This is a genomic window from Pseudoalteromonas sp. 3D05 (assembly GCF_002723455.1).
Taxonomy (GTDB): domain Bacteria; phylum Pseudomonadota; class Gammaproteobacteria; order Enterobacterales; family Alteromonadaceae; genus Pseudoalteromonas.
The window spans coordinates 1-57671 of sequence record NZ_PDUS01000004.1 but is presented as its reverse complement, the minus strand read 5'-3'; the positions used below and the strand labels follow the sequence as shown (position 1 = coordinate 57671).

The 57671-nt window shown below is 40.8% G+C and carries 55 protein-coding genes, 1 tRNA gene and 1 riboswitch (1 of these 57 running past the window's edge); of the genes, 41 read left to right on the top strand and 15 right to left on the bottom strand.

Going from position 1 to position 57671, the window contains the following annotated elements; genetic code table 11:
* The 3 genes from CSC79_RS05840 to mrcB form a co-directional block, all read left to right on the top strand.
* Positions 1 to 1076: the 3' portion of an ammonium transporter gene (locus CSC79_RS05840; protein WP_099294901.1), read on the top strand. The gene continues 154 nt to the left of window position 1, outside the view; 1076 of the gene's 1230 nt are visible here — the last part of the coding sequence; its start codon lies beyond the left edge, outside the window; it ends in the stop codon at positions 1074 to 1076.
* A gap of 174 nt (positions 1077 to 1250) precedes the next feature.
* Positions 1251 to 1412 (top strand): YqaE/Pmp3 family membrane protein, encoded by a 162-nt coding sequence (locus CSC79_RS05835; protein ID WP_099294900.1) that lies wholly within the window; start codon positions 1251 to 1253, stop codon positions 1410 to 1412.
* A 396-nt stretch (positions 1413 to 1808) separates the two neighbouring features.
* Positions 1809 to 4157 carry a penicillin-binding protein 1B gene (gene mrcB, locus CSC79_RS05830; protein ID WP_099294899.1) on the top strand — a complete coding sequence of 783 codons (2349 nt, stop codon included), beginning with the start codon at positions 1809 to 1811 and terminating at the stop codon, positions 4155 to 4157.
* A 3-nt stretch (positions 4158 to 4160) separates the two neighbouring features.
* Here mrcB and CSC79_RS05825 read toward each other — a convergent pair whose 3' ends face one another.
* The 6 genes from CSC79_RS05825 to CSC79_RS05800 all read right to left on the bottom strand — a co-directional run bounded on the left by CSC79_RS05825 (position 4161) and on the right by CSC79_RS05800 (position 12701).
* Positions 4161 to 6002, bottom strand: coding sequence for a methyl-accepting chemotaxis protein (locus CSC79_RS05825; protein WP_099294898.1), 1842 nt, complete (start codon positions 6000 to 6002; stop codon positions 4161 to 4163).
* 132 nt (positions 6003 to 6134) lie between these two features.
* Positions 6135 to 7415 carry a glutamate-1-semialdehyde 2,1-aminomutase gene (gene hemL / locus CSC79_RS05820; protein WP_099294897.1) on the bottom strand — a complete coding sequence of 427 codons (1281 nt, stop codon included), beginning with the start codon at positions 7413 to 7415 and terminating at the stop codon, positions 6135 to 6137.
* Between the two features lie 48 nt (positions 7416 to 7463).
* Positions 7464 to 8480 carry an aspartate carbamoyltransferase gene (locus tag CSC79_RS05815; RefSeq protein WP_099294896.1) on the bottom strand — a complete coding sequence of 339 codons (1017 nt, stop codon included), beginning with the start codon at positions 8478 to 8480 and terminating at the stop codon, positions 7464 to 7466.
* A gap of 83 nt (positions 8481 to 8563) precedes the next feature.
* A complete protein-coding gene (locus tag CSC79_RS05810; protein ID WP_099294895.1) occupies positions 8564 to 8998 on the bottom strand; it encodes a CopD family protein in 435 nt (144 codons plus the stop codon).
* An 18-nt stretch (positions 8999 to 9016) separates the two neighbouring features.
* A complete protein-coding gene (locus CSC79_RS05805; RefSeq protein WP_099294894.1) occupies positions 9017 to 10699 on the bottom strand; it encodes a chloride channel protein in 1683 nt (560 codons plus the stop codon).
* A gap of 121 nt (positions 10700 to 10820) precedes the next feature.
* Entirely contained in the window at positions 10821 to 12701 is a 1881-nt protein-coding gene (locus tag CSC79_RS05800) for a methyl-accepting chemotaxis protein (RefSeq protein ID WP_099294893.1), read from the bottom strand.
* Between the two features lie 98 nt (positions 12702 to 12799).
* Between CSC79_RS05800 and CSC79_RS05795 the strand changes: the two genes are divergently transcribed.
* From CSC79_RS05795 to CSC79_RS05775, 4 genes are all read left to right on the top strand, one after another.
* On the top strand, positions 12800 to 14017 hold the full coding sequence (locus CSC79_RS05795) for a porin (RefSeq protein WP_099294892.1): 1218 nt from the start codon (positions 12800 to 12802) through the stop codon (positions 14015 to 14017).
* The gene (locus CSC79_RS05790; protein WP_180270393.1) at positions 13995 to 14810 is read left to right on the top strand and encodes a transporter substrate-binding domain-containing protein; all 816 of its coding nucleotides are present in this window, start codon (positions 13995 to 13997) and stop codon (positions 14808 to 14810) included. Before CSC79_RS05795 ends, CSC79_RS05790 begins: the two co-directional genes overlap by 23 nt.
* A gap of 91 nt (positions 14811 to 14901) precedes the next feature.
* Positions 14902 to 15240, top strand: coding sequence for an iron-sulfur cluster insertion protein ErpA (gene erpA / locus CSC79_RS05785; protein ID WP_099294890.1), 339 nt, complete (start codon positions 14902 to 14904; stop codon positions 15238 to 15240).
* 1000 nt (positions 15241 to 16240) lie between these two features.
* Entirely contained in the window at positions 16241 to 16480 is a 240-nt protein-coding gene (locus CSC79_RS05775) for a helix-turn-helix transcriptional regulator (protein WP_058560149.1), read from the top strand.
* Between the two features lie 46 nt (positions 16481 to 16526).
* Here the strand turns inward: CSC79_RS05775 and CSC79_RS05770 are convergent, their stop codons facing one another.
* The 4 genes from CSC79_RS05770 to CSC79_RS05755 are packed head-to-tail and all read right to left on the bottom strand — an operon-like array spanning position 16527 to position 20296.
* Complete coding sequence (locus CSC79_RS05770; RefSeq protein WP_099294888.1) at positions 16527 to 17909, bottom strand: MFS transporter; 1383 nt, start codon at positions 17907 to 17909, stop codon at positions 16527 to 16529.
* A gap of 58 nt (positions 17910 to 17967) precedes the next feature.
* Positions 17968 to 18588, bottom strand: a complete 621-nt coding sequence (locus CSC79_RS05765) for a peptidylprolyl isomerase (protein WP_099294887.1) — start codon at positions 18586 to 18588, stop codon at positions 17968 to 17970.
* Between the two features lie 2 nt (positions 18589 to 18590).
* Positions 18591 to 19145 (bottom strand): YajG family lipoprotein, encoded by a 555-nt coding sequence (locus tag CSC79_RS05760; protein WP_099294886.1) that lies wholly within the window; start codon positions 19143 to 19145, stop codon positions 18591 to 18593.
* Between the two features lie 2 nt (positions 19146 to 19147).
* Positions 19148 to 20296 carry a methyltransferase gene (locus tag CSC79_RS05755; protein WP_099295068.1) on the bottom strand — a complete coding sequence of 383 codons (1149 nt, stop codon included), beginning with the start codon at positions 20294 to 20296 and terminating at the stop codon, positions 19148 to 19150.
* A 42-nt stretch (positions 20297 to 20338) separates the two neighbouring features.
* Between CSC79_RS05755 and CSC79_RS05750 the strand changes: the two genes are divergently transcribed.
* From CSC79_RS05750 to ung, 21 genes are all read left to right on the top strand, one after another.
* Positions 20339 to 20935: an alpha-ketoglutarate-dependent dioxygenase AlkB gene (locus CSC79_RS05750; protein ID WP_099294885.1), complete on the top strand. Its 597-nt coding sequence runs from the start codon at positions 20339 to 20341 to the stop codon at positions 20933 to 20935.
* 74 nt (positions 20936 to 21009) lie between these two features.
* Positions 21010 to 21321 carry a BolA family protein gene (locus CSC79_RS05745; protein WP_099294884.1) on the top strand — a complete coding sequence of 104 codons (312 nt, stop codon included), beginning with the start codon at positions 21010 to 21012 and terminating at the stop codon, positions 21319 to 21321.
* A gap of 100 nt (positions 21322 to 21421) precedes the next feature.
* On the top strand, positions 21422 to 22615 hold the full coding sequence (gene fabV, locus CSC79_RS05740; protein WP_099294883.1) for an enoyl-ACP reductase FabV: 1194 nt from the start codon (positions 21422 to 21424) through the stop codon (positions 22613 to 22615).
* A gap of 381 nt (positions 22616 to 22996) precedes the next feature.
* Complete coding sequence (locus CSC79_RS05735) at positions 22997 to 24340, top strand: Na(+)-translocating NADH-quinone reductase subunit A (RefSeq protein ID WP_099295067.1); 1344 nt, start codon at positions 22997 to 22999, stop codon at positions 24338 to 24340.
* Positions 24341 to 24344: 4 nt separating this feature from the next.
* Positions 24345 to 25547, top strand: coding sequence for an NADH:ubiquinone reductase (Na(+)-transporting) subunit B (locus tag CSC79_RS05730; protein ID WP_099294882.1), 1203 nt, complete (start codon positions 24345 to 24347; stop codon positions 25545 to 25547).
* On the top strand, positions 25540 to 26292 hold the full coding sequence (locus tag CSC79_RS05725) for a Na(+)-translocating NADH-quinone reductase subunit C (protein WP_099294881.1): 753 nt from the start codon (positions 25540 to 25542) through the stop codon (positions 26290 to 26292). Before CSC79_RS05730 ends, CSC79_RS05725 begins: the two co-directional genes overlap by 8 nt.
* Positions 26292 to 26924, top strand: coding sequence for an NADH:ubiquinone reductase (Na(+)-transporting) subunit D (locus tag CSC79_RS05720; protein WP_099294880.1), 633 nt, complete (start codon positions 26292 to 26294; stop codon positions 26922 to 26924). The genes CSC79_RS05725 and CSC79_RS05720 overlap by 1 nt, the downstream gene beginning before the upstream one ends.
* 10 nt (positions 26925 to 26934) lie before the next feature.
* Positions 26935 to 27543 (top strand): NADH:ubiquinone reductase (Na(+)-transporting) subunit E, encoded by a 609-nt coding sequence (gene nqrE, locus CSC79_RS05715; RefSeq protein ID WP_058560140.1) that lies wholly within the window; start codon positions 26935 to 26937, stop codon positions 27541 to 27543.
* Positions 27544 to 27562: 19 nt separating this feature from the next.
* Complete coding sequence (gene nqrF / locus CSC79_RS05710; protein WP_099294879.1) at positions 27563 to 28792, top strand: NADH:ubiquinone reductase (Na(+)-transporting) subunit F; 1230 nt, start codon at positions 27563 to 27565, stop codon at positions 28790 to 28792.
* A gap of 96 nt (positions 28793 to 28888) precedes the next feature.
* Positions 28889 to 29920, top strand: a complete 1032-nt coding sequence (locus tag CSC79_RS05705) for an FAD:protein FMN transferase (protein WP_099294878.1) — start codon at positions 28889 to 28891, stop codon at positions 29918 to 29920.
* A gap of 81 nt (positions 29921 to 30001) precedes the next feature.
* Positions 30002 to 30214: a (Na+)-NQR maturation NqrM gene (gene nqrM, locus CSC79_RS05700; protein ID WP_099294877.1), complete on the top strand. Its 213-nt coding sequence runs from the start codon at positions 30002 to 30004 to the stop codon at positions 30212 to 30214.
* Between the two features lie 65 nt (positions 30215 to 30279).
* Positions 30280 to 30897, top strand: a complete 618-nt coding sequence (locus CSC79_RS05695) for a histidine phosphatase family protein (RefSeq protein ID WP_099294876.1) — start codon at positions 30280 to 30282, stop codon at positions 30895 to 30897.
* Positions 30898 to 30924: 27 nt separating this feature from the next.
* Positions 30925 to 31056, top strand: a riboswitch (cobalamin riboswitch).
* An 87-nt stretch (positions 31057 to 31143) separates the two neighbouring features.
* Positions 31144 to 31965, top strand: coding sequence for an ABC transporter ATP-binding protein (locus CSC79_RS05690; protein WP_099294875.1), 822 nt, complete (start codon positions 31144 to 31146; stop codon positions 31963 to 31965).
* Positions 31949 to 32959 (top strand): iron ABC transporter permease, encoded by a 1011-nt coding sequence (locus CSC79_RS05685; RefSeq protein ID WP_237113970.1) that lies wholly within the window; start codon positions 31949 to 31951, stop codon positions 32957 to 32959. Before CSC79_RS05690 ends, CSC79_RS05685 begins: the two co-directional genes overlap by 17 nt.
* Positions 32959 to 34020 carry a nicotinate-nucleotide--dimethylbenzimidazole phosphoribosyltransferase gene (gene cobT / locus CSC79_RS05680; RefSeq protein WP_099294873.1) on the top strand — a complete coding sequence of 354 codons (1062 nt, stop codon included), beginning with the start codon at positions 32959 to 32961 and terminating at the stop codon, positions 34018 to 34020. Before CSC79_RS05685 ends, cobT begins: the two co-directional genes overlap by 1 nt.
* A 3-nt stretch (positions 34021 to 34023) precedes the next feature.
* Positions 34024 to 34827: an adenosylcobinamide-GDP ribazoletransferase gene (locus CSC79_RS05675; protein WP_099294872.1), complete on the top strand. Its 804-nt coding sequence runs from the start codon at positions 34024 to 34026 to the stop codon at positions 34825 to 34827.
* On the top strand, positions 34824 to 35348 hold the full coding sequence (cobU, locus tag CSC79_RS05670; RefSeq protein WP_099294871.1) for a bifunctional adenosylcobinamide kinase/adenosylcobinamide-phosphate guanylyltransferase: 525 nt from the start codon (positions 34824 to 34826) through the stop codon (positions 35346 to 35348). The genes CSC79_RS05675 and cobU overlap by 4 nt, the downstream gene beginning before the upstream one ends.
* The gene (locus CSC79_RS05665) at positions 35348 to 36823 is read left to right on the top strand and encodes a cobyric acid synthase (RefSeq protein WP_099294870.1); all 1476 of its coding nucleotides are present in this window, start codon (positions 35348 to 35350) and stop codon (positions 36821 to 36823) included. The genes cobU and CSC79_RS05665 overlap by 1 nt, the downstream gene beginning before the upstream one ends.
* A gap of 11 nt (positions 36824 to 36834) precedes the next feature.
* On the top strand, positions 36835 to 37434 hold the full coding sequence (cobO, locus tag CSC79_RS05660; protein ID WP_099294869.1) for a cob(I)yrinic acid a,c-diamide adenosyltransferase: 600 nt from the start codon (positions 36835 to 36837) through the stop codon (positions 37432 to 37434).
* Positions 37434 to 38291, top strand: a complete 858-nt coding sequence (locus CSC79_RS05655; RefSeq protein WP_099294868.1) for a cobalamin-binding protein — start codon at positions 37434 to 37436, stop codon at positions 38289 to 38291. The genes cobO and CSC79_RS05655 overlap by 1 nt, the downstream gene beginning before the upstream one ends.
* Complete coding sequence (gene ung / locus CSC79_RS05650) at positions 38288 to 38950, top strand: uracil-DNA glycosylase (protein WP_099294867.1); 663 nt, start codon at positions 38288 to 38290, stop codon at positions 38948 to 38950. The genes CSC79_RS05655 and ung overlap by 4 nt, the downstream gene beginning before the upstream one ends.
* A 46-nt stretch (positions 38951 to 38996) precedes the next feature.
* Here ung and CSC79_RS05645 read toward each other — a convergent pair whose 3' ends face one another.
* The gene (locus CSC79_RS05645; protein WP_099294866.1) at positions 38997 to 39185 is read right to left on the bottom strand and encodes a DUF3545 family protein; all 189 of its coding nucleotides are present in this window, start codon (positions 39183 to 39185) and stop codon (positions 38997 to 38999) included.
* 190 nt (positions 39186 to 39375) lie between these two features.
* A complete protein-coding gene (tal, locus tag CSC79_RS05640) occupies positions 39376 to 40326 on the bottom strand; it encodes a transaldolase (RefSeq protein WP_099294865.1) in 951 nt (316 codons plus the stop codon).
* 223 nt (positions 40327 to 40549) lie between these two features.
* Between tal and yaaA the strand changes: the two genes are divergently transcribed.
* The 3 genes from yaaA (at position 40550) to CSC79_RS05625 (ending at position 42713) form a co-directional block, all read left to right on the top strand.
* Positions 40550 to 41329 (top strand): peroxide stress protein YaaA, encoded by a 780-nt coding sequence (yaaA, locus tag CSC79_RS05635; protein WP_099294864.1) that lies wholly within the window; start codon positions 40550 to 40552, stop codon positions 41327 to 41329.
* Positions 41330 to 41437: 108 nt separating this feature from the next.
* The gene (locus CSC79_RS05630; RefSeq protein WP_099294863.1) at positions 41438 to 42346 is read left to right on the top strand and encodes a mechanosensitive ion channel domain-containing protein; all 909 of its coding nucleotides are present in this window, start codon (positions 41438 to 41440) and stop codon (positions 42344 to 42346) included.
* 172 nt (positions 42347 to 42518) lie between these two features.
* Positions 42519 to 42713: a DUF1289 domain-containing protein gene (locus CSC79_RS05625; RefSeq protein ID WP_099294862.1), complete on the top strand. Its 195-nt coding sequence runs from the start codon at positions 42519 to 42521 to the stop codon at positions 42711 to 42713.
* Between the two features lie 381 nt (positions 42714 to 43094).
* On the opposite strand, the gene CSC79_RS05620 is transcribed toward CSC79_RS05625, so the two are convergent.
* On the bottom strand, positions 43095 to 43424 hold the full coding sequence (locus CSC79_RS05620; protein WP_099294861.1) for a BON domain-containing protein: 330 nt from the start codon (positions 43422 to 43424) through the stop codon (positions 43095 to 43097).
* A 417-nt stretch (positions 43425 to 43841) separates the two neighbouring features.
* Between CSC79_RS05620 and CSC79_RS05615 the strand changes: the two genes are divergently transcribed.
* A complete protein-coding gene (locus CSC79_RS05615; protein ID WP_099294860.1) occupies positions 43842 to 45929 on the top strand; it encodes a S8 family serine peptidase in 2088 nt (695 codons plus the stop codon).
* A 102-nt stretch (positions 45930 to 46031) separates the two neighbouring features.
* Here CSC79_RS05615 and srmB read toward each other — a convergent pair whose 3' ends face one another.
* Positions 46032 to 47264, bottom strand: coding sequence for an ATP-dependent RNA helicase SrmB (gene srmB / locus CSC79_RS05610; protein WP_099294859.1), 1233 nt, complete (start codon positions 47262 to 47264; stop codon positions 46032 to 46034).
* A gap of 75 nt (positions 47265 to 47339) precedes the next feature.
* Between srmB and CSC79_RS05605 the strand changes: the two genes are divergently transcribed.
* Both CSC79_RS05605 and CSC79_RS05600 read left to right on the top strand, forming a co-directional pair.
* Complete coding sequence (locus CSC79_RS05605) at positions 47340 to 48038, top strand: methyltransferase (RefSeq protein ID WP_099294858.1); 699 nt, start codon at positions 47340 to 47342, stop codon at positions 48036 to 48038.
* A 62-nt stretch (positions 48039 to 48100) separates the two neighbouring features.
* Positions 48101 to 49828, top strand: coding sequence for a DUF4153 domain-containing protein (locus tag CSC79_RS05600; RefSeq protein ID WP_099294857.1), 1728 nt, complete (start codon positions 48101 to 48103; stop codon positions 49826 to 49828).
* Positions 49829 to 49971: 143 nt separating this feature from the next.
* Here the strand turns inward: CSC79_RS05600 and fldB are convergent, their stop codons facing one another.
* Positions 49972 to 50493 (bottom strand): flavodoxin FldB, encoded by a 522-nt coding sequence (gene fldB / locus CSC79_RS05595; protein WP_099294856.1) that lies wholly within the window; start codon positions 50491 to 50493, stop codon positions 49972 to 49974.
* Between the two features lie 79 nt (positions 50494 to 50572).
* On the opposite strand from fldB, the gene xerD reads away from it, so the two are divergent.
* The 7 genes from xerD to CSC79_RS05560 all read left to right on the top strand — a co-directional run bounded on the left by xerD (position 50573) and on the right by CSC79_RS05560 (position 57615).
* Positions 50573 to 51526, top strand: a complete 954-nt coding sequence (gene xerD, locus CSC79_RS05590) for a site-specific tyrosine recombinase XerD (protein ID WP_099294855.1) — start codon at positions 50573 to 50575, stop codon at positions 51524 to 51526.
* A gap of 62 nt (positions 51527 to 51588) precedes the next feature.
* Entirely contained in the window at positions 51589 to 52317 is a 729-nt protein-coding gene (dsbC, locus tag CSC79_RS05585; protein WP_099294854.1) for a bifunctional protein-disulfide isomerase/oxidoreductase DsbC, read from the top strand.
* 77 nt (positions 52318 to 52394) lie between these two features.
* Complete coding sequence (recJ, locus tag CSC79_RS05580; protein WP_099294853.1) at positions 52395 to 54116, top strand: single-stranded-DNA-specific exonuclease RecJ; 1722 nt, start codon at positions 52395 to 52397, stop codon at positions 54114 to 54116.
* A 131-nt stretch (positions 54117 to 54247) separates the two neighbouring features.
* Positions 54248 to 55346, top strand: a protein-coding gene (prfB, locus tag CSC79_RS05575) for a peptide chain release factor 2 (RefSeq protein ID WP_099294852.1) whose coding sequence is annotated in 2 segments (ribosomal slippage) — positions 54248 to 54322 and positions 54324 to 55346 — 1098 coding nt in all. Because the reading frame shifts where the segments join, the coding sequence is not laid out codon by codon here.
* 26 nt (positions 55347 to 55372) lie between these two features.
* On the top strand, positions 55373 to 56908 hold the full coding sequence (lysS, locus tag CSC79_RS05570; protein WP_099294851.1) for a lysine--tRNA ligase: 1536 nt from the start codon (positions 55373 to 55375) through the stop codon (positions 56906 to 56908).
* Between the two features lie 296 nt (positions 56909 to 57204).
* Complete coding sequence (locus tag CSC79_RS05565) at positions 57205 to 57393, top strand: hypothetical protein (protein WP_099294850.1); 189 nt, start codon at positions 57205 to 57207, stop codon at positions 57391 to 57393.
* Positions 57394 to 57522: 129 nt separating this feature from the next.
* A tRNA-Ser gene (locus tag CSC79_RS05560) sits at positions 57523 to 57615 on the top strand.
* Positions 57616 to 57671 lie beyond the last annotated feature (56 nt).

Below are 57671 nucleotides of genomic sequence, written 5' to 3'. Positions count from 1 at the left end.
TTGCGCTATACGCGATAGCTTGTACGATGTTTTTGCTCGTTGGCTACAACATCATGTATGTAGACAATGCCGAGGGTGGCTTAGTACCTTCAATAGGCGCTTTGATTGGGACCCAAGCTGCAGATGCTGATCACTCATTAGAGTCCGACTTCTTCTTCCAAGTTGTATTTGTTGCAACCGCAATGTCGATTGTGTCAGGTGCTGTTGCCGAACGCATGAAATTATGGGCGTTCCTTGCATTTGCAATCGTGCTAACTGGTTTTATCTACCCAATCGAAGGATATTGGACATGGGGCGGTGGTTTCTTGTCTGAAATGGGCTTTGTTGATTTTGCCGGCTCTGCAATTGTGCATGGCACAGGGGCTGCCGCTGCGCTTGCTGGTGTATTAATGCTAGGCGCTCGTAAAGGTAAATACGGTAAAAACGGTGAGATTTACCCAATTCCAGGCTCTAACTTACCACTTGCTACACTCGGTACATTTATTTTATGGATGGGGTGGTTTGGCTTCAACGGTGGCTCACAGCTTCTAATCTCTGATGCTGAAAATGCAACTGCGGTAGGTCAAATTTTACTAAATACTAACGCTGCTGCGGCAACGGGCGCTATTGCAGCATTGTTTGTATGTAAAGTGTTGTGGGGTAAAGCAGATTTAACCATGGTACTTAATGGTGCGCTTGCCGGCTTAGTTGTTATAACTGCTGACCCACTTTCACCATCACCAGTGATGGCCTGTGTATTGGGTATTTTAGGTGGTTCGTTGGTTGTGTTTAGTATTGTAGCTTTAGACAAAGTTAAGATTGATGACCCTGTAGGTGCAATATCAGTACACGGTGTGTGTGGTATCTTGGGTATTATTTTAGTGCCAGTATCAAACGCTGATGCCAGCTTTGTTAATCAACTAATTGGTTTGGTATGTATCTTAGGCTTTGTATTTGTTGCTTCATTAGCTGTCTGGGTTGTGCTGAAAAAGACTATGGGTATCCGTGTTACCGAAGAAGAAGAGTTAAACGGTATGGATCAACACGATTGTGGCATAGATGCTTACCCTGAGTTTGTATCAGTGCGTGGTAACTAATACCTCTAAATTGTAAAAGTTCATTGTGTGTTCGAACAAAACCCTAGCATCTGCTAGGGTTTTTTTGTAATTAGCATTCAATTTGAAGGCCAATAAAATCAGAAGTATCAGATAGGAATAATAAGTAATTGAGGCTATGCTTTAATGGCTAAATACAAACAATAAAGGATATTTATGGATAACAAGTTAATTCTTATAATTTTATCACTATTTTTACCACCGGTGGCGGTACTTCTAAAAGCGGGTGTTGGTAAACATTTATTAATCAATATTTTATTGTGCTTTGTTTTGTTTATACCGGCGGTTATTCACTCGATTTGGTTATGTACTCGCTAAAATTGACTGACAGTACAAAGAAAGAAAATGTGAGTGTAGCGACTTTCAGTTTCAGTTAATTTTACAGGTGTTAGCTTGTACACCCAAACTACTTAAAGATGCTAATTTAGGTTGGAATTAAAAGTGATTTAGGCAGGGCGTTGATTGCAAGTTATAGTGATTCTATTACTAAAAATTAACAACGCAGTATAAATTACTTTTTCCAACTCTTAGGCGTTTCACAGGCATTCATTTTCATCGATGTTACTTTTAAAAGAAATTGCCATTGTTGCAAAGTAACGCCTTGATATTAAGCCTTTTTGGAACAGTGAATTATGCATTTTGAGGTGGCTTGGGTATATGGCGATATGCTAAGCTCGCACCTGTAAATTAACTTCCGGAAGTAATAGCAACGTAATGGCTGATAAAAAAGAACCTCGCACACCTAAAACTCCGGCAAAACGCTCTGCCAAAAAGACAGCGAGCAAGGCTGCAAACACCTCCAAAAAGACACCCAAAAAAGACTCATCTAAAACGCCCAAAAAACGCAGTTTTACACGTAAGTTAGTGTCTGTGCTTTGGAAGCTTATCCTTGCAGGTATCATTGCAATGGCGCTTTACTTAATCTATTTGGATGCAAAAATAACACGCCAGTTCGAAGGCAATAAATGGCAGCTTCCTGCTCAAGTTTATGCACGTGCTATGAGCTTTTATCCTGGGCAATTTTTGTCAGCTCAAGAAGTGATTTGGGAACTTGATAGGTTAAATTACTCATCAGTTAATAAGTTAAGCCGCACAGGACAATACATAAAAGCGGGCGATAGCATTAAAATTTATCGTCGTGAGTTTGAGTTTTTTGATGGCCTTGAAGATTCACAAGTAATTGAACTACGATTTGCTGGGCAGAAGTTGGCGACAATCAAAGACAAATTTGGTCGACGTTTGAATAGTGCGCGTTTAGAGCCAGTACAAATTGCCCGAATTGGTAATGATTCGAAACAAGATCGCGAGTTCGTCCCTCTTGATAAATTTCCACGCATGCTTAAAGACACCTTACTGGTTGTAGAAGATCAAAAGTTTTATGAACACCATGGCGTATCTGTTTTATCAATTATGCGTGCATTATACAGCAACATTAAAGCTGGTCGCACGGTTCAGGGCGGCAGTACGTTAACTCAGCAGCTAGCAAAGAATATTTACTTAACCCGTGACCGCACACTTATTCGTAAGTTTAATGAAGCACTTATCGCGTTGATCCTGGATTATCGTTATTCTAAAGATCAAATCTTAGAAGCGTATTTGAATGAAGTATATCTTGGCCAGTCTTACAACCAAGGGGTACATGGTATGGGCTTGGCTTCTGAGTTTTATTTTTCAAAACCCGTTGATGAGCTTGAGTACGATCAAATAGCCTTACTGGTGGCTATGGTTAAAGGACCTTCTTATTATAATCCGCGAAGGTACAGCGAGCGTACGATGGAACGCCGTGATCTTGTTCTGCGTTTGATGGTCGATAATAAATTGATAAATACGCGAGAATATCGTGCATCACTAAAGCGTCCTATTGATATCGCGCCAATGAAAGACAGTTTACCTAAGTCCTATCCTGGTTATTTAGAGCTGGTGGATCGTGAGTTGAAACAACTCCTTCCTGATCAGGATGTGCTTGATGCCGGCGTTCGAGTCTTCACCTATTTTGATTTACAAAAACAAGCCGCGATGGAAGATGCCATCACAAAAAGCATTCCTTACCTTGAAAAACGCGCAACCACAGAGCAGTTAGAAGCAGCTATGGTTTCAGTAAACGTTGAAAAGGGCGGGATTTCTGCATTAGTAGCGGGCCGTGATCCACGCTTTTTAGGGTTTAATCGCGTGTTAGATACCAAACGTAATATTGGCTCTTTAGTGAAGCCCGCAGTGTATTTAACGGCGCTTGAGTCTCCTAGTTATAACCTTGCAACTCTACTTGACGATTCACCTGTACAAGTGACTAATGAGCAAGGCAATGTGTGGCAACCAGAAAACTTCGACCGTCAATTTCGCGGCATGATGCCAATGCACAAAGCGTTTAGTAAAAGTATTAATATTCCTGCGGTCAATCTAGGTTTAGATGTTGGCGTTGACAATGTTGCAGGTACGCTAGAAAAGCTTGGTGCCAAAGGGCATATAGATCAGTACCCTTCATTGTTATTAGGTGCCGTTGAAATGTCGAGCCTCGAAGTTGCACAGCTTTATACAACACTTGCTGCAGATGGTGAATATAGAGAGCTTACATCAATTTCAGCATTAACCGATTCAGTCGGCAAAGTACTTTATCAACACCAAGTTATTTCTGAGCCTCGATTTGATAAAGCGTCTGTATACATGACTAAGTATGCCATGAAGCGAGTGACTAAAGATGGTACAGCTAAGCGTTTAAATGCACACTTCCCATCAATTCAGTTAGCAGGTAAAACAGGCACCAGCAACGATTTGCGCGATAGTTGGTTTGCAGGCTTTGATCAAAGCACTGTTACTGTTGCATGGCTAGGCCGTGATGATAATAAGAGCACTGGCTTAACTGGAAGTGTCGGGGCACTTGAGACATATATTCGTTATTTGAAACCACTAAATCCAGAATCAATAGCTGATACGCGCCCGCCGTCTATTCGATGGGCATTTGTTAATGAACAAACTGGCTTACAAGCACCGCCAGGCTGTGGCAAGGTTATTCAGCTACCACTTAGAGCGAGTGAGTTTGAACCAAGGCCACGCTGTCAGCAGTAAACTTTAAACTTTAAACTGATTCATTGCTGTTGTAAGCAACTCTGATAATTGATTTAGTTTTCTTGCGTCATCAAAGCCTGATTGTGCCGATGTTTGTGTTTGCACCGCAAGAGTACTAATTTGTTCAGCATCATTGAGTGCATGTGCAGTCGCTTGTGACTGTTCTTGCACTTTTTGCGCAATAAGTTCTCCTTGCTGCTGGATTTCTAGCATACTGTGCTGCGCGTTTTGTAGTACCGTGTTTGTGTTGTTTGCTGACCCCACACACTCTGCCATTTTCTTCACACTGCGCTGCATTTTTTGTTGTGTATCGTCAGACGCTTTCTGAAGAGAGCTAATGATTTGGTGTATCTCTTGTGTTTGTAACTGCGTTCTTGATGCGAGTGTACGCACTTCATCCGCAACAACCGCAAATCCCCTTCCTTGTTCTCCCGCTCGGGCAGCTTCAATTGCGGCATTCAGTGCAAGCAAGTTAGTTTGATCGGCAATATCACTAATTCCTTTGCTGACGTTACCAATATTTTGGCTATCGATTGCTAATCGGTCTAAAGCGTTTTGGTTTTCTTTAAATTCAACTTGTAAGTCTTCCATGTACTTAGCGAGTGTCATGGTGTTCTTTGAGCTTTCTTTTACATGGTCTGCTGCGCTTTGCGCAATGTGCATTGCCTGAGCTGCTGAACCTTCAATAGCCTGCGCACTTTGCGACATATCTTCGAGTACAGTGTGAATGGTACTAACACGGTTTTGTTGCTCACTTACATCCATACTGGTTTTATGGCTTGTTTGTTGTAAAGATTGAGTTGCTTGACTTAGGTCAACAGTGGTTGTTTTAACATCTGCCAGTAATTGGGTAAATGCGTTAAGTAGCGCATTATAACGTGCAGTGATAATACTCATTTCATCACTCCCAATTGTTGCTAAGCTCGCGTTTAAATCACCATTAGCAGCTTGCTTAGCTGCATTGGCAAAACGTGTCACTCCATCAACAACGGCAAAATAAAAACCGACCAATAGATATGCAGCACTTAACAAGCTCAATAATGACGCTACTAAAACAATGTTTCTGATCATACGTTGTTCTTGCAGCTTATCCGTAACAAGCTGTTCGAGTGTTGGGACACTTTGTGTAATCAACTTCTCTAAGTCGCGTTGAACCGCATTATAATAGTGGGTAAAGTCGCTTTTAGAGATAGATAAGCTATCAGGCTCGAGCATTTCTTTATCTATGGTATTTTTAAAATTAGTCACACTGTTTTGTAGTTGTGTTAGTAAAGGCGTAAGCTTTTCGTCTACTAAGGTATCTGCGCTCGTCGCGACAATTAAAGTTTTTTGTATGTGCGCTTGGTATTGTGGGAGTGATTTCGTGACATTGGATAACGCAATAAATGTAGCAGGAGAAAATGCGTTATCATCGAGTACTTTATTAGCACTCTCATTGGCTAAATTTATTTGTTTGATCAAAGCTGGGATCGGTGACACTAATACTCTATTTAAGTATGCACTGGGTAGATGATCATCAATGGCGAGTTGAGATTGAATGGATACCAATTCAAGGGCATCAAGGTTTTGGCTATCATCCACAGCATAGCCATAACTTCTGGCAAGCGCTGCATTATTGCTGGTGTTGCCCGAAATTTGGTTATCAAGTAAAAGGCGATAAGTTTGCAAGCCTTGACGTTTCATCGTAGAAACTTCGATGCTTTCGGTCAAAAGTGTGAGTAAGAAAAAGAGGCTCAGTGCTAATGGCACTAAAAGAATCCCAAACACTAAACTGATTTTAGTTTTGTACTTCAAATTTACCATCAAGTTGATAGCAGGGGCGGTTAATTGTCGTAGTCCTGTCATGGGGTCGCTTATTTGGCAAAATTGAATTCATTAGTAAACAAGACCGATAGACTCAACCTTTTCATTCATAAAAATTAAGCAAAAAAACGAAAAAAGCCCTTACGGGCTTTTTTTTATAGCAAAACAGGTGGATTAAAGTTTTGCAAATGCGCGTTCTGCAGCGGCGATAGTATCGGCAATTTCTTGCTCTGAGTGTTCAGAACAAACAAAGCCTGCTTCAAACGCTGAAGGGGCTAAATATACACCTTCTTCAAGCATTAAGTGGAAGAATTTTTTAAAACGTTCTAAGTCACATTGCGTTGCTTGTTGGTAAGTCGTTACTTTCTCTTGTTCAGTGAAGAAAAAACCATACATACCACCGGCATAATTAGTGGTCAGTGGAATGCCGGCCTTTTTAGCAGCCGCTTCAAAGCCTTCACAAATCGCTTTGCTTTTTGCTTCAAGTGCGTCGTGAAGACCGTCAACATCAAGTAATTCAAGTGCTTTTAAGCCTGCAGCCATTGCAATTGGGTTACCAGAAAGCGTGCCTGCTTGATATACAGGCCCTACAGGTGCAATGTAATCCATGATTTCATTTTTACCACCAAACGCGCCTACAGGCATACCACCGCCAATCACTTTGCCTAAACACGTTAAGTCTGGCTTGATGTTGTAATACGCCTGTGCACCACCAAGGGCGACACGAAAACCCGTCATGACTTCATCAAAGATAAGTACCGATTTGTACTCGTCACACACTGCGCGTAGGCCTTCTAAAAAGCCTTCTACAGGAGGAATACAGTTCATGTTACCTGCTACGGGCTCTACGATAACACAAGCAATTTCGTCAGCGTATTTTGCAAAAATAGCCTTAACTTCGTCTAGGTTATTAAACGATACAGTTAAAGTATGTTTAGCGAAGTCCTCAGGAATACCTGGAGAGTTTGGTACACCCATTGTTAACGCGCCAGAGCCTGCTTTAACCAATAATGAGTCAGCATGACCGTGGTAGCAGCCTTCAAATTTAAGTATCTTGTCACGACCAGTGTAACCGCGTGCTAAACGAATCGCGCTCATGGTTGCTTCTGTGCCTGAGCTTACCATGCGTACTTTTTCAATTGATGGTACTAACTGTTTTACTTTTTCTGCCATGAAAATTTCGGTTTCGGTTGGCGCACCGTAGCTTAAACCATTTTCAACAGCGTCAAGTACCGCTTGCTTGATAGCAGGGTGGTTGTGACCCAAAATCATTGGTCCCCATGAACCAACGTAGTCAATATAACGGTTACCATCAGCGTCAAAAGTAAACGGGCCTTGCGCTTTGGTAATGAATAAAGGCGTACCGCCTACGCCATTAAAGGCACGAACTGGAGAGTTAACGCCACCCGGGATTGATGCTTGGGCGCGGGCAAATAAATCTTGGCTAATTGTCATGAATATTCCTATTGAGTTTTCATGGTTTATTTTGAAATAAAGTATTGCTTAACTGTTACGTTTACGGCTAAACCAAGGTACTTCAACTTCATACTTTTCAACTTTGTCTGCAACATCTAATGTTAATGCAAATAACGCCATGCGAATTAGCACGCCATTTTGCACTTGACGGAAAATAGCAAGGTTATCGTTACTATTTAAATCGTTATCGAGCTCATTTGCTTCTAAGCGGCTATCACGCGGTAACGGATGCATTAACACTGAGCTTGGTTTACAGTGTGCATTGTAAATTGATTGACTTATGCGGAAACCTCCGCGGTATTTATTGGCTTCTTCTTGCGATGGGAAGCGCTCTTCTTGGATACGTGTTTGGTACACGATATCAGCCGCTAGGTTACCTTCCATTTTATCAACAAGTTCAATCTTATGACCTGCATTATCAACAGCGTCTAAGATGTAACTTGGCATTTGTAAGCCATCAGGTGCAACCATTGAGAATTTTATATCTTTGTAATGACACAGCAGCTTAGACAGTGAATGAACGGTACGACCGTATTTTAAATCACCAACAAGCGCTATATGCATCCCATCTATACCTTGTTCAAAGCGATTTAGTTCACGCTCAATCGTTAATAGATCAAGTAACGCTTGCGTTGGGTGCTCGTTAGGACCATCTCCACCATTGATTACTGGCACAGAGCAGCCAGTTGCAAACTCAGCGACAGACCCCGCATCTGGGTGACGCATAGCGACTGCATCAGCGTAGGCTGAAATAACACGAGCAGTGTCATAAAGTGACTCTCCTTTTGCAAGGGCTGAGCTTTGCATGCCTGTGGTTTCACGAACGAGTCCACCTAACAAATTAAAAGCAGTACCAAAACTTACTCGTGTACGCGTGCTAGGTTCAAAGAATAGGTTTGCTAAGATGGCGCCTTCTAATACATTGGTGCGTTTTTGCTTTTTAGCATACGGTTCCATTTTTTTGGCTACTGCAAAAATACGTTCAATACAGTCTCTATTGAGCTGATTCACAGAAAGAATATTTTCGCCTTGGAAACTTAACATTGGGTTATTCCTATTACATTGAAATGGGGCGCAATCAACCATGAATCATGGGCACGCAATCGCGCGATATTATAACAAATTTTTTATAAACTGGGCTTAGTTACCGCTAAAAATACAATAACAAGTAGCAACAGTACTGGCAGCTCATTGAAAATACGATAAAAACGATCAGTGCGTTTATTTCTATCGTGTTTAAAGTCAGCCAATAACTTAAAACAGTAGGCGTGGTATGCGTATAAAATAATCACCAGTACTAATTTGTAATGTAACCACATGCTGTATTTAAACCAATCGCGGCCATATTCTACAATCATTAGGACGCCAAAAATAGTGGTTAAAAACGCAAAGGGTGTTACAAAAAAGAGTAGGCGACGCTCCATAATTTTCAGCATTGAACTGCAAGACTTTTCTTCGGTCATTGCGTGGTAAACAAATAAACGAGGTAAGTAAAATATGCCCGCAAACCAGGCTATCATAAAAAATACATGTAAAGCTTTATAGACAAGTAAGACACTCATAGTGATCTCTTTAACTGATTATAATAGGGTATTTCGTATCGTTAGAATGTGACGGATTTTATCCCACCGCATTATTCCCATAATTTGTTGGTTATCCATCAGATTATAAATATAGACAGCGCCGGAACGTTTATCTTTTAGAAGGTCAAACGCATCAGCTAATGTTGCTTGGCTGCTTAGCCCCTGAAGACTGATATAGTTGATAGAAATATTTTGGTCCGACATTAAGCTCAAATCATATTCGGCTAATCTATATCCGTTTTCAGCATCATGCACAATCAATGGCGTTTGGCTATCAAGGGCATCTAAGCTCGTTTTAATTTGTTCTTTATCGTCACTGTAAAGCAGCTTAAATTGTTCGTCCATTTCATCCATTACCCCTACTTTTTGTAAGGCTTCTGTCGCTGGTGATATTTGATATTCAAGTCCTTGGAAGTCTAACTGCTGCATGAAAATAGACCTGTTTCCAAATACTTGCAGAGCGGTTACGTAGGCGGTTGAAATTACCAACATAGCAGGCACGATTATTTCAGGACTCGATGTGAGCTCCATTACCGTGGTTAATGCAGCAAGAGGTGCGTGTAACGTGGCTGCTAGTAATCCTGCCATTCCTAATACGCTGTAGGTGCCGGCAATATCCACTCCTGGGCTAATAAACTGCGCAAAAAACGCCATAAGCGTGCCCATTAAAACACCAAGCCCAATGACTGGGCCAATAATCCCACCAGGAATACCTAGGCCAATAGCAAATAAAGTTGCTAGAAGCTTTGCGATTAAAATGGTGGTTAAAAACTGCAGGTCATCTGGGGACTCTATTGCTAGTGTAATTGCGCTCATACCTGAGCCCATCGCATGAGGAACTAAATAAGCAATCAACCCCGCAATAAGGCCGGCGAGTAATAGTCGCGGGAACATACTCAAAGGTTTAAAGGTACGAATAATCAACATTAAATTTTGATTAAAAGCAAATGCAACCGCACCAAGTGCCATGCCAAATACGATGAGGAATGGATAGTGCCAGCCAGAAAGGGGAGTAATAGTAATAAGTGCTAATTCTGACGCATTACCAAAGACAAATTGTGTTGCCAGAGCGCCTGTCACTGCTGCGAGCATTATTGGTACAAAAATATGTACTTTATATTCCCTTAACACCACTTCCATAACAAATATTACGGCGGCTAAAGGGGTGTTAAATGAGGCAGCAATGCCGGCAGCAACGCCGCAGCCGCTTAGTGTACGCATTGAGTTATGAGGCAAGTGCAATCTGTCAGCGAGTAAACTTGCACCCGTTGCCCCTAAATGAACAGAAGGGCCTTCCCGGCCAACAGAGAAGCCACTGATCAGCGCTAAAGCTCCCCCGACAAATTGATTCACGGTGTTATACAAAGGCATTTGGCCGTAATGTTTTTTTATCCGATGTATAACAAAAGGAATGCCTAAACGATAATGTTTAAAACCAGTAAGTGCTGCAAATGATGCGATTATTAATGCCGCTCCTATTGGAAGCATTACACGTTCTAGAGTTGGCAGTGTGGTGAAGTCATCAGGCGTACTCAGAAATAAACTCTGGAAAAACATGATGGTGAGGCGAAAGAAGATTATTAAAATTGCGGCAATTAGCCCTGCGCACACGCCGAGCAAGCATAGTTGAACAGATGTCTTAGGCTTTGCTAGTTGACGCCTCAGCGTTTCGAGCCACATGCATATTTCCTCACAGCACTTTTAAGCCGCAAGTTTACCAAAAGTGAAACCGTAAGTCCTTTTGATTTTGAAGTATCTAGAGATATTCAATCATTTAAGTGTGGTTTAGAGCGTGACTTAATTAAACAATAAATTTATTAAGTAAGCTTTGTTGACCATTAACATTTTCGGCTAAGTTTGTGTTGGTTTCATATTGCTCTTTTGCAAACTCATCTACTTGGACGCTAATATCTTTAATATAAATTGTGTTTTTATTTATCTCTTCTATTACAGTGCTTTGTTCTTCTATCGCAGCGGCAATTTGAAAGTTTCTGTCCATAATGTCTTTTACGGACATTGAAATCATGTTCAGTGATTGATTTGCGACTTCTGTTTGCTCAACGCATTGAGACGCTTTTTGTTTGCTTTGCTCCATAGCTTGTTGAACTTTAGATGAGAATAATTGTATTTGTTCAATCATCGATTTAATTTCAGTAGTTGAACTTTGTGTACGTGATGCCAATGTTCTTACTTCGTCTGCGACAACAGCAAACCCTCGGCCTTGCTCACCCGCTCTGGCTGCTTCAATCGCTGCATTGAGTGCTAGTAAGTTAGTTTGCTCTGCAACATTATTAATAACAGACAGTATCTGTTCAATACTATTACTGTGTTCTGCAAGTTGATTACTGAGCTCCTGAGAGTTAGATATTGAATCAGATAAGCTTGCTATATCCGATGCGGTTTTCTCAAAAAGAGCTTTGCTTGAGGTGGTTGATTTATTGACTGATGTTACAGAAGAGGCTGCCTCTTGGGCGCTTGACGCTATTTCTGTAGAAGTTGTACTCATTTGATGCATCGCAGTGGCTAGACTATCAATTAATTGATACTGTTTATTGAGCGAGCGGCTGGATTCTGTTGACAAAGATTTTGCTGCGCTACTTTGCTCTTCAACGTTGTTTGCTTTCCCTATTACACCCGTAACTAACGACTGTAATGATGATAAAAACTGATTAAAACTATTTGCAACAACACCACATTCGTCTTCTGAGGAGATTGTTAATCGTTGTGTTAAATCCCCACCACCAGAGGCGATTACATTGATTGCTTGCTCAAGTTCATCCAAGGGCTTTAATAATAATTTAGCAAGCTTTCTTAGGATAAAGACACAGCAGGTGATACTAAAAATCGCTATCAGTAATGTGCGTGTCGTAAAAGCAGTTAATGACTCATACACTTTATCTTTTTCAAGTAGCATCGCAATAGACCAATCGACTCCTGCTTCATTATTTAACGGGTAAAAATACAACAACTTTTCTTTGCCATCATGATCTATATGCAGAATGTTTTTTGTATTAGCTGGGGAGGAACTGTATACAGTTTGGGTTTGCTTATTATTTAAATCTGAGGATGGGTGAGTGATTATTTTACCTTCGCCATCGACTAAAAATGCCAACCCATTTCCATTAAAATTGATTGTGTTTACGCTGTTCGCTATTGCATCTAAGCTCAAGTCACCGCCAATGACGCCTTGAAAACCATTTTCAGTATTGATGGCACTCACAACTGATAAGAGAAGCTCATTTGTTGCAGCATCAACGTACGGGGCCGTAAATAGAGTATTGTTACTATTCTTTGCTAATTTAAACCAAGGTCTTTGTCTGAAGTCAATGCCTGGAGGGTTAACTCTATTTTTATCATTAGATCGCAGCGTTTTTTCATCATTCAACGTACCAAACACTAGAGAAAAATCAGTTGTTAGTGCTTTATTTTCTAAACTTGATTGAAAATTTTGTTTCGAAAAATCTGATTCAAGCTGATTTTTCAAAATGTTTATTTGTGCCGACCTGCTAATGAGCCAATTACTGATACTGTTTGATAGCAATGAGGCGTTATCTTGAACATAGGCAGTTGTAGACTTGCGAAGAGTCTGCTGTACGAGTAGGTATGTGGTTGTTGCTATTACTGAAATTACGATAAATACCACGATGCCTGAGGCGATGGAAAATTTAGTTCTGATTTTCATAAGGTTCCACTTTTAAAGAGTGCTTGGATGAACATTTTAGCTATCTAGATATAAATATAGTCTACACTTAATGAAAGTTTAAATAGTAAGGTATGTTTATGCGAGTTAAGCTCATTTGCTTGTTGTTTACAGCCGCTAATGTTTTTTCAGTCTACGGACAAGAGGTGGGCGAGGAACAAGAGCTCAACAATTTGAAATCTGAACTTAGTCAAATAAAAGCACAATTAGCTCTCCTTGAGCCATTAATGTTGCAATTTGAAGCAATCAATCGGCGAATCAAGGTACTCGAACAGCAGCAAAAAAATCACACAAAAATGGCTTCTAGTTCCGCATCACCTCCACGTGAAACACCCCTTCCCAAGTCAGAAGAACAGCAATTAAGTCACCAAACTCGCGGTTTAGAAAGAGAAGCAAAAATATATGCAACATTAAGACCCACACTCGGTTATATCGACGAAAATAACGAATCGCAATGGGATGTAAGGGATGCACTTTCACACGCCGGTTTTAAATCAACGGTAGAGTTTACTGATAATTGGCAAGGGATTTTACATGGCGAGTGGGGAATTGATTTATCTAATAATGGAGATTTTGGTAAAGCTCGGCAAGTCTACGTTGCTTTAGATAGTCCTTATGGAACGGTTGGTATAGGCAAACAGCGGCCTGCCCAATATTTGTTTATTGCTGAGTACGTTGATATTTTTAATCATGGAAATAGCCCATTTGCTTATGACCCAGAGAGCCTCTTTTTTGTTGATAACCTGCTTAGCTACCAGATCAGTAAAGGTCATTTTACGTGGATGTTAGTCAGTCAGTTTGATGGTGCCGAAGGAGACAATAATAGCGATCTTATTAACGGTGGTGTTAGTTATGATAAAGACAACCTTCACATTGCGATAACTTATACAAAAATAAGTGAATATGAAGGAGAAAGGGAGCTTGACGATAATGAAATACTAGGGGGCTCATTTGCTTACACGTTTGATAGTGGGTTGTACTTTGCTTTAGGTTATCAAGATAAAAAATATAGCCGCGATTTGATTCATGATAAACAGGGTCATACATTTGATATGTCCATGGCTTACCCTTTTGGGAAGTATTACAAAGTAAAGGCCGGTTATTTTGACTTTGATGATGGGCATTCAGCGAATAAAACTCACAAGTTTCATGGTGCCAATCTTACCTTCGAGTGGTTACCTGTTGAAAAACTTCGATTGCATGTTGAGTTTTTGCATAGGGACTTTGAATATTTAGCGGACTTTAACTCTTTATCAATAGGGTTTAGGTATGACTATGCAGAAGTTTGGCGTTATTAATGGAGTAGGTATGTGTTTATCAAAATATATATTATTTTTGATGATGCTATCTACACTCATCTTCCCAGTCAAAAGCCAAACTAGCAACGTTGTAACCATATTGGCAGATGATGATTACCCTCCTTATAGCTATGTGGAAAATGGTGTATTAAAGGGGATTTATATTGAGTTGTTGAGGCGTGCAATTACACCGTTGCAACGAGAGTATTTTGTTGAAATTGTTCCAATGCCATGGAAAAGGGCCCTTTTGAGCGCTAAACAAGGAAATGTAGTCGGGATCATTCCCCCTTATCGTCATTCTGAAAAACGCCCCTTTATCTCATCATACTCTATAGCATTAGGCACAGAGCATGTGGTTACTTATTGTCGTCAGAATATAGATTTAGAAAGTGCCTTAGCACTAAAGCTGCCGTCGGAAAAACGTTTGCACTTGGGGATGAACGCTGGTTATTTACTGTTAAATCAGCGCTATAAAAAGGCGATTCAATCAGGCTATATAAAATTGTGGGAAAATAAAAGTACTGAGGCTAACGTTATAAAATTACTAACAGATAAGTTAGATTGCTATGTTAATGATAGAAATGCCACGCTTTATGAGCTTGATAATATAAAAAGGAGTAATCCGGAGTTGAGTCATATTATTGTTGAAGAAAAAGATGAAATTAGTCAACAAACAGCTCATATTGGATTCAGCCAAGGTGTTGATAAAGAGTTTATTTTTAAAATGAATGACGCGTTATTAGGTGTTATGCATGAGCTTGATGTCAAAAAAAGTGAGCCACTTAAGCCATAATAATCTAGAGACTAATAAGCTCAGGCTATACTTGATTAAAACACTCGGGTATTAGATAATCGCTTCTATTAGAGGAATTGAGGGGTTTGGTATGTCAGAAGAATTACCGATTAAATTTAGTGACGCTGCGGCAATCCGTGTTAAGCAATTAATTGATGAAGAAGAGAATCCGGAACTTAAACTGCGTGTTTATGTTACAGGCGGTGGTTGTTCTGGTTTCCAATATGGCTTTACTTTTGACGAGAAAGCGAACCCAGGCGACTTAGAAATAGTGAAAAACGGGGTTACATTAGTTGTTGATCCAATGAGTATTCAGTATTTAGTTGACGGTGAAGTTGATTATACAGAAGGGTTGGAAGGTGCAAGGTTTTTTGTTTCTAATCCAAATGCAACGACCACCTGTGGCTGTGGCGCTAGTTTTAGCGTATAACCTACTAAATATACTAAGCCGCTATTCAGCGGCTTTTTTACTTTAAGCTTATTTTTAGCTTTGCTGAGTGTAATTTACCTTCATTCTTACTTCCTTCCATTTTTAGCAATTTTTCATTGATTTTAAAGTGCTATCACACTCCTTTGATCACTAAATAACACACAATTTTAACTAGCGTTGTTTTGCGTAAATGTATATCCATTGGGGGATGTTGAGCTGTAAATTGTTGTGAATAACGATATAGTGTTAGTCAAAATTTAAAACGATGTATTTATCTAAAGCGCTTAATACAAATAGAGGACGAATGAAAAAAGTCCTAACAATTGTTCATATATTCAGCATTGCACCAAATCTTTAAAAATTTAAATTAATAGTATTAGAGTCTAAAGGGGCATAAACCCAAACGAAATGCTCATTTTGAATAGTTAACCTAAAGACTCTAAGCTCTTTGCCTGCTTATTTTATTGTGTGAAAAAGCACCTTTTAGTATTAAAAACCCCCATTTCTAATTTTGTGTGACTTGAATCATTAGAATAAAAAAGCCTAAGACAAGGGCTGAAAACGCTAAAATGTATATAAAGCCTTTTTTACCTTGTTTAATAGGGACGCCATTTTGCTTAAGAAAAAAGTACCAAATAATGCAAAGTATGACAGGTAATAAAAAGAGTAATCTAAACATAATTCCCTCAATTGGTTGAAACGTGTTCTTTTTCAATTTTAACTTATTGATTTTTAATTTAAAAAAATTCATCGTAAAGTGAGTTTAAAAAAATAAATTATTTGATACATTAGGGGTATTCAAATAATTTAATATTTTATTTGTTGTTCTATTAACAATAGCTATTTTCATTCTTTAACTTTTAGTTTACCTTTTAGGTGTACTCAAAGTTTTTTATTTCACATGCTTTTATATAGTATATAATGTATCCAAGAGTGAGACGGGCAAAATTTCATTCTTATTTTAATTTAACTCTAAATCATCTAGTAGGAGATGTTTTTTATGATGGGTAAAACAGTTTCTTCTGAAGAAAACTCAAAATTGACCAAGTGGCTTAAAGTAAAGCGTCATGAGAAAGGCCATACAATGCGTAGCCTTGCACAGGTATTAGGTACACCGCATTCTTTTATTGGTAAAATTGAAAATCAAGAACGTCGTTTAGATGTGATTGAGTTTTTACGCTATTGCGATGCATTAGAAGTAGACCCGTATGAAGGTCTAGGCTTGTTAAAAGAAGATTAATCCGTTAATCATTTTTTTTGCTAGTGCAAGGAAGCGCTTTCACACTTTACTTATTATTGTGATAGTTATTTTCAAGCTCATAAAGCTTATGCCTAATTACATATAAAAATATCAAGGACGGTAGTACCATCAACGCAGTTAGAATAAAGAATAAAGACCAGTTCCCACCTAGCCAGTCATCTATCACCACGCCACTGTAACTTGAAAGTAGAGTTCGTCCTAAATTACCCAATGAGGCTAATAATGCATAATGTGTAGCGCTAAATGCACGATCACACAACATAGAGATAAACGCAACCATAGCAACTAAAGACCATGCTTGTGTAAAACCATCTACCACAATTGCCATCGCATACAAATGCTCCTTGGGACCTGCAAGAGCTATCCATGAGAACATTAAGTTGGATGCAGCCATTGCTACACCACTAATAAACAAACCTTTAACAATACCGTACTTGTGATTAAATATACTCCCTAAAAATGCAAATATTATGGTGATTAGCCCTGTGCCTAGTTTTGAGTAATTGGCAATTTGAGTATTTGAGAAGCCGACCTCTTTATAAAATACAATCGACATACGTGCTAAGAAAGCTTCACCAATTTTAAATAGGAATATAAAGGTAAGCAGCGCTAAAGCTGTTTTTACGCCGTTTCGCGCGAAGAACGTCTTAAAAGGGTCTAAAACAGTTACAGCTAGCCAAGCAACGACTTTTGCTGATTGTGAGTCAGTGGCATTGCTAGCAAGCTTTGCTTGATAGATACGCTCTAACTCTTGGTGGACAGCTTCACGATTTGAAACCGGCTCTTTTGCCCAAAAAACACAGCTCATTAGTAGTAGCATCAAACCCGCTAGAAAGTAATAAACTTGTGGCCAACCAACGCTGGGAATATCCGCCATATAAAAAGGAATAGCGCCCAGTAATGCATAACCGCTCCACCAACCCGAAGTCGCCATTGCAGCAGCAGCTGTGGCTTTATGGCTTTCGTTCTCCTCGAGAGTATCAATCCTAAACGCATCGATGGCAATATCTTGCGTGGCTGATGCAATAGCAATTAATAAGCATAATGCAGCAGCGATGGCTAAATGTGCTGTTATATCTAAACCGGCTAGTAAAAGCACACCCAATAAGATAAAGCTTTGGCAAAAGAGTATCCAGCTACGGCGCTGGCCAAGCCATTTATACAACAAGGGCAGTTTGATGCGATCAACTAAAGGAGACCATAAAAAGTTGATGCTGTAAGCACCAAATACGATGCCAAATAGGCCAATCATACTGCGGCTCAAACCTTCGTCTTTTAGCCACGCAGACATAACTGAGCCAATCAATACCCATGGAAAACCACTGCTCATACCAAATATGAAAACGTTAATTAAGCGTTTGTCTTTAAAGTAAGAAAAATATTCAGTAATTGATAAGTTGTTTTTCATAGCGCCTTCATTGGCAAAGAGGGATACGGGGGGCTTTATTTTTAAGCTCCCATAAATACTATAACGGAGTCGGTTCTAATACTGCCATATTTAAAATTACAACGGGGGTTTTAGGCACAAAATCGTACCCAATCTTTTCGTTAAACCCAGTCTCTACCTGCATGATTTTATCTAAGGTTTCATATCCGTCCATTACCATTCCAAATACCGCAAAGCCCCATTCACGGCCTGGGTTAAGGTGGTCATTATCATCCATATTAAAAAAGAACTGGCGAGTCCCCGAGTGTGGTTGACGGTCTTGATAGGCCATAGCAATACTATACATATCATTTTTTGAGCCATTGCCACTTTCGTTAAATATAGGATCGCCTTCGTAAACGCCATCGTATTCTTTGTCGTAACCACCGCCTTGTATTACAAAGTCACGCTCGTTTTCAATATCGCGTTCAACACGGTGAAATACGGTACCATTGTAGCTGCCATCCATTACATACGTTAAAAAGTTATTGACCGTAATAGGGGCTTTAGAGCGATCCATTTCAACGATGATCTTACCCATTGTTGTACTGATTTCCACCCGTGGGAACATATTGTTTTTTTGTACAAAACGCCCTTCAGTTGCAGCGGTTATGTTTTGGCTAATAAATAATAATGCAAAAAATAAAAAAATACGTTTCATATTTAACCTTCTAAAAATGCTAACAATTCTGGATCTGATACCATGCGTGTTATTAACTGCTCAGTCAACTTATTGAGTTGACCTTCAATTTTTGCTCTGTCGTGACCAAGCGGCGCTTCTAGACTGGCATTGCCACGGTACGTTTTACTAAAGTTGCTGGTACTTTTAATGACGCGCAGACCCAACTCGATTTTTGCGTCACTGGTGTGAGTTAGCATTTTTTCAATAACTACGGCCTGAAGTGTATGAATATCAACCTCAAATCGTGTCGTTGCTAGATTAGATATACTGGCGCCGTTTCGACTTAACGCACTATCGATCACACTTTTTATTGATTCTGTTAAGCCTTGGCTCGCAATTGTTTGTGTTTTATCGTCGTTTATTAATTTAAGTGTGGCGCTGTCGCCCCTTAAGTCGATTACACTGGTGTTCAAGCTTTGGCTAATTGAGCTTATTTTTCCACCTTGGTATGAAGGGTTGAGAATCAATTGATTAGGTTGGCTACTACATCCGCCAAGGGCTAATAAAATACAGCAAGGTAATAGGTAGTTTTTCATCGTTATAGCATCCCATTATTTTTAGTTGCACTTAAAACAACAAACTTTTTATTTGAGCCAAGTAACTGGCAATTGCCAAACATGCGCTTTAGTTTGTCATGATAGTCTAAATGACGGTTTCCAATAATACGTAATTCTCCACCATTCTTTAAGGTGTCTTTAGCTTGTTTAAACATCTGCCATGCAATATGGTCTGTGACGGCTTGTGCTTGGTGAAAAGGCGGATTACATAAAACTACATCAACACTTTCACGCTCAAAACCAGTTAAACAATCATTTTCGATAAATGAACATTGCTCAAATTTATCTTCCATATTGAGCTCAATATTTAGTCGTGCTGACTCAACCGCCATGTATGACTCGTCAATAAATGTCATTTCAGCATTGGGGCAGCGCGATAAGGTCATTAAACCAACCACACCATTACCACAGCCTAGATCAATAATTTTTTTTGTTTTAGTAGTTTGAGGTAAATAGTTAAAAAAGAACCTTGCACCAATATCTAAAGAGTCTCGAGAAAACACATTTGCATGATTACTAATTGTATAGTCAGTGCCTTCCAGCGGCCAATTAACGGGAAAGTCTGCCGCTTTGTATCCACCCTGAGCACTGCTGATTATTAAACGAGATTTTTTTACTGCTAAGCTGGTTTTCGTTTCGCCAATATATTGCTCAAAGGCTTTAATCGTCGAATTATGAATATCTTTGGTTTTACCCGCTGCGATGACAGGCGTTCCTGGCTTAAGTACTTCACTTAACTCTGAAAGTTGGTATTGCAGAAAACCAAGCGTGCGCGGTACTTTTAAAATAACTAAATCAATGTCATCAGGCAATGCTGATAAGCTATCGAGCTGACTAAATGAATGGGTCGAGACTTTGTTTTCAGCTAAATTGTATGCAGCAGCTTGATGACTAATGTAAGAGTCATTAACTGAACAAGCTGTTAACCCTTGTTTAGAAAAGTAACACGATAAAGCACCAAAGCTATCATTAAAAATTAGTAAAGAGCGACAACTAGGATAATGTTCAGTAACATAGTCAATAAGGTATTCGTCAGCTGAATCCCAAGCTTGAAGGCTACGGTTTTTTTGATCTAAAGGAAAACGTTCTAGAGTAAAGGTTGTTTCGCCGAGCTGTGCTTGCGTTGTCATAATAGTTAAGTGATCAGAATCAAATGATAGGTAAATTCTAACATGCAACGGCCAAACGCCAACCCCCAACAGCTACCAAATGGCTTTTCTTATCAAAGAAGTGCCCTCAGTGGACAAAAAAGTCTCGATTTATTTTATTATTTACAGCAAAACCTACCATGGCAACAGCCAGTAACGACGGTTTATGGAAAGACGGGGCCTATTCCAAGGCTACAATGCTTTATTAGTGATAGTAATATTGAATATGGATATTCGCAGAGCAAATTAACGGTAGAGCCGTGGCCAGATGTGCTATTGGCTATGCGAAAACGATTAGAGCGCCATTTACAGCAGCCTTTTAACTCTTTATTGATTAATTACTATCGTGATGGCAATGACACGATGGGGTGGCACAGTGATGATGAAATTGAGCTTGGCGCACAACCCACCATAGTATGTATTTCTCTTGGCGCAGAGCGAGCGTTAAAAATAAAAAATAAAGCGAGTAATAAAGTGAGTGAAATAAAATTACACAGTGGTAGTTGTTTAGTTATGCATGGTGATAGTCAGCGTGATTACCAACATGCAATTGCTAAAAAAACGACATTAATTCATCCCCGTATAAGTTTAACTTTTAGATATATAAAGCAAACTCGTTAACTGTAATTTCGTTAGCCAAGGCGCTTTACAACTTGATATAGTAGAGAGATAAATTAGTTATGAGTGGGTCCTTTATGTCAATGCAAGAACAAATACAAAGCAAAATCGCAGATGCAATAGCTTGTAAGCACCTCAATGTAGTCAATGAAAGCCATATGCACAGCCGTGGTGAAGATTCACACTTTAAAGTGATTGTTGTTAGTGAAGAGTTTAGCGCAATGCGCTTATTGCAGCGTCATAGAAAAATTAATGAAGTGTTAAAAGATGAATTAGCAAATCACATTCATGCATTAGCAATTCACACATTTACACCCGAAGAATTCAGTGAGCAAAGTGGTCAGATTGCTGACTCGCCAAGTTGTTTAGGTGGTTCTAAATTAGATTAATGGTCAGGTTTGACAGTTAATGTTACTGATCAGACCTGTGTTTTTACAATTAGCCTTTAAACTAGCGCTAATTTTTATTGAGATAGATATAGGATGATCAATGGTCATTAAGCCTAAAATTCGCGGATTTATCTGTACAAACGCCCACCCTGTTGGCTGTGCAGAGCATGTACAAGAACAAATTAACTATGTAAAACAACAAGGAGCATTAAAAAATGCACCTAAAAATGTATTAGTTATAGGTGCGTCTACAGGCTATGGTCTAGCGTCACGCATTACAGCTGCGTTTGGCGGTGGTGCCAAAACCCTCGGTATTTTCTTTGAAAAAGAAGGTACTGAGCGCAAGACGGGTTCTGCAGGTTGGTACAACACAGCTGCATTTCAAAATGCAGCGGACGAAGCGGGTCTTTGGTCTAAAAATATTAATGGCGATGCGTTCTCAAACGAAATAAAGCAAAAAGCGATTGATACAATTAAAGCGGACTTAGGTAAAGTTGATTTAGTAATATACAGCCTTGCTTCACCTCGTCGTACAGATCCAAATACCGGTGAAACGTACTCTTCTACGCTTAAACCAATTGGCGATGCAGTAACAACTAAAAACCTTAATACGTCAAAGCGTGAAATTGACGAGATTACAGTCGAAGCGGCAAACCAAGATGATATCGATAACACCATCAAAGTGATGGGCGGTGAAGATTGGGAAATGTGGATTGATGCACTTAAAGAAGCCGACGTACTAGCTGATAATTTCAAGACCAGCGCTTATACCTACATTGGTAAAGAGCTAACATGGCCAATTTACGGTCACGCCACAATTGGTAAAGCAAAAGAAGACTTAGATCGTGCAACCGTGGCTATTAAAGAGTCTACCAAAGCATTAAACGGTGAAGCGTATGTCTCTTCACTTAATGCGGTTGTTACCCAAGCAAGCTCTGCAATCCCAATTATGCCACTGTATATTTCAGCATTATTTAAAGTGATGAAAGCAGATGGCACCTATGAAGGTACGATTGAGCAGATTCACGCTTTATTTACTGAGAATCTATATGGTGATTCACCACGCTTTGATGATGGTGGGCATTTATTCCAAAACTACAAAGAGTTGGAAGATGATGTTCAAGCACGCATTCAAACAGTGTGGGACAGTGTAACCACAGAAACAATCGATGAGTTAACAGATTATGTTGGTTACCATAATGAGTTCTTACGCTTATTTGGGTTTGGTATCGACAGCGTTGATTACGACCAAGATGTAGAGTCTGTTGCACATATTACGAACATGATTGACTAATCTTGTTCGTTATTTAAAAAAGTCGCTACGGCGACTTTTTTAATGCCTGTATTTTATTGTTAGGTTTATTTACAGCGATTTACCGTTTAATTCTCATCCTCACTCGCGAGCAATTGCACTTTGGTCTATATTGAATTTTATTCAAATGTGACTATTGAGCTAAATTACTGCTCCTGTCGTATAAATTTCATATTTCCACTCGCATAGTGACCCTGATTGATGTTAAAATTCGGGCAATATATGTGAGGAGTTTTACTGCGTTGCTTGTTTTGTATCTTAAACAGGCAGTTCTTTGATATCTTGAATTTGCTTGGTAATCAAAATGGCGACGTGGTTGGTACGATTTTTCAGTTTCTTTCCGTTAATGTAGTGCAAGTGCGTATGATCAACATAAAAAAAGGTCTGGACTTACCCATAGAGGGCGCACCTCAGCAAGTTATTCATGATGGCTCTGCCGTCAAACGTGTAGCTGTGCTAGGTGAAGAGTTTATTGGTATGCGTCCAACCATGCATGTTCGTGTGGATGACCAAGTCAAAAAAGGCCAGGTACTTTTTGAAGATAAAAAGAACCCAGGCGTATTATTTACTGCCCCAGCTGCTGGTACAGTAAAAGAAATTAATCGTGGTGCAAAACGTGTGCTGCAATCTGTTGTTATTGAAATAAATGGCAGTGAGCAAATCACCTTTGACTCTTTCAAGGCCGATGATCTTCCTAGCATCGACCGTGAGAAAGCCAAAGAAGTACTTATCCAGTCAGGTCAGTGGACGGCACTTCGTGTTCGCCCATTCAGCAAAGTAGCTGCTGTGGATGCAAATCCTAGCTCTATTTTTGTGACGGCTATCGACACAAACCCTTTAGCTGCAGATCCTGCGGTTATTATTGCCGAGAATGCGCAAGCATTTGAAGCGGGTCTTGCTGTGGTATCTCGTTTGACTGACGGTAAAGTATTTGTTTGTAAACAAGCAGGTAGCCAAGTGCCTAGTTCATCAATTGCTCAAGTAGAAGTACATGAGTTTGGTGGCGTACATCCGGCTGGCCTTGTTGGCACACATATCCATCACTTAGACGCTGTTTCTGCCAGCAAACAAGTTTGGCATATCGGTTACCAAGACGTTATTGCGTATGGTCACCTATTCCTTACTGGTGAAATCAGCACAGACCGTGTTATTTCTCTAGCGGGTCCTCGCGTTAAGAACCCTCGTTTAGTGAAAACTCAACTAGGTGCTTCGCTGGACGATTTAGTAGCGGGTGAATTAGAAGACGGCGATAACCGTGTTATCTCTGGTTCTGTTTTATCTGGTTCTACTTCTGCCGGTCCTCAAGCGTTTTTAGGTCGTTACCATGTTCAAGTATCTGTTTTACTTGAAGGTCGCGAAAAAGAACTGTTTGGTTGGATTCGCCCAGGTAGTGATAAATTCTCTGTAACACGCACTTTCTTGTCTCACCTTACACCAAGTCGTTTATTTAAAATGACTACGTCTACAGGTGGTTCAAAGCGTGCCATGGTGCCAATGGGTAACTATGAGCGTGTTATGCCGTTAGATATTCTTCCAACGCCTTTATTACGTGATCTAATTTCTCGTGATTTAGACGGTGCAATCACATTAGGTGCACTTGAGCTTGATGAAGAAGATTTAGCGTTATGTACCTTCGTTTGTCCAGGTAAATACGAGTATGGTTCAATCCTACGCGATTGCTTGACTACAATCGAGAAAGAGGGCTAGAGAGATGGGTTTAAAGAAATTTCTTGAAGATATCGAGCCGCATTTTGAAGCCGGTGGTAAACATGAAAAGTGGTATGCCCTGTATGAAGCAGCAGCAACTATTTTTTACACCCCTGGTTATGTAAATAAAGGCGCGACACACGTACGCGATAACATCGACCTAAAACGCATGATGATTTTAGTGTGGATGGCAACATTCCCAGCGATGTTTTTTGGTATGTTCAATATCGGTCATCAGGCCGCCGGTGCATTAGCGCAAGGTTTTGAACTAGCAAATTCTTGGCAAGTTGGTCTGTTCCAGATGTTTGGTGGTACGTTAACCGCTGAATCTGGCTGGGGCGCTAAGATGTTCTACGGGGCATGTTTCTTCTTGCCTATATACGCAGTGACATTTGCCGTGGGTGGTTTTTGGGAAGTGTTGTTCGCTTCAGTGCGTAAGCATGAAGTTAACGAAGGTTTCTTCGTAACCTCAGTATTGTTTGCACTTATTCTTCCTGCAACTATTCCATTGTGGCAAGTTGCGTTGGGTATCACGTTCGGTGTTGTAATCGCTAAAGAAATCTTTGGTGGTACTGGCCGTAACTTCCTAAACCCTGCGCTTGCTGGTCGTGCGTTTTTATTCTTCGCATACCCTGCACAAATTTCAGGTGACACAGTATGGACAGCAGTGGACTCGTTCTCTGGTGCAACTATGCTAGGTCAAGCGTTTGTTGGCTCTCTTGATTACAGCAACATGGCTCTTTGGTGGGATGCGTTTTACGGTTTCATTCAAGGTTCAGTAGGTGAAACATCTACCCTTGCAGTGATGATCGGTGGCTTGTTCTTAATCTATGTTCGAATTGCTTCATGGCGCATCGTGCTAGGTGTATTCCTAGGTATGGTTGCAACTGCATTCTTATTAAATGCAATTGGTTCAAACACTAACCCTGTATTTGCAATGCCTTGGCATTGGCACTTAGTGTTGGGTGGTTTTGCCTTTGGTATGTTCTTCATGGCGACAGACCCTGTGTCTGCGGCATTTACAGACAAAGCAAAATTCGCATATGGCGCACTGATTGGTGTGATGGTAGTAATGATTCGTGTAGTAAACCCTGCTTTCCCTGAAGGCATGATGCTAGCAATCTTGTTTGCTAACTTATTTGCTCCATTATTCGATCACTTTGTAGTGCAAGCTAATATCAAGCGGAGGTTGGCACGTAATGTCTAGTAATAACGAATCAATCGGCAAAACGCTAACCGTTGTTGTAGCACTATGTTTAGTGTGTGCAATCATCGTATCGTTTGCTTCAGTTCAGCTTCGCCCTTTACAGCAAGCTAACAAAACACAAGATATTCAAAAGAATATCTTGGCAGCAGCAGAAATTGAAAACGCAGGTACTGTATCTGAAACATTTAACGCTAAAATTGAAGCGCGTGTTGTAGACATGGATACGGGTGAATTTGTTGAAGGTGCTGATCCAACTACTTTTGATTTTGAGAAAACAAAATTTGACCAAGCTAGAAGCTTTGCGTTGAAAGAAGAGGGTATCAAAGACATCGCGGGTATCCAGCGTATGACTAAGAATTCTCCTGTTTACATCTCGAAAAAAGCAGACGGTACTACTGATGCTATCATTTTACCAATTCAAGGTTACGGCCTTTGGGGTGTAATGTATGGTTTCTTAGCGCTAGAGAATGATGGTGAAACAGTTAAGAACATTAACTTTTTCAAGCATAATGAAACTCCGGGTCTAGGTGGTGAAATCCAAAACCCTCAGTGGACTGCTCAATGGCAAGGTAAAGAGTTACCAATCAACATTGTGAAAAGCGGCGCAACCAATGAGCATCAAATTGATGGTCTATCGGGTGCTACTTTGACGTCTAACGGTGTTGAATACACAGTTGACTTTTGGACTGGCGAAAACGGCTTTGGTCCTTTCCTTGCGAAAGTACGTGAAGGAGCGTTGAAATAATGGCTGATACTAAAGAAATGAAGTCGGTCCTATTTGGCCCGGTATTCGCAAATAACCCAATCGCGCTACAAGTACTTGGTGTTTGTTCTGCGCTTGCAGTTACGTCGAGCTTAAAAAATGCATTAATCATGTCAATCGCATTGACTTTGGTAACAGCGTTCTCAAGCTTATTTATCTCTATGATCCGTAACCAGATCCCATCATCTGTGCGTATTATCGTGCAAATGACTATCATCGCATCATTGGTAATCGTTGTTGATCAAGTGTTACAAGCCTTCTCTTATGCTACGGCAAAAGAGTTGTCGGTATTCGTTGGTCTAATTATTACTAACTGTATCGTAATGGGTCGTGCAGAAGCATATGCAATGAAATCACCACCTATCATGTCATTCCTTGATGGCATCGGTAATGGTTTAGGTTATTCAGTAGTGTTACTGACTGTTGGCTTTATTCGTGAGCTATTTGGTAAAGGTACATTGTTTGGCGCTGACATCATCCCACTTGTACAAGATGGTGGTTGGTATCAACCTATGGGTCTATTGATTTTACCACCTAGCGCATTCTTCATCATTGGTTTATTCATTTGGGTACTTCGTACTTATAAGAAAGACCAAGTAGAAGCGAAAGGATAAGGGGCAGACAATGGAACATTATATTAGTTTATTCGTAAAAGCGGTTTTCATTGAAAACTTAGCTTTAGCCTTCTTCCTAGGTATGTGTACTTTCCTTGCTGTATCAAAGAAAGTAACAACGTCAATCGGCCTAGGTGTGGCAGTTATCGTGGTATTGGGTATTTCAGTACCAGTTAATAACTTGGTTTACCATGCGGTTCTTGCACCAGGCTCACTTGAGTGGCTTGGTTACCCAGAAGCAGATCTTAGCTTTTTACGTTTCTTAACTTTCATCGGTGTTATCGCAGCATTGGTACAAATCTTAGAAATGGCATTGGATAAGTTCTTCCCTGCACTCTATAACGCCTTAGGTATCTTCTTACCGTTGATCACAGTTAACTGTGCAATCTTCGGTGCGGTAGCTTTCATGGTAGAGCGTAACTATAACTTCGGTGAATCTGTGGTTTATGGTATTGGTTCTGGTGTAGGTTGGGCGCTAGCAATAACATTACTTGCTGGTATTCGTGAGAAAATGAAGTACTCAGACGTGCCTGACGGCCTTCGTGGTTTAGGTATTACCTTCATCACAGTTGGCTTGATGGGTCTTGGCTTTATGTCATTCTCTGGTATTTCACTTTAATAGGTCGCGAGGATAAATCATGAGTTATGAGATTTTCTTAGGCGTTGGTGTTTTCATCGCTATCGTTGTAATACTTGTTTTAGTCATCATTGGTGCTAAATCTAAGCTAGTTGCAAGCGGTGATATCATTATCGGCGTAAATGGCGATCCAGATAAAGCCATTAAAACATCTGCAGGTAGTAAGCTATTAGGTGCACTATCTGAATCAGGTATTTTCGTTTCATCTGCATGTGGTGGCGGTGGCTCTTGTGGTCAGTGTCGTGTACACATCAAAGAAGGTGGCGGCGATATCTTACCAACAGAGCTTGATCACATTTCTAAAGGCGAGGCCCGTGAAGGTTGTCGCTTAGCGTGTCAGGTAAATGTTAAAACTGACATGGAAATTGAACTTGAAGAGTCAATTTTCGGTGTTAAAAAATGGGATTGTGAAGTTATCTCTAATGATAACAAAGCAACGTTCATTAAAGAACTTGTGCTACAAATTCCAGATGGCGAGTCAGTACCGTTCCGTGCCGGTGGTTATATTCAGATTGAAGCCCCAGCGCATCACGTTAAATATGCTGATTTCGATGTACCAGAAGAGTACCGTGGCGATTGGGATCATTTTGGTTTCTTCAACCTAGAGTCAAAAGTAGACGAAGAAACAATTCGTGCTTACTCAATGGCTAACTATCCGGAAGAAGAAGGCATCATTATGCTTAACGTGCGTATTGCTGCTCCACCGCCAAGAGATTTAAGCTTACCTTGTGGTAAAATGTCATCGTACATTTGGTCACTAAAACAAGGTGATAAAGTAACTATCTCAGGTCCATTTGGTGAGTTCTTTGCAAAAGATACTGACGCTGAAATGGTATTCGTAGGTGGTGGTGCTGGTATGGCGCCAATGCGTTCACATATCTTTGACCAACTTAAACGCTTAAACTCTAAGCGTAAGATGAGCTTTTGGTATGGTGCACGTTCTAAACGTGAAATGTTCTACGTAGAAGACTTTGACGGCCTAGCAGCCGAAAACGACAACTTCGTATGGCATACAGCGCTTTCAGATCCACAACCTGAAGATAACTGGGAAGGCTATACTGGCTTCATCCATAACGTGTTATTTGAGAACTATCTTAAAGATCACGAAGCGCCAGAAGATTGTGAGTTCTACATGTGTGGTCCTCCAATGATGAACGCAGCTGTTATCACAATGTTGAAAGACTTAGGTGTTGAAGACGAAAATATCTTACTAGATGATTTCGGTGGCTAACACTGATACCAAAACACATTAGTTTTGGTTAGAATATCAGCCTCGTAACAATGATTGTTACGAGGCTTTTTTATTTCCAATTTTAAGTAGGCTGCCATGAATAAAGTATTTCACCCGCAGGCATTTGTTGCCTTTTTATTTATTTTTATCACTCTATTCATATCAGGTTGTGGCCAAAGCGATGAGCCTAAAGAGCTCTACCTTGAAGGCCGAACCATGGGCACGACTTATCACATCAAAGCATATGCAAAACAAGATAAGTTAGACTCGCTTAATTTACTCCCTGAAGTTAATCAATTGCTTAAAGATGTAAATCAATCTATGTCGACTTATATTAAAGATTCAGAAATAAATAACTTCAATCGCATACCAGCAGGCCAAGTTATGCCGATTAGCGCAGACTTTAGAGCGGTTGTAGCAGAGTCTATTCGTTTAGGTGAATCAACAAAAACGTTAGATGTAACCATGGGTCCGTTAATTGATTTATGGGGATTTGGTCCTGATAAAAAACCAACTAAACGCCCAACGGATGAAGCATTAGCTAGCATGGTTGCTAACATAGGTGTTGATAAACTAAAACTGACTGAGCAGGGTTTAGCAAAAACGATTGATGGCTTAGAGCTTTCGTTTTCCGCAACTGCAAAAGGGTACGGTATTGATAAGGTGGCTGAATTACTTGAAAGACACGGTATAACTGATTACATGGTTGAAATAGGCGGTGAGCTGCGTATTTCTGGTAAAAAGCCGAATGCTAAAGAGTGGCGTATCGCTATTGAGCAACCTGACGCCGAGCCGGGTACGCGAAAGGTGCACCGTATTTTAGCGCCAGGTAATAATGGTATGGCTACATCGGGTGATTACCGCATTTTTTATGAAATGGATGGTGTGACTTACAGCCACTTAATTGACCCTGTCACAGGTATGCCAACCCGACATGATTTGGTATCGGTTACTGTATTGCACCCCTCAGCGATGACAGCTGATGGGCTTGCTACTGCATTGACTATTATGGGCATGAATAAAGCCCAAGCCTATGCAGAAAAGAATGACTTAGCGGTCTATCTAATAGCTAAATCGAAGGATGGTTTAGTGACTTATTCGAGCCCAGCATTTAAACCCTATTTGTAGCCAAGCGCAAAGCGGTTTATAATACACACAGCTCAGTATTGATTGAGCGTTATTTTATTGCTGAACAACAGGGGCTAAGCAATGTCACTTTTTCTTCTTACTTTTGGTTTACTAATATTAATTGTCGCAGCAATGGCAATTGGCATGATAATGCAGAAAAAATCTATGGCTAGCAGCTGTGGTGGTCTAGGCTCAGTAGGTATTGATAAAGCCTGCGATTGTGACGATCCATGTGACAAGCGTAAAAAGCGCATGGCAAAAGAGCAGATTTGGAAAGAAAACCAAATCTTATAAGCTCAAAATTATTTTATAAAAAGCGCCTATTGGCGCTTTTTTTGTCCTTTTTAAAGTGATAACCCATGCAGCCTTTTTCAACTAAAGTGTATTTTTTACGTCACGGTGAGCTTGAGCAGCAAAATGTATTAGCTGGGCGTAGCGACTTTGAGTTGAGCAAAAAGGGTGTTCAGCAGTTAGAAGATGCAGTTGTTGGGCTTTGCGATATCACCACTGTAACAAGCTCTCCCTTGAAGCGTTGTAAACTATTTGCTCAACAGCTAGCAAATACTCGCCAACTCCCACTCAATATAGACAGTACAATTGCAGAGTATGATTTTGGTGATTGGGATGGGCAAAGCTATGAAGCGCTTTGGCAGCAAAGTAGTTCACCGACAATTGGGGATTTTTGGCAAAACCCTTGGCAAATTACTCCGCCTAATGGCGAATCCATGAACGCGTTTTATAGTCGAGTTGAAACGTGGTGGCAGCAATTGTTAGCGACAATAACGACACAAAATACAGGTGCACATTTGGTAATAACCCACGCTGGCGTTATTAAACAAATATTAGCATTTGTTTGTCAGCTCCCGCGTGAATCTCTTATTAGCCAAAATGTGTTTTCAATCCCTTATGCTGGTCTTATTTGTGTTGATGTTTTCATTGATGAACAAGGTGAAGCTTGGCCTAAAATTGTTTTTTAGTATGATTTTAGCCATCTAGAAAGATATTAATTGAAATATAAACTCACCCGCCCATAATAGGGGGGTATTTAGGAATGAGGTGAAAATCCTCAGCTGTTCCCGCAACTGTAAGCCACATTAGTGATAAGTCAGATACTAAATGCGTTTAATATTTTTGATTCATTGAGCGGGTAAACTCACTTATTTCACATGCATTTTGCGTGTGTCTATTGTATTGGGTTTTGCGCATGCTAGCAGAGATTAACATTGCAGACACCAATACCACTTCTAACAGTCAATAAACTATCTTGGGCTGTTGCTAATATACCCATTTTGAAAAATATAAATATCAGCATCGAACAAGGTAAATTTATAGGATTACTTGGACCTAATGGGGCAGGTAAATCGAGTTTATTGCGTTGTCTTTATCGGTTTAATAAACCAACATGTGGCCAAGTGCTTCTTGAGTCACATGATATTTGGCAATTAAGCGCTGACGATTTTGCCAAGCGAGTTGCAGTGGTTTTGCAAGAAACTCCCTCGCAATTTAATTTATCTTTGTATGATGTAGTAAGTCTTGGGCTTACTCCACATAAACGCCTTTTTAGTGGCACTACAAATAAAGATAAGCAGCTAATTCACCAAGCGATTGAGCAAGTAAGTTTAACAGAGCACGCTAACCAAACATTCGATTCGCTCTCTGGTGGTGAAAAACAGCGAGCTTTAATAGCGCGTGCTATAGTGCAAAGGCCGCAGCTTTTGATCATGGATGAGCCAACCAGTCACCTTGATGTAAAATATCAAATTCAATTAATGGAATTAGCTAAATCACTCGGTGTCACTGTGTTGGCATCGTTTCATGATTTAAATTTAGCGGCCAGCATGTGTGATGAGCTATTAGTGATAGATCACGGCGAAATAGTGGAATCTGGCACTCCTGAGCAGGTTATAACAGAGAAAATGCTCAGCGATGTATTTGGTGTGTGCGCGCAAATTACTATGCATCCGCAAAGTGTTGAGCGAGTAATTCCCCATATAACGTATTTTTATGGTTATCAATCAGGAGAGCATCATGCCACTGAAAAGTAACCTAGCATTATTGCTAACCCTCGTGTTAAGCATGCTCAGTATTTTTGCAGCGTTGAGCTTTGGTGCAGCCCCCAGCAAGTTTATTGATGTTTACTACAGTGTAATTGGACAGTGGTTTGGCCAAGGGAGTGATTCCTTTCTGGAGCGAATCATTTGGCAGTTACGTTTTCCCCGTACTTTATTAGCATTCCTAGCTGGCTCAGGACTCGCTATTGCAGGGCTGATTTTACAAACCGTAACCCGCAACCCGCTAGCGGATCCTTATTTGTTTGGCATTTCATCAGGCGCTTCCTTCGGCGTGGTCTGCTTTATCACGTTTACGGGTATTAGTGCTGGTTTTTCAATGTCTCTGGCTGCCTTTGTGGGTAGCATGTTGACCATGTTTTTACTGGTATTTATTGCTGGGCGTAGAGCTTCTGCTCAGGTTGAAACAATGCTATTAGCTGGGGTTGCATTGTCATTTTTATTTAGTGCGTTTACTAGTCTGCTGCTTTATTTTAGCGATCCACAAGCTATCACCGCGATTTTATTTTGGACGTTGGGAAGTTTTGCTCGTGCGCAATGGCAAGCTCTTTGGTTGCCAGCTTTAGTCATCATCAGCTGTATGGTTCTATTAATGAGTTTTAGGCGTCAACTCAATGCCATGTTGTTAGGTGATGAAAGCGCCGCGACCTTGGGTATTCCAGTGCAGCGCTTTCGCTTATTAATATTGCTGTTAAGTTCATTGATCACTGCCGTGCTAGTCGCATTATGCGGTGGAATTGGCTTTGTAGGCTTAATGATCCCACACATAGTGCGATTTTTTGTATCTCAAGGAACCTTAACAGGCCTTGCGATGACTGCACTCGTTGGCGGTACATTTATGGTCTGGGTAGATGTACTCTCGCGTATTGTGATGAGCAACCAAGAACTACCAATCGGGGTGATCACCTCAGCTATCGGCAGTGTGTTCTTTTTATCTTTATTGTGTTTTCGTAAAAAGGTGTATCAATAATGTATTCTATTAAACCACTCAACACGCAATTTGATACGCTGATCAGCGATAAAATAAATCAAAAAACTAAACCGCTTGGCGCACTGGGTCTACTTGAACCACTTGCACAGCAATTGGTAACTATTTTTAGTCAAAACATTGCTACGCAAAATGGTTTTTTAGATTTTCAACCAGCGATAAACCAGCCCACATTAATCGTGTTTGCCGGCGACCATGGTGTTGCAGCGCAAGGTGTGTCTATTGCCCCCAGTGAAGTTACAGCACAAATGGTCGCTAATTTTGCTGCGGGCGGCGCGGCAATTAATGTGTTTTGCAACCAGCTAGGCTGGCAGCTAGAAGTGGTTGATTGCGGTACTTTAACTAAGCTACCTAATGCGGGTATTCGTGATTGCCGTCTGGGGGATATAACCGAGCCATTGAATCAACAAAGGGCTATGAGTATCGATCAGGTACAGCAAGGTTTTAGTAATGCAAAACAACTTGTACTAGAGCTGAAAAAGAGAGGCTGTAATACCCTCGCCTTGGGTGAGATGGGCATAGGCAATACCACCAGTGCAGCCGCGATTATGGCAGCTATGCTTGAACTCCCTGCCAGTGAATGCGTGGGTAAAGGGACTGGTGTAAGTGATGAGGTGGTTGCGCGCAAAGTAAAGGTTGTGGAGCAAGCACTGTTTTTACACAAAACTCAACTAGATAACCCAGTCACATTACTTGGTGCAGTGGGTGGCTTTGAAATTGTGCATATTGTGGGGGCTATGCTTAGCGCTGCTGAACAACACATTGTGGTACTGGTCGATGGCTTTATTTGTACCGCAGCGGCATTAGTCGCGATTGCAATTAACCCCAATGTAAAAGCTTATTTAATTTTTGCCCATAGCTCAAACGAGCAAGGCCATAGCAAAATGTTGGCCCATTTAGAGGTTAATCCATTACTACAATTAGATTTGCGTTTAGGGGAGGGCACCGGCGCTGCATTAAGCTTACCCTTGCTACAGAGTGCACTGGGTTTTTATAACAAAATGGCAAGTTTTGCCGACGCCGCTGTAGATGATGTGGTGTAAGCGATGACCCAAGCACGTATCACGCAATGGCAATTGCTCCAATTAGCGGTTAGCTTTTTAACCCGCATCCCGGTAAAGCTTTGTTTTGAGGTAACGTCTCAGCACTTAAATCAAGCCAGCCGCTACTTTGCGTTAGTAGGCTTAGGGCTTGGTTTAGTACATGCTTTGTTGTTTTATTGCCTGCAATTTATATTACCTGCTTCATTGTGTGTGCTGTTAGTAATGGCACTTAGCTTACTCATCACAGGCGCATTTCATGAAGATGGCTGGGCTGATGTATGGGATGGCTTTGGTGGTGGCTGGCAGGTATCGCAAAAGCTTAATATTATGAAAGACAGTCGTTTAGGTACATACGGCGCGGCGGCACTCATTATTATACTAGTGCTGAAGTACCAAAGCTTAGTGATATTAAGTGAAAAGATTGGTGTGTTGTTATTTGCTATCATTGCAGGACAATGCTTGAGCCGTGTCGTTGCGACCAGTATCATTTTTAGCATGGATTATGTCAGCGAAGATGCCAGCGCAAAAGTAAAACCATTGGCTATGCATTTATCTAAAATCAGCTTAGTCACTTTATTATTAACGGCTGTGTTTTTATTTGCCATTACGTTGAAGTTTCAGCTAGTCACTTGGCAGACACTAGTAATAATAACCCTGATTTTAGTATTCGTACGTTTGATGGTTATGCATTGGTTTAAACGCCAATTAGGCGGTTATACCGGTGATTGCTTAGGGGCAGCGCAGCAGCTTAGTGAGGTGAGTATTTATATAACCCTCATTGCTATAATGACGAGTACCGCTCAATGAAACCTAAACATACCTTAATCCTTGGTGGCGCCCGCAGTGGCAAAAGCCGCTTTGCAGAGCAGTTAGCAACAAACAGCCAGCAACCCGTAATATACATTGCTACTGCACAAGGCCATGACAATGAAATGCAAGCGCGTATTCATCGTCATCAGCAGCAGCGCCCAGCACACTGGAAGCTCATTGAAGAGCCAATTGCGCTTGCAGATGCACTCAAAACACATAGCAAAGCTGATAACTGCATTTTAGTTGATTGCCTTACACTGTGGCTTAGTAATTGTTTATGTCAGGATAATAACTGCTGGTCGCAGCAAAAACAGGCATTGCTTGAAGTGCTGAACACGCTTCCTGGGCCGGTTATTTTTGTCAGTAACGAAGTGGGGCATGGCATTGTGCCGCTTGGGCAATTAAGCCGTGACTTTGTTGATGAGTCAGGCTGGTTGCATCAGGCAATAGCTGCAGAGGTTGCTCGGGTTGAATTTATAATGGCAGGCTTGCCACTCACTTTAAAAAGTAATCAATGATGAAAACAATAATGGTCCAAGGCACCACATCCGATGCCGGTAAAAGCACACTTGTTGCTGCTTTGTGCCGAGTGTTTGCAGAGCAAGGTGTAAGCGTTGCGCCGTTTAAGCCACAAAACATGGCACTTAATAGCGCTGTAACCGAGGACGGCGGCGAAATAGGCCGTGCTCAGGCGCTACAAGCAATCGCGGCAAAAGTTGCTCCAAGAATCGATTTTAATCCGGTACTGCTTAAACCTAATAGTGATACGGGTGCCCAAGTGATCATTCATGGTAAAGCGATTAGCAACATGGAAGCGGGCGCATATCACGATTATAAAAAAGTCGCGATGGATGCTGTGCTCACCTCACAAAAAAGATTAAGTAAAGAATTTGAGCTGCTCGTTGTTGAAGGGGCGGGGAGTCCCGCAGAAATCAACCTTCGTGCTGGTGATATCGCCAATATGGGTTATGCCGAAGCGGTGGACTGCCCTGTTATTATTATTGCCGATATTGATAAAGGCGGCGTTTTTGCTCACTTAGTGGGTACCTTGGCATTGCTCAGTGAGTCAGAGCAAGCACGCGTGAAAGGCTTTGTGATCAACCGTTTTCGCGGTGATATTGCACTGCTACAAGGTGGTCTTGATTGGCTCGAAGAGTACACGGGCAAACCCGTGCTAGGCGTATTACCTTATCTGCATGATCTGGCCTTAGATGCAGAAGATGCGGTTGCTATTGATAACACTGTAACGCAAGCCAAAGTGAGTATTGCGGTGTTATTGTTGCCGCATATTAGTAACCATACCGATTTTGATGCATTGCGGCTAAACCCGCAAATAAATATAAACTACGTGCGCCACACACAGGCTATCCCCAATGTTGATCTAATAATTATTCCTGGCAGTAAAAATGTCATCAGTGATTTAGCCTTTTTAAAAAATGAAGGCTGGGAAGAGCAAATTAAGCGCCACCTTCGCTATGGCGGAAAAGTACTGGGTATTTGCGGCGGCTTACAAATGTTAGGCACTGATATTTACGACCCTGCGGGAGTGGAGTCAAGCACTCAGCACTGTAAAGGGCTAGCACTGGGTGACTTTACAACTCAATTAGGCGTTGAAAAAGTATTGACGCAAGCATCGGCTGTTATGTATTTGAATGGCGGTGAAGCCCAAGTAACGGGGTATGAAATTCACGCTGGCCAAAGCCGTGGCCCTGCACTTGAACAGCCTTTGCTAAAATTTACCACACACCCACAAAGTGTGACACATGATGGTTTTGTATCTAGTGACAACAGCATAGCAGGTACTTACTTACATAGCCTGTTTGATAGCAGTGCAGCAAGCCAGCTGATACTAGACTGGGTGTTACCAAGCAGTGGTATAGAACAGCATATAGATATAAACACACATCGCGAACAGCAACTAACGCGCTTAGCTGATATGTGCAAACAACATTTAGATATTCCACAAATTACTAAAATTTACCAAAACTGGTAAGGAGCAAGCAGATGAGCGACACAAATAACGACAAACACCAACAACGTCAACAAAAAGTAAAAGACAAAGTGGACGAACGCATTGCTGCGGCGCAAACAGAAAAAGGCGTTTTTCAGGTAATTACTGGCAACGGCAAAGGTAAATCTACCTCAGGGTTTGGTACAGTAACTCGCTGTGTTGGTCATGGAATGAAAGCCGCTGTGTGCCAATTTATAAAAGGCACATGGCCGTGTGGTGAGCGAAACCTATTACAAGGTGCGGGCGTTGAATTTGCTATTATGAACACCGGGTTTACTTGGGAAACGCAAAATAAAGAGTCAGATACCGCCGCTGCGCAAGCTACCTGGCAAGACGCTAAACGCATGTTGAATGACGAATCAATCAACCTTGTGTTACTTGATGAAATTACTTACATGATCACTTATGGCTACATTGATTTAGAAGAAGCGCTAGAGGTTATTGCCAATCGCCCTCCGATGCAGTCGGTCATTGTAACAGGGCGTGGTGCGCACCGTAAGTTAACAGACCTTGCTGACACAGTAAGCGAAGTACGTAATGTTAAACACGCATTTGATGCGGGTGTTAAAGCGCAAATAGGGTTTGATTACTAATGTGGGTATTAAGGCTCGCATTATTTGTTGTACTAGGCTTGGTAAGTACCAAGCTTTTGGCTGAACCTAATAAGCAACAACTTAGAATTGTAGCCCTTGCCCCGCATATAGTTGAAAACCTTTATACCATTGGCGCCGGCGAGCAAATTGTGGGAACAGTTGAATACGCTGACTTTCCAAAGGCAGCGAATAAGATCCCGCGTTTAGGCGGTCACCAAGGTATTCAAATTGAAAAGCTGTTAGCGCTTAAACCCGATTTGGTACTTGCATGGAAAACAGGCAGTAAAGCTGACGACTTAGCCTTGATAGAGCGTATGGGTGTTAAGGTCTTATACAGTGAAGCCAATGAAGTCGATAAAGTGCCACAGGAACTGCTTCGTTTAGGTAAGCTGACAGGTCGTGAAAACACGGCAAAGCATGCCGCTAATGAATTTCAGCAAAAATTAGGTGCTATTAAAGCCAAACAACATGGCAAAACCAGTGTTGCTGTATTTTATCAACTGTGGCCTGAGCCGATGATGACGGTCAGTAAAAATACCTGGATCAATCAACTTATTGAGATTTGCCATGGCAGTAATGTGTTTGCCAATAGCCGAACAGATTATCCCTTGATCAGTATTGAAAACGTTATTGTTGCTAAGCCTGAGGTGATTATTCTTCCAGAAGAAAAATCAAAAACCAAACAGCCGGTTATCGATTGGCAGCAATGGCCTGAAGTTCCCGCGGTAAAGCATAATCAATTTATACAGGTAAATGCAGATTTACTACACAGATTCACTTTTCGTATCCTTGATGGACTGGGTGAGCTCTGTGATAAAATAGATCAATCAAGAGCTGTTTTAGAGGATGTACAATGAGTCAGTGGCAAACATTTTTACAAACTGAATGCGCTAAACCTTATATGCAAGACACGTTTGCCTATGTTGCTCAAAGGCGTAGTGAAGGGGTTGCAGTTTACCCACCAGAGCAGCAGGTTTTTAGTGCCTTTAAGGCAACTGAGCTTGACGATATTAAAGTGGTTATTTTAGGCCAAGACCCATACCATGGTGAAGGGCAAGCTCATGGTTTGTGCTTTTCAGTACTGCCAGAAGTGACTAAACTGCCGCCATCACTAAAAAATATTTATAAAGAATTAGCAACCGACGTCCCCGGGTTTGAAGTCCCACAGCATGGATATTTACAAAGCTGGGCAGAGCAGGGCGTATTTTTATTAAATACCGTATTAACTGTAGAGCAAGGACAAGCACACTCTCATAAACATCTTGGATGGGAGCAATTTACCGATAACGTGATTAATTATATTAACGCTCATACTAATGGCGTGGTGTTTATTCTATGGGGCGCGCATGCGCAAAAGAAAGGCAAAGGCATAGATGCAACCAAGCACTTTGTGTTAAATGGCCCACACCCATCACCACTTTCAGCGCACCGAGGTTTTTTTGGCTGTCAGCACTTTTCTAAAGCGAATAAACTACTTAAGCAGCAAGGTAAAGCCACCATAAACTGGCAAGTGTAAGAATTAAAAAAGGCCGTTAGCTGTTAAGCATGCGGCCTTTTTTAAATTAAAAGTCTAACTCATCAACTGCAATATCGTCTGCAAAATAGTCTAACTCCTGTAGTTCTTTGCGTAAACGTTGCTTATCTTTTAAAGCTTCGATTTCGCGCCATTTTCTCTTTTTATTTTTTTGAGAGGTCTTTTTTGTTGTGCTAGGACCTTCTAATATTTCTAAAATATCATCTAGGCTATCCATGAACTTCTCCTATTGAATTTTGAACCTCGGAAATACCTATACCACAGGCCAAACTAAAATAGAATAAAAAAGTGACATTAATGTTACGGTAATGTGATGACTATATTAATTAGATTGATTCCAGTAAATAAAAAACGCCACATAGGTGGCGTTTTATAGAGTAAGTGTTTATTTACTTATCTTTAAATAGTTACATCGCTTTAAAACGGGCTTCTAATTGCTCTTGGGCATCAGCAAATGAGCGAATACCTTCAGCTAGCTTTTCTGTCGCCATAGCATCTTGGTTGTGTAACCAACGGAATTGTGTTTCTGTAAGTGGCTCTGGCTTTGGTTCTTTAGGAATATCACTATCAAGCAAGTATTCTTGTGCGCCTTCAAGGTTGCCTAAATCTTCTAAAAGGTTAGGGCTAATAGTAAGCTTATCACAACCTGTTAGGGCAATAATTTCACCTGTGTTACGGAAGCTTGCGCCCATCACCACAGTTTTATAGTCATGGCGTTTATAAAATTCAAAAATGCTACGTACAGACTGAACACCAGGGTCTTGTAGTGGATCTGTTGGTTTTTCCATGCCATTTGCAACGTGCCAATCTAAAATACGGCCCACGAACGGCGAGATTAAAAATACGTTTGCATCGGCACATGCGCGAGCTTGGGCGTCGCTAAACAATAAAGTAAGGTTACATTTAGTCCCTTCTTTTTCTAGTTGCTCAGCGGCTTTAATCCCTTCCCATGTTGAAGCGACTTTAATTAAGATTTTATCTTTGCTCACACCTTCTTTTTCATACAGGCTAAGTAAAGTGTGTGCTTTATTAATCGTTGCTTGAGTGTCAAACGAAAGGCGCGCATCAACTTCGGTAGAGATATAACCTGGTACAATTTCGCTGATTTCTTTACCAAGCAATACAGCAAAGTAGTCACATGCTAACTCAAGTTGTTTAGCGGCATCTTGCTCGGTTTCTTTTGCGTAGCTCCAAGCTTTATCAAGGTATGGCTTATAAGCTTCAATCTCGCTCGCTTTTAATAAAAGCGATGGATTAGTGGTTGCATCTTCTGGTTGATGCTTTTTGATCGCTTCAATATCGCCAGTATCGGCCACAATAGATGAATGTTGTTTTAGCCTTTGTAGAGCTGAAGTCATTTGCTTTCCTCATTCCAAGCAAGTTAAAAGAAAATCTACACCCTTAATATACTTTGTTCATACTGCAACAGTGTGACAATGCTTGATAGGTCTTATGTCCTTATCAATTAAAAAACGGCGGCGTATGAATTTTTTAAGGGAGGATTTATTTAAACAAAACGTGCTTTTCGTTTCATTTAATGTTGAAATTGACATTAAATAATTTACAAGTCAATAGCTAACTATGATCACTGTTATTTCACCTGCAAAAAATCTTGATTACGAGACGCCACCGGCAACCGATAAGTTCACTCAGCCTGAATTACTCGAGCACAGCGAAGAGCTTATGAAAGTATGCCGTGAACTAACGCCTGCACAAATTGGCAGTTTAATGAAAATTAGCGATAAGCTCTCAGGGCTTAACGCAGCGCGCTTTAGCGAATGGTCGCAACCATTTACTACCGACAACGCCAAACAAGCTGTGATGGCTTTTAACGGTGATGTTTACGGTGGATTAGACGCAGGAACTTTAACTGCCGGCGAGCTTGATTACGCACAAAGCCACTTACGTATATTGTCCGGACTATATGGCCTATTAAAGCCGTTAGATTTAATGCAAGCGTACCGTTTAGAAATGGGCACTAAGCTTGATAATAGCCGGGGTAAAAACTTATATGAGTTTTGGGGCAGTGTTATTGCGCAAAAACTAAATACAGTTTTAGCTGAGCAAGATAGCCAGTACTTAGTGAACCTTGCGTCTAATGAGTACTTTAAAGCGGTTGATAAAAAAACCTTAAACACACAAATCATCACGCCGCATTTTAAAGACTGTAAAAACGGCCAGTTTAAAATTATTAGCTTTTACGCTAAAAAAGCGCGCGGCTTAATGGCACGTTACATCATTGAAAATAAAGTAACGCAATTAAGCCAGCTCAAAGAGTTTACCGTTGATGGTTACTACTACAGTGAAGAAGCCACGGTAAAAGAGCTTGAACCTGTATTTTTACGCGACGAGCAAAGTTAGCTTTAATGACGATATTAATTTAAAACCACGCTATTGCGTGGTTTTTTCATTTTTGGCGCTTATTTTGCAGATACCTGATTATTATTAACGATTCCTCAGGATTAATGCATGTTAAAAATACCGACTATCAGTGAAGCTGAAAAGCTAATTGAAGAAAAACTAGGGGGCTGGGTTGATATTGTAATCAGCCACATTCCTAACTTTATAGTCGCAGTGATCATCGCTATTCTTTTTTCTATTTTGGCCCGCTTTTTGGGGTCTATGATACGTAATATATTACGTCGCTCATTGGACTCAAATCAAATAGCAGATTTAATGGCCTCTATTTTTAAGATGATTATCTTGTGCGTAGGTTTGTTTGTTGCGCTGGATTTTGTTGGGCTCAAAGGCACGGTTACGTCTTTACTTGCAGGTGCCGGTATTGTTGGCTTAGCTATTGGTTTTGCGTTCCAAGATATGACAGAAAACCTGATTGCAGGTATTGCAATGGGGATACGTAAGCCCTTTAAAACAGGGGATGTAATTAAGACAGATGATGTGTTTGGCACAGTAAAAGCAATTAACTTACGTAATACCTTAGTTGAAAATTTTTACGGGCAATTAAATTTAGTGCCTAACAAAATATTGTTTCGCAACGTTTTACGTAATTACAGCACGTTGGGGGTTAGGCGTATTGAGGTACCTGTCGGGATTTCATACGGTGATGACCCAGAACACGCTGCTGAAGTTATTGTTAAAAAAATTAACGAGTTCGACTTTGTAATAAAACAAGACGAAACTGCTGTCTACGCATCTGGGTTCGGTGATAGCAGTGTAAATTTACTGGTATGGTTTTGGATTAATTACCCTGGTGAGGCTGATTTCATGACAGTTAGACACAAAGCAATTGTCGCTGTGAAACAAGCATTAGCAGAGGCTGATATAAGTATTCCATTCCCCATTCGAACTTTGGACTTTGGTATTAAAGGGGGTGAAAAGCTTGATGCAATGATCAGCGATAAGCAAAATGATGATTAATACCCCAAAGAGCTAACTGCAATGTAAAAACGCGTGTTATTTAACACGCGTTTTTTGTATTTTTTACGAGTAAGTAAGACTAATTTACACAGCATTAAAAAGCCGTACTTTGAGTGGCAGCTTTATAAAAGCTATCTACATTTAAAGTAACCTCCTTTGATACGAAATATATATGGTTAAAAGACTCCTAGATGAGCCTGGCACTCCTTGTGTCAGGCGCTGCTGCCTTGATGCTGATGATACGTGCATAGGTTGCTTTAGAACGCTCGAAGAAATACTTAGTTGGCGAGGTTTAAGTGAAGCCCAAAAGAAGCAAGTAATGGCAGAGTGTGAGGTTCGTAAAGTAAAGCGAAAGAAGTGTGACTGAGAGAATACCCAAGCCATCTCAAGATGTGAGTGTCAGTTGGAATTAAAAGTGACTTAGGCAAGGCATTAATTGCAAGGAGTCGTGGTTCTATTGTTTAAGTTAATAACGCAGTATAAGTCGCTTTTAAACCAACCCTTTGGACGTCCCACAGGCATTTACTGTCATCGTTGTTAGCTCTAAAAAGGGACTGCCATTGTTATGCAAAGTAGCACCTTGATATTAAGCCCCTTGAAACGCTGAATTCTGCATTTTGAGGTGGCTTGGTTATATTGCAATAAAAAAGGTGAATAAATTCAAAGTTTGGTGATACTTATGCAATGGAGGATATAAAAAAGAGCGCCAATGGCGCTCTGAAGGGGAGGGTGCGTAATAAGTTATGTATTATTGAGTCGCTTTTATTTTTATTTTATTTTCGATAATTTTGATGCCTTGGGTGTTTTCTAAAAACTTTTGTGCAAGGGCGCGTTCAAAGCCCGTTCTTGCAAAACCGTTCAATTCAATTTTATCTTTTGAGATAACGACGTTTAACTGAGATAAGTGTAAGTTAGGGTTGGTGCTCAATTTATTAACAGCGAGTTGTTGTAGTGTTGGTTGCGTGGTTGCACTGCTGATCATAATGTTGCTAGGTGCTGCCATTACTTGTGTGGTGCAAGCGAGTAAAAAGATACAACAAAATGATATAAGTGATACTGTTAATTTAAAGCGGTTCATAATTCCCTCAATTTATCTAGCCAGTCTTAGTTCATGTTATCCAAATTCCATACCAATCTTAAGTTGTTGAAAGTAAATGGTTTATCTTTTGGCTTTTATTGGTGTACGTATTTTTTACACTTCATTGAGTAAAATGGGGAGTTTTCTACACGCTAAGGTTAAAAATTCACGCAAGTAAATTTAACTTTTTATTTACATTGTTTTTGAGTGTTGATTCTGATATTTAACCGATTGAAAAATAAAAGGTTAAAGTGTAACTCTTTGTTTTTAATTGGAAGGTTTGAGCTCTGTAAAATCACTTAATTGAACGTCTAATAAAAAATGGCGTTGACAGCGTTGTCTTTGCGTGTTTCCATAAAAGGGTTGTGAATTAAATGTTAATTAACAACCTTAAATTTAACATCCAAGGAATTTAAAATGAGCGTGTCTAAACTACCTACCTTTAAGATCTCTGCTTTAGCAAGTGCGATTTTACTATCTACAGCCCCGGCAGCAATGGCGGAGCAAATTGAGTCAGAGCGATTTATTGTACATTTGTCAGAAAAAACAACAGCAGTTCACACAACATTTGCCCGCAGTCAAGCGCAGGTGAACGACATGAAACGCAGTTTGATGAATAACATTGCTACAGATGTAAATGTAGAAGTTGTTCAAGCACTACCTGACATTAATGCTATGGCCGTGGTATTAACAGCTGAGCAAAAATCACGTTTAGAGCAAAGTGCCGATGTAGTGAATATCGAAGTTGACCCTAAGCGCTATTTAATGGCTGAATCGACACCTTATGGAATTACCATGGTGCAAGCAAAACAGCTTTCTGACAACCTTACGGGGAACCAGAAAGTTTGTATTATGGATACTGGTTACACGTTAAACCATCCTGATTTACCTAACACCGGTGTGACTGGCAGTGACGGCTATGGCACTAACAACACAGGTAACTGGTATAACGATGGTAATGGCCATGGTACTCACGTTGCAGGCACTATCGCTGCATTGGGAGGCAATGGTCAAGGTGTGATCGGAGTTAACTCATCGGGTCAATTAGGGTTGCATATTGTTAAAGTGTTTAACGATCAAGGTCGCTGGGCATATGGCTCAGATCTTGTTGCTGCAATTGGTCAATGCCAAAGTGCAGGCGCAACTGTAACCAGCATGAGTTTAGGTGGTCCTCAGTCATCTAATGCTGAGCGCCAAGCTTTTGCCAGCAGTTATGCCCAAGGGATGTTGCACATAGCTGCAGCGGGTAATGATGCCAATAGTTCACTAAGTTACCCTGCATCGTACAATGAGGTTGTGTCGGTGGCTGCAGTAGATCGCAATGGTACTAAAGCGTCTTTCTCACAATATAACGCACAAGTTGAAATAGCAGCACCGGGTGTGGGCACTAACTCAACGTGGAACAATGGCGGGTATAAAAGTATTAGTGGTACGTCAATGGCAACCCCTCATGTATCGGGTGTTGCAGCATTAGTGTGGAGCCACTTTCCACAGTGTTCTAATCAACAAATTCGTGATGCATTAAATGCCACGGCGCAAGATAAAGGCGCGCCAGGGCGTGATACTTCGTATGGCTTTGGTATTGTTAAAGCAAAAGATGCTTATGACTATTTAGCTCAATCAGAGTGTGGTGGTGGTAGTGGTGTGGATAATGCGCCTGTGGCACGTTTTAGTGCGGTGGTAAATGCTAAGCAAGTTACATTTTCTAACGCCTCAACTGATGATAAAGGCATAAGCAGTTACTATTGGAATTTTGGTGATGGTAATTCAGCCACCAGCGAAAACCCAATTCATACCTATGCTGCCGATGGCAACTATTCCGTTACGTTAGAAGTGACTGATACGGCAGGTCAAACAAATCAACGCAGCCAAACCGTTAAAGTAACGTCGGTGGTTGGTGGTGAATGTGATGGTGTTGCATCATGGAATGCCAGCAAAGCATACCGCATTGGTGATTTGGTTGAGTATAATCAAGCTAAGTACAAAGCGACCTGGTGGTCAACAGGTGCAAACCCTGCTGTATTTTCAAATGTATGGTCTCGCCAAGGAGAATGTAAAACGGGTGGCGGCACAGTTAACCAAGCACCTAAAGCGAATTTTGATTTTAGTGTAAACGGCTTAGCGGTGAGCTTTACTAATGCGTCCACGGATGATGTTGCTGTAACGGCATATAATTGGACCTTTGGCGATAGCAATGCTGCAAACACTAAAACCCCAACGCACACATATAAAGGCGCTGGTAGCTACAAAGTTGAGCTTACTGTAAGTGATGCGCAGGGGCTAAACCACAGCTTAACAAAAACCATTACGGTGAGTGACGGCGTAACACCGCCTAATGGCTGTAGTGATCTCGCAGTATGGTCTGAATCAGCTGTTTATAACCAAGGTCAAGAGGTTGCATTTAATAGCCGCCGTTATAGTGCCAAGTGGTGGACTCAAGGTGCTAACCCTGCGGATAATTCATCAGCATGGGCTGTGTGGAAAGATTTAGGCGTATGCCAATAACGCTAAATAAATATAGTTCAGGTAAGAAGTAAAAAGCCGAGGCTCAAATTAATGAGTCTCGGCTTTTTTAATAACCTTAAAAGATCAACAGATCCTAAATTATTATTTCTTTTTTTTCACTTTCGTTTTTGCTTTTTTGCGCGCTTTAATTTTAGCTGGATCTTTCACTTTTTTGATTGGCATTTTCGCTTCTTTATGCTGAGGCTCAATCCCTTTAATTACACGGCGTTTTAGCTTTTGCTCAGTGTAACGTTCAACCTTAGATAAAACAGCAATATCATGTGCTTCAACGAGTGAAATTGCGATGCCTTTTTTACCTGCGCGGCCTGTACGGCCAATACGATGAACATACACGTCAGCAGTGCGCGGCATGTCAAAGTTTATAACGTGGCTAATATCAGCAACATCAATACCACGGGCAGCAACATCAGTAGCAACCAAAATTTTAGTGCGTCCACTGTGAAAGTTTTCCATGGCTTTCATGCGTTTATCTTGTGGCATTTCGCCACGCAACCATGCAGCTTTAACGCCGTTGTTAGTTAACTCACCAATTAAGGTTTCTAAACGCTCACGGGTTTTTACAAACACAATGGCTTTTGTTACATCTGGTGCATTTAAGGTGTTAACTAATAGCTCTAGTTTGTGATGATAATCATCAGCTAAATGCACCCATTGGTGGATCTTGGCTTTTTCTTTACGCGATGATTCAGCCTCCAGCAGTGCAGGGTCATTTAATATTTGCTCAGCAAACCTCTCAACACTGTCGCCTTCAAGTGTTGCTGAGAATAAAAAGCACTGACGGCGGTTCTTCGCTTCTTCACAAATGCGCATCATTTCTTTTCGAAAGCCCATGTCGAGCATGCGGTCTGCTTCATCTAAAATAAGCATCTCAACATTTTCAGCGTGAAAGTTTTCAGTTTCTAAATATTCCATTAAACGCCCAGGCGTAGCGATGAGAATATCGTTGTTTTTTTCAAAAATTTCTTTATGCGTACCGTAGTTTATCCCACCAGTAACGACACCAATTTTTAAGTGTGTTTGTTTGGCAAGTAACTCACATTGTTCATGAATTTGATAAGCAAGCTCGCGAGTCGGTGTCATAATTAACACTCGCGCAAAACCAGGTTCACGGCGCGGGAAATCCAATAAGTATTGAATTGCTGGAATTAAAAATGCAGCGGTTTTGCCTGTACCCGTTGGCGCAGATGCTAAAATATCACGCCCTTGCAGCGCTTCAGGAATAGCTTGTTGCTGAATACTAGTAGGGGTTTCATAACCCATTTTAGCGACGGCATTTAGTAACTTGTTATCGATATCAAAATCAGAAAATTGCATAGAGTGTCAAAAATAGAGGACAATGCAGATAATTATACGCGCTATACAGCGGTTGGTGAATGAAAAGGTGAAAAAATGTCAGGGTTTGTGTTTAAACAATTTAAAGTTGAGCATGAGCAGTGCGCTATGAAGGTATCGACCGATGGCATTTTATTGGGTGCCTGGGCGAAATTAACTCACGGCCAACGAGCGCTCGATATAGGCACAGGCACAGGATTATTAGCTTTGATGTGTAAACAGCGAGCTGTGGACTTAGTCATCACAGCTGTTGAAATTGATGGGTCTGCTTATCAACAAGCAAAGCAAAATATTGCGCAAAGCCCGTGGCCCGATATCGCACTGTATCACCAACGTATTCAAGAGTTTGAGGCCGATTCGCCCTTTGATGTGGTGATTAGCAACCCGCCTTATTTTAATAATAGTTTAAAAGGGGATGATGCGGGACGAAACACAGCACGCCATACAGACGATTTAAGTTTTACCCAGTTAATCACTGCATTTAAACGCTTAACAAACACCAATGCGCTATTTAATGTGATATTACCCTGCGAAGAGGCGAAATTATTTATTGCCGATGCGTTATTACAAGGGCTTTATTTACAACATCATTGTTTAGTACAAACTAAAAAAACTAAGCCTGCAACGCGCAGCTTAATGTGTTTTGGCTATCAAGAGGTTGATTGCACACCTCAGCACTTAATTATTCATAACCAAGACGGTCAATACAGTGATGATTTCGTAAACCTATGTAAGGACTTTTACTTAAAGATGTAAGCTTTATTGAATAATAGGTACAAATAACGCACACTAACTAAAATGACCCGGAGTAAATAGATATGGATAATCAATTGCCTAAATCATTCATGATACTGTTAGCTGTGTTACAAGGGATTGCTCTAACACTGTTATACCGCAGCCTTGAAGGGGCAACATGGCCCGCCACCGACCCGATTTGGTTTACCTCTTTGGCTACATTTGTAATCAGTTTTCCTTTACTGACGTTACTTGCTGTGGAGCAAGGTAAGATAAAAAAACTGCTTATTTATTTGCTTCCTTTTTGCTTATTGTTGTCACTATTAGGTGCATACATTGGATCTGAGCATTACCCGTTAGCATTGATTGATAATGATTGGCTAACAGCTACGTTCGTAATGACCTCTTTGGTCGCAAGTTTTAAAGCTTTAATGTATATCCAGCAGTTTATAGATAAAGAGGCGATTCATTATGCTCAGTTGTTCAAACTTTCATGGCGTAATTTTCTTTTATTTATAGAGTGTTGGTTATTTGTATTAATCTTCTGGGGCATTTTAAATTTAGGCGCAGCCTTATTTGACGCGTTGGACATTGAATTTTTCACAGCGCTATTAAGAAAAGAATGGTTTTGGATCCCTACAATTACCTTAGCGTTTGCTTTTGCAAGTATTGTATTTAGGGGTCTGCTAAATGTAGAACAAAGCATAGCAACATTACTGCAAGTTCTAATTAAGTTTTTACTGCCTGTTTTGACCATTGTTTCTTTGGGGTTTTTAGCGACTTTACCCTTTGCAGGGCTTGAAAAATTATGGCAAACAGGCAGTGGTACTTCGTTGGTTTTATGGCTGCAATTGCTAACACTGTTTTTTATAAATACGGTTTATCAACATGCGTCATTGCAGCGCCCTTATAATGTTGTATTGCATAGGCTGATTATTATAGGTGTTGGTTTATTACCTATTTATAGCCTAATTGCAGCTTATGGGCTGTGGCTACGTGTTGACCAATATGGTTTAAGTGTTGCCAGATGTTGGGCCATTTTAATATGCTTTTTACTGGCGTGTTTTTCGTTTGGCTATTTAGTCGGGATTATTAAAAAGCGTGACGCTTGGCTCGAGGTTCAAAACAAGGTCAATATTGGCATGGGCCTTATTGTGCTGGTAAGTATGCTGCTGGTAAATTCACCTTTGTTGAATTTTCAACGTATCGCGAGTGATAGCCAGATTGCGCGCTTAAATGATGGTAAAGTCACGCTTGAAGAGTTTGATTATAATTACTTTGCATCAAATCTGGGACGGCAAGGTTATCTTGCAATGCAAGATTTGAAAGCGCAAATAAAAAACTCGCACCCAGAGCAAGTGGCAATTATTGAGCGAATGTATGTTAACCCTGATTTTGAAACTGTTAAAGAGCTTGAAACACTCTCAGAATTTATCGAACACAGTGTATTTTGGCCGCAGCAAGAAGCGTTTCCAGATGAACTGATTAAGGCCACTTTCGATACTCTGCATTTTAGTAATTGGGCACCTTTAAACAGCCACTCTTTTTATTTTATCGCAATTGATTTGAATAACGACAACCTGCCAGAGTATGTCTTTATTGATGAAACTAATCACTTTACAGAGGCCAAACTTTGGTTTGAAAATGACGGTGAGTGGCAACAAAAATACATGAATACAGATAACCCAGCGCAAATAAAGTTATTAAAAACCTTATTAGAAGCAGGCAAAGTCGAAGTAGAAAAACCGCGCTATAATCATTTAAAGGTAGGCGATGTGGTGTTTAAAGTAGCTAACGATGTGCCTAATTAGTTTTAAAACCGTTTAATTTTATGGCGTTTACAGAAGTAAACGTCATCTATTTTAAAAGCCACTACATTTACTCAGTAGTTAAGGGGTTATGTGCCAACCCCTTTTTGTTCAGCTTCCAGTAGGAGTTAAAATACTTCTGACGGTTACAAAGTTTCGCTGTATTCAGTCATTATTTGCTCAACCCAATTGGCAATTCTCTCATCACTGTGCTCGTACTGACTGTCTTCATCAAGCGCAAGGCCGACAAAATGCTTGCCATCAGGGGTGAGTGCCTTTGAGGCTTCAAATTCATAGGTGGCATCATTTGGCCACAAGCCTAACAGGGTAAATTCTTGGCTGCTCATTTCATCGTGTAGCATGCCTAACGCATCTTGGAACCATTGGCCGTAACCTTGTTGGTCACCCATACCAAATAGGGCGATGGTTTTTCCCGTTAGGTTAACGTCTTTAATGTCATCCCAGATTGATTCCCAATCTTCTTGTAGCTCACCAAAGTCCCATGTTGAAATACCAAAGATGATAAAATCGTAATTCTCTGCATTTTTTAGTGGCTCATCTTTGATATTGTGCAGGCTGACAATGTCTTGCCCAATGATATCGCGGATTTTTTCTGCTGCTATTTCAGTATAACAAGTTGTAGAGCCATAAAATAAACCAATTTGCATCGTATTTATCACTGTGTGTTTGCTTGATATGATAGGCTCAAGTTTACCGTAAGGTATTACTAATTGATACCTTGATTACATGGGAATAACTGTGACATCGTTAAACAAAAACAAGCCATTAGAAACACTTAATGACGTTGATAATGAGGTATTAACTAATATCGATTATTTAGAATCGTTTTTAGATAACCTTTATCTTGAACAGCATGTCAGTGAAAATACGTTATCAGCGTATCGCAGTGACTTAGATAAATTTTGTTTATTTCTTGAAGGGCAAGATTTACTCACAATATCCGCCTTAGACATTGAAAGTTATTTAGCCCATCGAGTTGATTTAGGTTTAAAGCCACGCAGTACAGCGCGAAGTATTAGTGCATTAAAGCGTTTTTATCAGTATTTAGTGCGCGAAAAGTATTTAAGCGAATCGCCGATGGTGAATATCGCTCAGCCAAAAGCGGGCCAGACACTACCTAAAACACTTTCTGAAAATGAAGTTGAAGCATTACTTGCAGCACCTAATGTTGAAGAGCCCATGGGACTGCGCGATAAAGCCATGTTAGAGCTTTTATATGCAACGGGTTTGCGGGTTAGTGAGCTTGTTGGCTTACGAATGGAGCAAATAAATCTTCGTCAATCAGTCGTGTTTGTAAAAGGCAAAGGAAATAAAGAGCGTTTGGTACCGCTTGGCGAAGAAGCCATGCATTGGCTTGAGCAGTTTTTAAAAGTAGGCCGAGCACAAATGATCAAGCATGCCACCGATTTTGTGTTTCCTTCCAAGCGCGGAGTGGGTATGACTCGACAAACTTTTTGGCATCGGATTAAACACTATGCTATTTTGGCATCAGTTGAGTCGCCTTTATCACCGCATACACTGCGTCATGCTTTTGCAACGCATTTACTAAATCATGGTGCAGACCTGAGAGTTGTACAAATGATGTTAGGGCATAGCGATTTATCAACAACACAAATTTATACCCATGTTGCCAATGAACGGTTAAAATCGGTACATCAGCAGCATCACCCGCGCGCTTAATGAAATTTTTTAGTGCAATAGCGGTCATAGTAAAGACGAATTATCAGGATATAGAGAACATGATGAAAAAGTTAGTATTAGCCGGTGCAATGTTAGGCACCAGTTTAAGTGCGTTTGCAAATGGTGTATTAGCCGTACCTGATGCCAATGACCCGATTGTGACTAAGTTTGCAGAGCTTGGAGTGACTGTAAAGCACATTAATCCAAGCCCAGTGGCTGGTTTAAAAGAATTAATCACTGATAAAGGTGTGCTTTACGCAAGCCCAGATGGTCAATTTTTAATGCAAGGCACATTAATTGATTTAAGTAATCGCAGTAATTTGACCGAGCAAGCATTAAATGGTGTTCGCAAAGAAGGGTTGTCAGATTACGAAGAATCAATGATTGTGTACAAAGCAAAAGATGAAAAACACAGCATTACCGTTTTTACCGATATAAGCTGTGGTTACTGTCGTAAGTTACACCGAGAACTTGATGACTTGCTTGAAGCGGGTATTACAGTTAAATATTTAGCATTCCCACGTGGTGGTTTACAAGGTTCTGGTTATACTGATTTAATGAATGTTTGGTGTGCTAAAGATCAACAATCAGCACTTACCGAGGCAAAAGCCGGAGCTGAAACAATGACAGTACAAGGCTGTGCAGCACCAATCGCTGAGCACTACCAATTAGGGCAAAGCTTTGGTATTAGTGGCACACCAGCCATTATCTTAGAAGACGGTACTATGATCCCAGGTTACCAACCTGCAGCAGCGCTCAGTGCTGCACTTGAAGCGAAAAAGTCTTCATAATTAAATAAAACGTTTTAAAAAGGCCGTTTTAGGCCTTTTTTTGTTAGCTCTCCTAGCTTAAAAGTACCGCCAGCTGCATGAAAAAAATAATTCAAGCTCGACAAACTGTGGATGACTCACACCTTCCTAGTAATCTACACCCAGTTATTAAGCAAATTTACGCCACTCGCCAAGTAAGCCATGCCGATGAATTAAATAATAGCGCAGCCACATTGCATGACTTTAGGTTGTTTAAAGATATTGATAAAGCCACTGAGCTATTAATTTGGGCGCTGCAAACTCAAAGTAAAATTCTTATTGTGGGTGATTTTGATGCTGATGGTGCTACCAGTACTGCAACATTAATGCACGGCCTGACCATGTTTGGTTTTGCGCATTTAGATTATCTGATTCCAGATAGGTTTAGCTTAGGGTATGGGCTGAGCCCTGCGCTTGCTGAGCAAATAGTCACCATAGCGCCCGATTTAGTAATCACTGTTGATAATGGGATATCTTGCATTGCAGGTATTGAGATTGTTAAAGCAGCAGGTATTAAAGTCCTGGTTACTGACCACCACTTGCAAGGTGAGCAATTACCCAATGCCGATGCCATCGTTAACCCAAACCGTCACGACTGTGAGTTCCCATCAAAATCAATTGCAGGTGTGGGGGTTGCGTTTTATTTATTAATCGCACTAAGAAGTGCTTTGCGCGATTCAGGGCATTTTACTGCGCAGCAGCCCCCTAATTTAGCAGCGTTACTTGATATTGTTGCACTGGGCACGGTTGCTGATGTGGTCGCGCTGGATGCGAATAATCGCACTTTAGTGCACCAGGGTCTAGCGCGTATTCGCAGTGGTAATACGCGCCCTGGGATCACCGCATTAATAGAAGTTGCAAATCGCAATGCTGCACGCTTAAGTGCCAGTGATTTTGGTTTTTCATTAGCACCACGCTTAAATGCTGCAGGGCGCTTAGACGACATGAGTTTAGGTATAGCGTGTTTGTTATCAGCGGATTTAAATCAAGCAAGGCGCATCGCTGGCGAGCTTGATAGCTTAAATCATGAGCGCCGTGAAATAGAGCAGGGTATGCAAACAGAGGCACAGGCGGTGCTTGACCGGCTTGCATTTAGTAGCGATACAGTGCCCGATGCAATTTGCCTGTATCAAGAAGATTGGCATCAAGGTGTGATTGGTATTTTAGCGGGGCGCTTAAAAGAAAAGTATCACAGGCCCACCGTTATATTCGCTGGTGGCGATAATGGCGAAATTAAGGGCTCATGCCGTTCGATTGAAGGGCTGCACATGCGTGATCTTCTCGAGCGTTTAAATACTGTGCATCCTCACTTAATAAGCAAATTTGGTGGTCATGCCATGGCTGCTGGGTTGAGCATCAATGAACAGCATTTCGGAGAATTTAAACAGGCATTTGAGCAGGCGGTAACAGCGCAATTAAGCGAAGAGCATAAACAGTGCATTATTCTGACCGACGGCGAATTACCCAGCGATTGTTTTAATATGGATTTTGCGCAGTTAATTAAACAAGCAGGGCCGTGGGGGCAGCAATTTCCAGAGCCAGTGTTTGAACACACCTTTGAAGTTGTTCAGCAGCGAATTGTTGGTGAAAAGCATTTAAAGCTGGTGCTTAAACATCAATCTGGCCGTTTGGTCGATGCTATTGCTTTTGGCGTTGACGTTAAAGCGTGGCCTGACACTGAAGTACGTTTTGTTGATGTTGCTTATCAGCTCGATATAAATGAGTTTAGGGGTAAATTTAGTCTGCAATTAATTGTCCGTGAGCTGCAAAAGAGCCCTTAAAAAATATCGCACTAGGGTGTATAAAATACTAATAAAACGCGCGGTTTTTTGTTAAAATCGGGCGTTTTTATTATTTAAAGAAATTTATAGGGCAAATTGCCGTGTAAATCAGCCATTTTGGAGTAACGTAGATGTTTGAAGTGAATCCTGTGATTAATCAAATCAAGGAAATTCGCGAACGTACCGAGCTGCTTCGGGGGTACCTTTGACTACGCTCATAAACAAGAGCGCCTAGAAGAAGTTAACGCCGAACTTGAAGATTCAGCGGTATGGAATGAGCCTGAACGTGCGCAAGCACTTGGCCGTGAAAAATCAGCACTAGAGGCCGTTGTTGAAACAATTGATAATCTTGTTGCCGGTGCTGACGATGTTGAAGGTTTACTTGAACTTGCTATAGAAGCTGAAGACGAAGAGACTTTTAACGAGGCGCAAAGCGAGCTGGATGACTTAAACGAGCAGCTCGAAGGTTTAGAGTTCCGTCGTATGTTCTCAGGCGCCCACGATTCAAACGATGCTTACTTAGATTTACAATCTGGCTCAGGCGGCACCGAAGCACAAGACTGGTGTAACATGCTACTACGTATGTATTTACGCTGGGGCGAAGCGAAAGGCTTTAAAGTTGAGTTAGTTGAAGCCACTGATGGTGATGTTGCTGGTATTAAAGGCGCCACTGTACGCTTCGTTGGTGAATACGCTTATGGTTGGTTGCGCACAGAAACTGGAGTGCATCGCTTAGTACGTAAGAGCCCCTTTGATTCAAGTGGTCGTCGTCACACATCTTTTGCTTCAGCATTTGTATACCCAGAGATAGACGATAATATCGAAATTGATATTAACCCGTCTGATTTACGAATTGACGTATACCGTGCATCAGGCGCGGGTGGTCAGCACGTAAATACCACCGAATCTGCAGTACGTATCACCCACGTGCCAACGAATACGGTTGTACAGTGTCAAAACGAGCGCTCACAGCATAAAAATAAAGCGCAAGCGATGAAGCAGCTAAAGGCCAAATTATTTGAGCTTGAACTGCAACAACAAAATGCTGAAAAACAAAGCCAAGAAGACGCCAAATCTGATATCGGTTGGGGTAGTCAAATTCGTTCATACGTACTTGATGACGCCCGCATTAAAGATTTACGTACCGGTGTTGAAAACCGTAATACCCAATCGGTACTTGACGGTAACTTAGACAAATTTATTGAAGCCAGCTTAAAATCTGGTTTATAACCACCAAGCTAAAAAAGAGCTAAAAAATGACTGAACAAATCCAAGACGAAAATAAGTTAATCGCTGAGCGTCGTGGCAAGTTAGACGCTATTCGCGAAAATTGCCCAGCCAACGGTCATCCAAACCAATTCCGTCGTGAGCATTACACGGCAGATTTGCAGGCTGAGTTTGGTGATAAATCGAAAGAAGAGCTAATAGAGCTTCAGCATGTAGTGTCAATTGCTGGACGTATCCTTGCCAAGCGTGGTCCGTTCATGTCTATTCAAGATATGAAAGGCCGTGTACAAGCGTATGCATCTAAAGATGTACAAAAAGATTTAAAAGCAAAATACGGTCAACTTGATATCGGTGACATCATCGGTGTTAAAGGTGCACTTAATAAATCAGGTAAAGGCGATTTATACGTAGAAATGACAGAGTATGAATTACTTACTAAGTCATTACGCCCACTTCCTGAAAAATTCCATGGCTTATCGGATCAAGAAACGAAGTATCGCCAACGTTATGTTGATTTGATCACCAACGAAGCAACCCGTGAAACGTTCCGTATTCGTTCACAAGTGGTTGAAGGTATTCGTCGTTTCTTAGCTGACCGTGATTTTATGGAAGTAGAAACACCGATGTTACAAGTTATTCCTGGCGGCGCAACGGCGCGTCCATTCGTGACTCATCATAACGCCCTTGATATAGACATGTATTTACGTATAGCACCAGAGCTTTACTTAAAGCGCTTGGTAGTAGGTGGTTTTGACCGCGTATTTGAAATTAACCGTAACTTCCGTAACGAAGGGTTATCAACCCGTCACAACCCAGAATTCACTATGATTGAGTTCTATCAAGCGTACGCTGATTACATTGATTTAATGAACATCACCGAAGATATGCTTCGTACAGTGGCAACAAACGTACTTGGCAGCCCAATTGTTGTTAATACAACGAAAGATGAAAACGGTGAAGTGATTGACTCAGTAGAGTACGACTTTGGTCAACCGTTTACGCGTTTAAGCATGGCAGATGCTATCTTAAAGTATAACCCTGAGTTTGATGCAGCGGTATTTAACGACCCAGAAAACCACTTTGAAGAATTAAAAGCGTACGCTAAACAATTACACGTTAAAATTCCTGAAAACTGCGTATGGGGCCCAGGTAAGTTCTTATGTGAAATATTTGAAGAAACGGCTGAGCACATGCTTATCCAACCTACATTTATCACAGGTTACCCGTGGGAAGTATCTCCTCTTGCACGTCGTAACGATGAAAACCCGTTTGTTACTGACCGTTTTGAGTTCTTTGTTGGCGGCCGTGAGCTTGCAAATGGTTTCTCAGAGCTTAACGATGCGCAAGACCAAGCAGAGCGTTTCACGCGTCAAGTTGAAGAGAAAGACGCCGGTGATGATGAAGCAATGCATTACGACGAAGATTACATTCGCGCACTTGAGTATGGCTTACCGCCAACGGCAGGTGAGGGGATTGGTATTGACCGTTTAGTTATGCTGTTTACCGATTCATCAACAATCAAAGATGTTATCTTGTTCCCGCACATGCGCCCGCAAGCTGACTAATACTACTTTTATTAAATAGTAGAAAAGCGCCGCTTAAATGCGGCGTTTTTGTGTGCGATATATCTGTAAGGCAGGTGCGCTATTTCGGGATGTTAAGCTGAGGGAAGTCAAAAATTACCTATTCATTACTGTAATTAACTGATTTTTATTAAGTTAGAGAATTAGTTAGATATAATTTAATAAAAAAATGCAAAGTAATAATTTTAGACTAAACTGTTCAGTGTAAATACAGCGTAAAGTATGTACTTTGATTTAAAAGTTAACCCTAAAGTGTTCTTATATAAATGGATTTAGATATGGATGATAAAAAACAGCCAAAGTTAAACTCTTTGGATAGCTTCACAAATGAGCAGCAAAGACAAAATTATTATCGTGCGTGTATCGCCGAGTTCCAGCAATTAGGTTATCAAGATCAATACTTAGAGCAGCTAGGTGATGAGCTTATTCCTTTGATGGGTGTTGATACTAGTATAAAAAAATCCTAAACAGCTTAATCATCAAGCTTAAAGCGTTCTTTTTTTATACTAATGAGTGTTCTCTGACCGAACAGCCACTTTTAACAAGAAAAGTGTTTGACATATTTTCTGAAATCTTTATTATACGCCCCACAAGACGGAGAGGTGGCCGAGTGGCCGAAGGCGCTCCCCTGCTAAGGGAGTATAGGGTTTGTAGCTCTATCGAGGGTTCGAATCCCTCCTTCTCCGCCATTTATTTTTATAAATGGTATATTGTAATGTAAAGAATGGGCGCATAGCTCAGCTGG

What these genes read in the sequence shown, in the direction of transcription:
- CSC79_RS05835 (WP_099294900.1), top strand. Translation starts at nt 1,251, where the DNA reads ATGGATAACAAGTTAATTCTTATAATTTTATCACTATTTTTACCACCG.
- mrcB (WP_099294899.1), top strand. Translation starts at nt 1,809, where the DNA reads ATGGCTGATAAAAAAGAACCTCGCACACCTAAAACTCCGGCAAAACGC.
- CSC79_RS05825 (WP_099294898.1), bottom strand. Translation starts at nt 6,002, where the DNA reads ATGACAGGACTACGACAATTAACCGCCCCTGCTATCAACTTGATGGTA.
- hemL (WP_099294897.1), bottom strand. Translation starts at nt 7,415, where the DNA reads ATGACAATTAGCCAAGATTTATTTGCCCGCGCCCAAGCATCAATCCCG.
- CSC79_RS05815 (WP_099294896.1), bottom strand. Translation starts at nt 8,480, where the DNA reads ATGTTAAGTTTCCAAGGCGAAAATATTCTTTCTGTGAATCAGCTCAAT.
- CSC79_RS05810 (WP_099294895.1), bottom strand. Translation starts at nt 8,998, where the DNA reads ATGAGTGTCTTACTTGTCTATAAAGCTTTACATGTATTTTTTATGATA.
- CSC79_RS05805 (WP_099294894.1), bottom strand. Translation starts at nt 10,699, where the DNA reads ATGTGGCTCGAAACGCTGAGGCGTCAACTAGCAAAGCCTAAGACATCT.
- CSC79_RS05800 (WP_099294893.1), bottom strand. Translation starts at nt 12,701, where the DNA reads ATGAAAATCAGAACTAAATTTTCCATCGCCTCAGGCATCGTGGTATTT.
- CSC79_RS05795 (WP_099294892.1), top strand. Translation starts at nt 12,800, where the DNA reads ATGCGAGTTAAGCTCATTTGCTTGTTGTTTACAGCCGCTAATGTTTTT.
- CSC79_RS05790 (WP_180270393.1), top strand. Translation starts at nt 13,995, where the DNA reads ATGCAGAAGTTTGGCGTTATTAATGGAGTAGGTATGTGTTTATCAAAA.
- erpA (WP_099294890.1), top strand. Translation starts at nt 14,902, where the DNA reads ATGTCAGAAGAATTACCGATTAAATTTAGTGACGCTGCGGCAATCCGT.
- CSC79_RS05775 (WP_058560149.1), top strand. Translation starts at nt 16,241, where the DNA reads ATGATGGGTAAAACAGTTTCTTCTGAAGAAAACTCAAAATTGACCAAG.
- CSC79_RS05770 (WP_099294888.1), bottom strand. Translation starts at nt 17,909, where the DNA reads ATGAAAAACAACTTATCAATTACTGAATATTTTTCTTACTTTAAAGAC.
- CSC79_RS05765 (WP_099294887.1), bottom strand. Translation starts at nt 18,588, where the DNA reads ATGAAACGTATTTTTTTATTTTTTGCATTATTATTTATTAGCCAAAAC.
- CSC79_RS05760 (WP_099294886.1), bottom strand. Translation starts at nt 19,145, where the DNA reads ATGAAAAACTACCTATTACCTTGCTGTATTTTATTAGCCCTTGGCGGA.
- CSC79_RS05755 (WP_099295068.1), bottom strand. Translation starts at nt 20,296, where the DNA reads ATGACAACGCAAGCACAGCTCGGCGAAACAACCTTTACTCTAGAACGT.
- CSC79_RS05750 (WP_099294885.1), top strand. Translation starts at nt 20,339, where the DNA reads ATGCAACGGCCAAACGCCAACCCCCAACAGCTACCAAATGGCTTTTCT.
- CSC79_RS05745 (WP_099294884.1), top strand. Translation starts at nt 21,010, where the DNA reads ATGTCAATGCAAGAACAAATACAAAGCAAAATCGCAGATGCAATAGCT.
- fabV (WP_099294883.1), top strand. Translation starts at nt 21,422, where the DNA reads ATGGTCATTAAGCCTAAAATTCGCGGATTTATCTGTACAAACGCCCAC.
- CSC79_RS05735 (WP_099295067.1), top strand. Translation starts at nt 22,997, where the DNA reads ATGATCAACATAAAAAAAGGTCTGGACTTACCCATAGAGGGCGCACCT.
- CSC79_RS05730 (WP_099294882.1), top strand. Translation starts at nt 24,345, where the DNA reads ATGGGTTTAAAGAAATTTCTTGAAGATATCGAGCCGCATTTTGAAGCC.
- CSC79_RS05725 (WP_099294881.1), top strand. Translation starts at nt 25,540, where the DNA reads ATGTCTAGTAATAACGAATCAATCGGCAAAACGCTAACCGTTGTTGTA.
- CSC79_RS05720 (WP_099294880.1), top strand. Translation starts at nt 26,292, where the DNA reads ATGGCTGATACTAAAGAAATGAAGTCGGTCCTATTTGGCCCGGTATTC.
- nqrE (WP_058560140.1), top strand. Translation starts at nt 26,935, where the DNA reads ATGGAACATTATATTAGTTTATTCGTAAAAGCGGTTTTCATTGAAAAC.
- nqrF (WP_099294879.1), top strand. Translation starts at nt 27,563, where the DNA reads ATGAGTTATGAGATTTTCTTAGGCGTTGGTGTTTTCATCGCTATCGTT.
- CSC79_RS05705 (WP_099294878.1), top strand. Translation starts at nt 28,889, where the DNA reads ATGAATAAAGTATTTCACCCGCAGGCATTTGTTGCCTTTTTATTTATT.
- nqrM (WP_099294877.1), top strand. Translation starts at nt 30,002, where the DNA reads ATGTCACTTTTTCTTCTTACTTTTGGTTTACTAATATTAATTGTCGCA.
- CSC79_RS05695 (WP_099294876.1), top strand. Translation starts at nt 30,280, where the DNA reads ATGCAGCCTTTTTCAACTAAAGTGTATTTTTTACGTCACGGTGAGCTT.
- CSC79_RS05685 (WP_237113970.1), top strand. Translation starts at nt 31,949, where the DNA reads ATGCCACTGAAAAGTAACCTAGCATTATTGCTAACCCTCGTGTTAAGC.
- cobT (WP_099294873.1), top strand. Translation starts at nt 32,959, where the DNA reads ATGTATTCTATTAAACCACTCAACACGCAATTTGATACGCTGATCAGC.
- CSC79_RS05675 (WP_099294872.1), top strand. Translation starts at nt 34,024, where the DNA reads ATGACCCAAGCACGTATCACGCAATGGCAATTGCTCCAATTAGCGGTT.
- cobU (WP_099294871.1), top strand. Translation starts at nt 34,824, where the DNA reads ATGAAACCTAAACATACCTTAATCCTTGGTGGCGCCCGCAGTGGCAAA.
- CSC79_RS05665 (WP_099294870.1), top strand. Translation starts at nt 35,348, where the DNA reads ATGAAAACAATAATGGTCCAAGGCACCACATCCGATGCCGGTAAAAGC.
- cobO (WP_099294869.1), top strand. Translation starts at nt 36,835, where the DNA reads ATGAGCGACACAAATAACGACAAACACCAACAACGTCAACAAAAAGTA.
- CSC79_RS05655 (WP_099294868.1), top strand. Translation starts at nt 37,434, where the DNA reads ATGTGGGTATTAAGGCTCGCATTATTTGTTGTACTAGGCTTGGTAAGT.
- ung (WP_099294867.1), top strand. Translation starts at nt 38,288, where the DNA reads ATGAGTCAGTGGCAAACATTTTTACAAACTGAATGCGCTAAACCTTAT.
- CSC79_RS05645 (WP_099294866.1), bottom strand. Translation starts at nt 39,185, where the DNA reads ATGGATAGCCTAGATGATATTTTAGAAATATTAGAAGGTCCTAGCACA.
- tal (WP_099294865.1), bottom strand. Translation starts at nt 40,326, where the DNA reads ATGACTTCAGCTCTACAAAGGCTAAAACAACATTCATCTATTGTGGCC.
- yaaA (WP_099294864.1), top strand. Translation starts at nt 40,550, where the DNA reads ATGATCACTGTTATTTCACCTGCAAAAAATCTTGATTACGAGACGCCA.
- CSC79_RS05630 (WP_099294863.1), top strand. Translation starts at nt 41,438, where the DNA reads ATGTTAAAAATACCGACTATCAGTGAAGCTGAAAAGCTAATTGAAGAA.
- CSC79_RS05625 (WP_099294862.1), top strand. Translation starts at nt 42,519, where the DNA reads ATGGTTAAAAGACTCCTAGATGAGCCTGGCACTCCTTGTGTCAGGCGC.
- CSC79_RS05620 (WP_099294861.1), bottom strand. Translation starts at nt 43,424, where the DNA reads ATGAACCGCTTTAAATTAACAGTATCACTTATATCATTTTGTTGTATC.
- CSC79_RS05615 (WP_099294860.1), top strand. Translation starts at nt 43,842, where the DNA reads ATGAGCGTGTCTAAACTACCTACCTTTAAGATCTCTGCTTTAGCAAGT.
- srmB (WP_099294859.1), bottom strand. Translation starts at nt 47,264, where the DNA reads ATGCAATTTTCTGATTTTGATATCGATAACAAGTTACTAAATGCCGTC.
- CSC79_RS05605 (WP_099294858.1), top strand. Translation starts at nt 47,340, where the DNA reads ATGTCAGGGTTTGTGTTTAAACAATTTAAAGTTGAGCATGAGCAGTGC.
- CSC79_RS05600 (WP_099294857.1), top strand. Translation starts at nt 48,101, where the DNA reads ATGGATAATCAATTGCCTAAATCATTCATGATACTGTTAGCTGTGTTA.
- fldB (WP_099294856.1), bottom strand. Translation starts at nt 50,493, where the DNA reads ATGCAAATTGGTTTATTTTATGGCTCTACAACTTGTTATACTGAAATA.
- xerD (WP_099294855.1), top strand. Translation starts at nt 50,573, where the DNA reads ATGGGAATAACTGTGACATCGTTAAACAAAAACAAGCCATTAGAAACA.
- dsbC (WP_099294854.1), top strand. Translation starts at nt 51,589, where the DNA reads ATGAAAAAGTTAGTATTAGCCGGTGCAATGTTAGGCACCAGTTTAAGT.
- recJ (WP_099294853.1), top strand. Translation starts at nt 52,395, where the DNA reads ATGAAAAAAATAATTCAAGCTCGACAAACTGTGGATGACTCACACCTT.
- lysS (WP_099294851.1), top strand. Translation starts at nt 55,373, where the DNA reads ATGACTGAACAAATCCAAGACGAAAATAAGTTAATCGCTGAGCGTCGT.
- CSC79_RS05565 (WP_099294850.1), top strand. Translation starts at nt 57,205, where the DNA reads ATGGATGATAAAAAACAGCCAAAGTTAAACTCTTTGGATAGCTTCACA.